The organism is Kineococcus xinjiangensis (assembly GCF_002934625.1).
GTDB lineage: Bacteria > Actinomycetota > Actinomycetes > Actinomycetales > Kineococcaceae > Kineococcus_A > Kineococcus_A xinjiangensis.
The window spans coordinates 228927-275085 of the sequence record NZ_PTJD01000006.1 but is presented as its reverse complement, the minus strand read 5'-3'; the positions used below and the strand labels follow the sequence as shown (position 1 = coordinate 275085).

Here is a 46159-nt window from a genome sequence, read left to right as displayed (position 1 = left end):
AAGCTGCGGTCGGGGAGCTACTTCCCCGACTGGTTGCTGGAGCGGCGCAAGCGGTCCGAGCGGGCACTGACCAGCGTGGTCGCCACCTGCTACCTGCTGGGGGTCTCCACCCGCCGGATGGAGAAGCTGGTGGAGTCCCTGGGGATCACCAGGCTTTCGAAGTCGCAGGTCAGCGAGATGGCCAAAGACCTCGATCAGCAGGTGAAGGCGTTTCGTACTCGACCGCTGGATGCCGGGCCGTACACGTTCGTGGCCGCCGACGCGTTGACGATGAAGGTGCGCGAGGACGGGCGCGTCATCAACGTCCACGCCCTGCTCGCTGTCGGGGTCAACGCCGATGGCCACCGCGAGATCCTCGGCCTGCAAGTCTCCTCCGCCGAGGACGGCGCCGGCTGGCTGTCCTTCTTCCGTGACCTGACAGCCCGCGGCTTGACCGGCGTTCGCCTGGTCACCTCCGACGCCCACCGCGGCCTGCTCGCAGCCATCGGCGCCACCCTGCCCGGCGCGTCCTGGCAGCGCTGCCGGACGCACTACGCCGCGAACCTCATGGCCGCGACGCCGAAGTCGGCCTGGGCCTGGGTCAAGCCGCTGCTGCACTCCGTCTACGACCAACCCGACGCCGCATCCGTGCACGCTCAGTTCGACCGCGTCCTGGACGCCGTGGCGGAGAAGCTGCCGGTGGTCGCGGAGCACCTGGATGCCGCGAGAGCCGATCTCCTCGCGTTCACGGCGTTCCCCAAGGAAGTCTGGCGCCAGATCTGGTCGAACAACCCGCAGGAGCGGCTCAACCGCGAGATCCGCCGCCGCACCGACGTGGTGGGGATCTTCCCCGACCGCCACGCACTCATCCGCCTCGTCGGCGCGGTGCTGGCCGAGCAGCACGATGAGTGGACCGAAGGACGCCGCTACCTCGGCCTCGACCTCCTGCACCGCTGCCGTCTCACCCTCCACACCAGCGAGAGCGCCGCCGCCGACACCGTGACGGAGGTGAACACCGACACCACCTTGCAGGCCATCACCGCCTGACCATCACAAGATCACGCGAGAAACCGCCGTACACCACGCCCCTGGACTTGACCCGCCCGAAGTCCTGCACCTGTGTCGTGACTCTCTGCCAGGATGCATCCGCCGATCCAGGCATTCACATGGGGGGGAACTCATGAGGACATCCATCAGGCTCGTGGCTGCTGCGGCCGCGGTGCCGCTGGCCCTGCTCACCGCTCCGGCCGCCACCGCCGCCGGACCCACCGCCACGGCGGTCACCTGCGGTTCGGAGGTGAGCGGCAAGGTCGTGCTGACCAAGGACCTGAACTGCACCGGCAGAGGGCTCATCGTCAGGGCCTCGGGCACGACGATCGACCTGAACGGGCACACCCTGCGCCGCGTCGGGGGAGAGGAGGTCTTCGACAATCGCGGCATCGAGGTCGGTTTCGACAGCCCGGAGCTGCCTCGCACCCACGACGTCACGATCCGCAACGGCACCATCGAGGGCTACGCGTACGCGGTGTACGCCAGCTACACCGAGGGCCTCACGGTGGAGCGCCTGACGACGGAGGACACCCTCCGCAGCGAGGTCGGCCAGGACCTCACCGTCCGCAAGTCCCGCATCGCCGAGATCGGCTTCTACTACCACGGCAGCGCTCTGATCGAGGGCAACACCCTCCGCTACGTCGGTGGCAGTGGCGGGAACATGCGCATCCGCAACAACCGCTTCCCCGGGGGCGGGGTCCAGCTCTACGAGAGCAGCGACGTCGAGGTGACGGGCAACCGTTTCGCCCCCGGCGGCGTCAGCGTGAACGATGACACCTTCAACATCACGATCGCGGACAACGTGATGACGGGCGTGTCTCTCGACGGCACCAGGATCGAGGGCATCACGATCCGCAACAACCGGATCCGCAACAACCCCGCGTCCGGGATCACCGTGGACTCCAGCTCGCAGAGCGTGTACGACGTGCTGATCGAGAACAACAAGATCACCCACAGCGGGTTCGGGCCGCACGGGGACTGGGCGCCCACCTACGACGGCATCCACGTTCCCGCCCCCACCATCGAGGGCGACGTGCGCGAGGTCACCTTGCGCGGCAACCGGGTTCGGAACAGCGCCGGGCACGGCATCTTCGCCCCCGGCGCCATCGACGGCGGCGGCAACAGGGCCAAGGGCAGCAAGGCCGCGCCGGAGTGCGTCGGCGTCATCTGCAGCAAGTAGTCCGGCACCGAGCCGGTCGCCGGGTGGGGCGCGTCACGGCGACGCGCCCCACCCGGCACGAGGTCTCGGCGGGGTGCCGTGTCCACGTCGCTGTCGGGGGAGCAGTTGAGGGGCCCGAGGCCCTGCCGACCGCGCTTGCGCGGGCGTCCCGGGCGGCGGCCTCGGGCAGGGGCACGGTTCCTCCGTCGACTCCTGGGGTGCATCCACCGCGGGCGACCAGCCTCCGTCTCCGGCGCCGAGGCGGTCGCTCCGGTGCAGGATGAGCTGGTGGCTGACGTGACGGGATCCGGGGACTCGTGGGCCTGAGCCTCGTCACCGATGGCGGGCCGGTGGCCGTGGCGTCGACCATGAGGTTCTACCTCTACGGCAACGAGACGTTCCCGACCCCCATGGCCGACAGGTGCGCGAGGGGCGGCGAGGGGATCGACCGGTGGCGGGTCGACCCGCACCCGCACTGGGAGCCTCGCGTCGGTTCGGCGGTCCGGGCGGTGAACTGCTTCTGGTGGCACGTCGCGTTCGGACCCGTCACCACCTCGGACGGTCGGGTGGTGCATCCCCGCATCGAGCGTGACGTCCCGGTGGCCATCCGTCTCGACGTCGACGCGGGGCCCGTCTGGCTCGTCGCGGGCCATCCGCTGTGCCCGGGCGACGATGGGGCGGCGGTGATCGGGGACGAGGTCGTGGTGGTGTTCACCTCCGAGCGCATGGCGGCCTTCGGGTTCCCGCCGGGCCCGTTCATCGGCACTTGACCGGGAGTTCGACCACCCGGGTTCCTGCCATTCGCCGGCAGGAACCCGAGCCCCATGCCCGGGTTCCTGCCGGGCGATCCGCCGGCGGGGTGCGCTCACCGGACCCGTTGTGCCGCAGGCGGGACGACCGACCGCCGGGTGGTCCGTCGTCCCGCCCCTGCCGTCTGCACGTCAGGAGCGGCGACCGTGGGCCAGGAAGAACCGGACCATCTCCGCGGATGCGTCGGGACCCATGGGGTCGGTGCACGACCCCACCGGGCTCCCTCCGTACCAGGCGTGCCCACCGCCGTGCACGATCCACGACTCGGCGACGACGGCACCGTCGGCGGTGGCGTAGGTGGTGCGGGTGGCTGCGCGCTCGGATCGCTCGTCGCGCTCACTGGTGGTGGAGACGGGGCTGGTGGCCGTCGCGAGGCGGGCGGTGATGAGCCTCTCGGCGTTCACCGGCGTCACGAGGCCGTCGGCGTCGCCGTGGAACACGATCAACGGCACCCGTCCACCCGGGAGGGGGGAACCGCCGCTGCGCATCGCCGCGAACGCCGATCCGACGTCACGCGCGGCGCCGTAGGCGAGCCCGGAGTGCACCCCGACCCCGGCGTACAGCTGCGGATGGGTCGCGGCCATCACCGCAGCCATCGCCCCGCCCGCCGACAGGCCGGCGACGAAGACGCGGTCCGGGTCGACGTGGTGCTCGGCCATCACCTGCCGGGTGATGCCGGCGATGATCGAGGGCTCACCGGCTCCGGCCTGCTGGTCGGCCGGGTTGAACCAGTTCCAGTAGCCGCCGGCGTTGGCCGAGGTGGGTTGCTCCGGGTAGGCGACGAGGAAGGTCTGCTGCTCGGCGAGGTCGTTCATGCGGGTACCCGCGGCGCAGTCGAGGGCGTTCTGCTTGCCGCCGTGCAGCATCACGACCAGCGGCACGGGTGCACCGGTGTAGCCGGTGGGGATGTAGAGGTCGTAGCTGCGGGTGCCGGCCGCCTCGGTGTGGCTGAGGTGACGGATCTCGCCGCCGGGGGCCGCGGCCGCCACTGCGGCCGCCGCAGAACCTCCAGCGCCCGTGCCGGGGAGGTTGCCCATGCCCGGAAGGTTGCCCATGCCCGGAAGGTTGCTCAAGCCGGGGAGGTTGCTCAAGCCGGGGAGGTTGCCCAGTGGGCCGGACGGGCCGGACGGGCCGCCGCCGGTCGAGCCGGCCGGGGCGGTGCCCGGACCCGGCGCGCCGCGGAGCCTGTCGAGCAGGCCGCCCACCTGGGGTGGGGCCTGTCCGGTGCCGGGTCCGCGTCGACCACCTCGGAGCAGGCCGGTGGACCGCGGAGCGGAACCTGCCGTTCCACCGCGCGTCGCGCCGGTCGCCGGGGCGGGGAGCCCCGAGCCGAGGGTGCGCTGCAGGATCGCGGTGGCCTCGTCGAGGCGCCCCGCGCGGATGAGGCGCAGTGCTTCGGGCATGCCCGTGGTGTGGTTGTCGTCCATGGGATCCCCCTTCGGGGGCAGGTGGAACCTCGGCGCCGGCCGGGCGGCCGTGCCGTACTGCAGTGGTTCGTGCGCCGTCGCGGGGTGCCGCGCGCGGTGTCAGGTGATGCGGGGGGCCAGTGCGGTCTTCACCGCTCGTGGCGCCCGGAAGGCGCCGAGGACCTCCACCGACGCGATCGTGGCAAGGGCCAGTTCCGGGCTGACGTCGTCGGCGATGGTGGCCAGCCCGAGGACCCGCAGCTCGATCTGCCGCCCGGCGTCCCGCAGCGCCTCGAGTTCGCCGCGGCTGAGGTGCCGGGTGCCGAGCGTGAGCGCTCTGCGTTCCACGGTGTCGTTCACCGCCGAGGCTCGGCTGTCGAGTTGGCGGCGGATGGCTGTCCGGATGAAGTCCGTGCGGTTGGCGTAGAAGCCCTCGTCGACCAGGAGGTCGATCTGGCCGAGGTCGACCAACCCGAGGTTGATGGTGATCTTCTCGCTCTTCTCGACCTCGGCCATCGAGCACCCCTTCCCTGTGTCCACCATCCTACGACCATCCTGTGGGATGGCAAGGGGAGTCCGTGTCTTGTCCGTGGGGCTCGGTGCGGCGAGCGTGCCGAGCGGGCCGGTCAGTGGTGGCGCGTCCTGTCGGGGGAGGGGGGCGCCGTCGCCCGTGACGAGCCTGCTCCCGGCCGAGACTAGAGTTGTCGTGCTAGCCACTCGGCCTGAGGAGATCGCGGCATGAGCCGAGGACCGGACGCCCCCCACGACGTCCAGGTGGGTGTGGCGAGCGAGGCGGCGCGACGCCGCACGCTGGCGATCATCAGCCACCCGGACGCGGGCAAGTCCACGCTCACCGAGGCCCTGGCGCTGCACGCGCACGCCATCCGGCAGGCCGGCCACGTCCACGGCAAGGCCGGGCGCGCCGGAGTGGTCTCGGACTGGCAGGAGATGGAGAAGGCCCGCGGGATCTCCATCAGCTCCGCGGTGCTGCAGCTGCACCACGAGGGCCACGTCCTCAACGTGCTGGACACCCCTGGTCACGCCGACTTCTCCGAGGACACCTACCGGGTCCTCGCCGCCGTGGACAGCGCGATCATGCTGGTCGACGCGGCGCGTGGCATGGAACGGCAGACGCGCAAGCTCTTCGAGGTGTGCCGTCATCGGCGCATCCCCGTCATCACCGTCGTCAACAAGTGGGACCGCCCGGGCCTGGAGGCCCTCGCCGTCCTCGACGACATCGCCGCCGCGACCGGCCTGCGCCCGACGCCGCTGAACTGGCCGGTCGGGATCGCCGGGGACTTCCGGGGCCTGCTCGACACCCGCCGCGGGGACTACGTGCGCTTCACCCGCACCCCCGGCGGCGCCAGCCTGGCGCTGAGCGAGCGGATGGACGCCGCCACCGCCGCACGGGAGGAGGGTGCGGCGTGGGCGCAGGCGCAGGAGGAGGCCGAGCTGCTCGCCGTCTCCGGTGGCGAGCACGACCGGGAGGCGTTCCTGGGCCACGAGAGCACCCCGGTGCTGTTCACCGCGGCTGTCGTCAACTTCGGCGTCGCCCAGGTGCTGGACGCCCTGGCCGAGCTGGCGCCGGCCCCTACCGCGCAGCGCGTCACCGGCGGCGGGTCCCGCGAGGTGGACGATCCCTTCAGCGCGCAGATCTTCAAGATCCAGGCGGGGATGAACCCCGCCCACCGCGACCGCCTCGCCTTCGCCCGCATCCACTCCGGCTGCTTCCAGCGCGGCATGACCGTCGTCAACGCCCGGACCCAGCGCCCGCTGGTGCTCAAGCACGTCCAGACCGTCTTCGGCTCGGACCGCCAGACCGTGGACGAGGCCTGGCCCGGTGACGTCATCGGCCTGGTCAACGCCACCCACATCCAGGTCGGGGACACCCTCGCCCAGGCGCCGGTCGTCGCCTTCCCGCCCATCCCCGCCTTCGCCCCGGAGCACTTCGGCGCGGCCCGGGCCCTCGACCTCGGCAAGGCCAAGCAGTTCCGCCAGGGCCTGGCCGCGCTGGACGCCGAGGGGGTGGTGCAGGTGCTGCACTCCGACCGACGAGGCCACGGCGAGCCCGTGCTGGCGGCGGTGGGGCCCCTGCAGTACGAGGTGGCCGTCCACCGCATGGCGCACGAGTTCCACGCCCCGCTGCAGATCGACCCCCTGCCCTACTCCGTCGCCCGCCGCGTCGACACCCGCCACGCCACGCTGATCGACTCCGGACGAGGCAGCGAACTCGTCGTCCGCAGCGACGGGCAGGCGCTGGCGCTCTTCCTCGACGAGTGGCGGCTGGGGACCTTCCAGCGGGCCCACCCGGACGTCGAACTGCTACCCGTCATGGGCGCCGACTAGCTCCTGCCCCGCGGATCGTGACCGCGACGCCCCGCTCTCCGGGAGCGGCTGAGCCCGGCCGACCCCGGGGCGGACCCGTCGGTGCCGGACCTCGGCTCGCCGTGGACGGTCACTCCTCGGCGCAGGCCGGCCGGCCGTAGGGTCGCGGCGTGCTGCGGGTGCTGATCACCGGGATGTCGGGGACGGGGAAGTCCACGGTGCTGACGCGGCTGGCTGCCCTGGGGCACCGCGTCGTCGACACCGACAGCGACGCGTGGAGCCGGTGGACCACCGACGAGCACGGCCGCGCGGACTGGGTGTGGCGCGAGGAGGCCATCACCGGGCTGCTGACCGGGCACCGCGGCGGCTCGTTGTTCGTCGCCGGCTGCAAGAGCAACCAGGGGCGCTTCTACCCCCTGTTCGAGCACGTCGTCCTGCTCAGCGCTCCCGCCTCCGTCCTGCTGGAGCGGATCGCCGAGCGCACCACCAACGACTACGGCAAGGACCCCGCCGAGCGGGCACTCGTCCTCCGGCACATCGCCGAGGTCGAGCCCCTGCTGCGCCGCACGGCCACCCTGGAGATCGACACCACCCTTCCGCTGGACGTCGTCGTGCACCGGCTCCACCTCCTCCGCTGAGCGCCTCGTGCGGCCGCCGTCTGTGTCAGCATGGGCACGCTGGCGCTGGACCCCTCCCTGGGGAACCCCGCCCGCCCTGACTGTGCGCAGGAGCCCCACCCGGTGCCGGCCCGACAGCGGTCGCTGTCGCTCACCCGCCGGGCTGTCGGCCCCTCGCGCCAGGAGGTTGCAGCATGTGCGTGATGACTGAGCACGACACCGTGCCCCGGCCGCCGTCGCCGTGGAAGGGCTCCGAGCACCACGTCCGGCACCGGTGGCAGATGGACTGCGCGACCGCCCTGCCCGGGGCCGCGGCGCTGCTGCGGGAGCTGGCCGCCGAGCTGCGCTCCGCGCACGGCGCGGGCTGGTGGCTCGTGGAACCGATGCTCAACGGTCACCTGGTCGCCGCCCGTGCGTCCCGCCGCCAGCGGGCCCGACGGGCGCCCGGCCCTCACGGGGTTCCGCCCGGCCTTCACGGGGTTCCGCCCGGAGCGGGCCCGGCGGTTCCCGGATGGCGCCTGAGGGTGGTCCAGGAGCCCGCCGTCGCAGGGGAGGAGCCCCTCGACAGCGCCGCGGCGCCCCGCACCGCGGTCCTGCTGTGGACGGGGCGATCGCTCGAGCAGGTGGGTGGGCCCGAGGTCCCCGTCGACGTCCTCGCGGAGATCGCCCGGCAGGCGGCGTCCCAGGACGTCACCGCCGGGCGGTGGGCCGTCGGCGCGGCCCGCGTCGGCCCGGGCTTCGACCTGGTCGCCGACGGGAGCGCGCTGCGGGTGCACGCCGTCGTCGACGGTGCGCTGGTGCGGACTCGGGAGGTGCTCTCGTTCCAGCATGCCGCCGACGGGGCAGCCGACCTGCTGCAGGCCGCGACCGCCTACGAGGGCCTCGCGGAGGAAGCCGAGGCGATGGCCGCCGTGGGTGGTCGGCTGATCGGCGCCGACGACGGCTTCCTCCACATCGGCTACGACGGGCCGAGCCGCTGACGCGCCCCCACCGGCGTGGTGGTCGCTGCCCCTCCGGCTGCTCTCAGGCCTGCGCCTCCTGGGCCGACACGTCGCACCACACCTGCGTGCGGCCCGGCAGCCTGCGCCAGCCCCACTCCCGGCTCAGCCCGTTCAGCAGCTCGGCCGCCTCGTCGGCGACGTCGACGCGATCCAGCCCGTCGAGGTCGACGAGGACGGTCAGGTGGCCCCGGTGCTGCCGGACGGCGACGGCGGTGACCCGGTGGGGTCCCCCGCCCACGGCCATCAGTTCCGCCGCGGCCTGCACGAGGTCGTCGGCGCGCTCCTGGGCGAAACCGGACTGCTGGGCGTAGCGGCCGAGGAACCGCCGTGCCTGCGCCAGGCCGTGGGCGCCGGGGGCCGGGTCGATGCGGACCCGGTCCGCGGCGCGGGTGTCCACGCTCACGATCGAACCTCCTCGTCGTGCTGGGCGGGGGGTGTTCCAGCGCCCACCTCGCCGGTGAGGTGGGCAGGGGCGTGCTGTGCCCTCCGGCAGGGCGACGAGGACGAACCGGTGGGGGAGTGCGCACCCCGGGGCGAGTCGGCGGGAGAGCGTCCGCGACCTCGATGTGCGGTGGTGGCCGGGCCTCCCTCGGGGCCGCGGCGGGGATGACGATACGGCCGCTCCGCCACCCGGGCAAGCAGTGGAACCCGCGTTCTTCGAACACCAGTTCGACGCGGGGGCGCGGTTTCGGTAGCGTCGCCCCGTCGCTGGCCGGCGCCGCGGGAGGGGAAGCCCTACGCGTCGGTCAGCGACCCGGCCGACCGGCCGGCGTTGGAGGTGAGGACTCGTGCGGTGGGGTCGATGATGGGGCGATGACTGCTTCGCGCTGGCCCGCCGCCCTCCTCCTCGCCGGTCTCCTCGCGGGGTGCAGCGCCGCCGAGGACGCCGCCCGGTCCGCCTCGGAGGCCACCAGTGCCCTGCCGGACGCGCCCTCCCTGCCCGCGGTGGAGATGCCCTCGGGTGAACGCCTCGAGCAGCTCGCGAAGGACGTCGAGGGCGTCGCCCCCGAGGTGGCCGCCGATCCCCAGGCGCTGGCGCGGGGTGCGGCGGAGGTCTGCGCCCGGGTGGCCGCCGGGCAGGACACCACGGCGATCGTGCAGGAGGCGAAGGGGTTCTTCGGCGGCGCCGCCGCGGATCTCTCCCCGGAGCAGACGCAGCAGCTCGTCGACGCGGTGCAGTCCGCCGTCTGCCGCTGACCGCCCGCTGCGGGGCCGCGTCCCGCCCGATTGACGGACCAGTCCGGGTTGATGCCACACTGCGCGCGTGACACCAGCGCGCATTGATGTGAAACCACCGGCCGGCACCTCCGCCGAGGAGGGGACGGCTGAGCTGCTGCAGGTGGTCGCCGATCCCGTCCGCTGGCGCATCCTCACCCTCCTGGCGGGCGAGCAGCTGTGCACCACCCACCTGCAGGACCTCCTCGGGGCGAAGCAGACGCTCGTCTCCCACCACCTGAAGGTGCTGCGCGAGGCCGGCCTGGTGGACACCGAGCCGTGCGGGCGCTTCACCTACTACCGGCTGCGCCCCGGAGCCCTCGACGGCCTCGCCGAGGTGGTCGCCGGCATGGCGGCGGCCAGTCGCGGCGACGTCGACCGGCGAGCCTGCTGATGGCCCCGCAGGCCGCCGGCGCGCCCGCGCGCCCTCCGCTGCGGCGCCGGCTGCTGGCCGAGGCCGTGGGCACCGCGCTGCTGGTCGCCGTCGTCGTCGGCTCCGGCATCGCCGCCCAGACGCTCTCCCCGGACGACGTGGGCCTGCAACTGCTGGAGAACTCCCTCACCACCGTCTTCGGGCTCGGGGTGCTGATCCTGCTCTTCGGACCCGTCTCCGGCGCCCACTTCAACCCCGTCGTCTCCGCCGTCGACTGGCTGCTCGGCCGCCGCGCCGGCACCGGCCTGCCCGGCGCGGACGTCGCCGCCTACGCCGTCGCGCAGATCGGCGGCGGCATCGCGGGGGCGTGGCTGGCCAACGCCATGTTCGACCTGCCGGTGTGGCAGGTCGCCACGACCGAGCGCATCACCACCGGGCACCTGATCGGCGAGGTCGTCGCCACCGCAGGCCTCATCGCGCTGATCTTCGCCCTGGCGCGTTCCGGGCGGGCGGCGCTGTCCGCTGCGGCGGTGGCCTCCTACATCGGCGCCGCCTACTGGTTCACCAGCTCCACGTCCTTCGCCAACCCCGCCGTCACCATCGGGCGGATCTTCTCCGACACCTTCGCGGGCATCGCCCCGGCGTCGGCGCCCGGCTACGTCCTCGCCCAGGTGATCGGCGCCGGCCTCGGGGCCGGGCTGGTCCTGGCCCTCTACCCCGACGCTGGCGAGAGCGCCGGTGAGGCCGTGGTGCCCACCGAGGCCCCCGTGCACGCCGCCCTCGACCGTCCAGCTCGTCACTCCTGAGAGGTTCTCCATGTCCGTGAGCTCTGCGCCCGCCAAGCCCAGCGTCCTGTTCGTCTGCGTCCACAACGCCGGCCGCTCCCAGATGGCCGCCGGCTGGCTGCGCCACCTCGGCGGGGACGCCGTGGAGGTCCGCTCCGCCGGCTCCGCGCCGAAGGACAGCGTCAACCCCTCCGCGGTGCAGGCGATGGCGGAGGTCGGAATCGACATCTCCGCGCAGACCCCGAAGATCCTGACCACCGAGGCGGTGCAGGACTCCGACGTCGTCATCACCATGGGCTGCGGTGACGCCTGCCCGATCTTCCCCGGCAAGCGGTACCTGGACTGGCAGCTGGAGGACCCCGCCGGCAAGGGCGTGGAGGCGGTGCGCCCGATCCGCGACGAGATCCGCGGGCACGTCGAGCGGCTCCTCGCCGAGCTGCTGCCCGAGCGGGCCGCCACGACCGCCTGAGCAGCGCGTCCCGGTCGAGCCCGGACCCTCCGCGGGTCCGGGCTCGACGCGTCCGCGGCAGCGCGCGGAGGGCGGGGGAGCCGCACTCAGCAGCAGCCACCGCCGGCCGCCGCGGGGACCGCCCCCGCCGGCACGGGATCGTCGACCTCCACGCCGTCGGCGTCCACGCCGTCGGCCTCCGCCGTGGACGGGGTGCTGGAGCAGGCGCCGGTCGCGGGCAGGTCGAGGCGCACGTCGGCCGCCGCCTCCGCGTCGCCGGCGAGGGCAGCCGCGATCGAGCGCACCTGCTCGTGGCCCGTGGCCAGCAGGAACGTCGGGGCACGGCCGTAGCTCTTCATGCCCACGACGTAGAAGTCCTGCTCCGGGTGCGCGAGCACGCCTGCGCCGTGCGGGGGAACCGTGCCGCAGGAGTGGAACTCCGGATCGATCAGGGGTGCGAGCGCGCGGGGCGCCTCGACTCCCGGGTCCAGGTCGAGGCGCAGCTCGCGCAGGATCCCCAGGTCGGGCCGGAAGCCGGTGGCCGCGACGACGACGTCCACGCGCAGCTCGCGGCGACCCGCCGGGGTCTCGGCGACGACGGTCACCCCGCCCTCCACCTCGCCGGGTTCCAGCACGCCGGGTTCCAGTGCGGTGACGGTGACGCCCGTCCGCAGTTCGATGCGCCCGGCCTCCACCGCCGCTCGCAACCGGGAACCGAGCAGGCCCCGGGCGGGCAGGGCGTCGGCAGCACCGCCTCCGTAGACGCGGGTGACCGAGTTCCCGCGGACCGCCCAGGTGATGCGGGTGCCGGGCGCCCGCTCCGCCAGGCGCACCAGGTCCAGCAGGGTGTTCGTCGCGGAGTGGCCCGCGCCGACGACCAGGGCGTGCCGCCCGGCGAACCTCTCGCGGTCCCGGCCGAGGACGTCGGGCAGCGGGCCCGCCAGGAACTGCGCGGCGCCGTCCTCCCCGAGTGCGGGCAGGCCACCGGCGCCCAGGGGGTTGCGCTGCTCCCAGGTGCCGGTCGCGTCGATCACGGCGCGCGCCAGGTGGTCGACGACCCCGCCGCCGGTGACGGTGCGCACGAGGAAGGGGCGCTGCTCGCGGCCGAGGCTGCGGGTCTTGTCCGTGCCCTGCCGGGTGACGGCCACCACCCGGGAGCCGGTGCGGATGCGAGGGGCCAGCTCGGGTGTGGCGGCCAGCGGCCGGAGGTAGTCCTCGACGAGTTCGGCGCCGGTGGGCAGTCCGGTGAGTTCCGGTGCGCTCCAGCCGGTGGGTTCCAGCAGGCGTCGGGCGGCGGCGTCGAGGTCGTAGCGCCACGGGGAGAACAGCCGGACGTGCCCCCACGCGGCGACGCTCGCGCCGACCTGCTCGCCGGCCTCGAGGACCAGGGGTTCCAGGCCGCGCTCCAGCAGGTGGGCGGCGGCGGCGAGCCCGACGGGCCCGGCGCCGAGAACCGCGACGGGCAGGCCGGGCGGGGTCGTGGCGGCAGGGACGGTGGAACTGCTCATCGAGGGCTCCTCGGGTCTGGTCGCGTGGTGGTCCTCGACGCCGGGCCCGGCGGTGCCGGGGTGGGAGCCCGGCGACGCAGCTGGTCGGTGAGGCGCCGCACGACGCGGCGGGCGTCGGGTCCGGCGCCGCGCAGGGTGGCGGAGGCGAGGCCGTGCTGTCCGGGCAGGCCGACGTAGCCGAGCCCCGGAACGGTGGTGCTGACGCCCCGGCGGTGCATCGGGTCCTGCCGTGCGTCGAGGGCGCTGCGGCCGTCGGGCAGCACCAGGTCCCGCAGGTAGCCGAGGTCCGGGCGGTAGCCGGTGGCCAGGACCACCGTGTCGACGTCCTCCTCGACGCCGTCGGCCCAGCGCACGCCGGTCGGTGTGAGGGTGGTGAACATCGGGCGGCGCCCGGGGCGACCGGCGGCCAGGGCGGCGCGGTAGCGCCCGTCGTCGAGCACCCCGACGACCTGCTGGGCGTGGCGCCCGAGGGGGAGGGCCTCCACGCCGCTGAAGCGGGTCCAGTGGTGGACGTCGACACCGAGGGGTCGCTGGGACCGCCACCGGACCGGGGCGCGGCTGGCGAGGGTGACGGTGGCGACCTCCGCCAGTTCGGTGGCGACCTGCACCGCCGAGTTGCCCGCGCCGACCACCACGACCCGCTGCCCGGCGAAGGCCGTGGGGCTGCGGTAGCGGCCCACGTGCAGCATCTGCCCCCCGAACTCCCGCGCACCCGGAAGGTCCGGCAGGTGCGGGGCGCCGAAGCCGCCGCTCGCGGCGATGACGGCTCCGGCCCGCAGCGACGATCGGGCACCGTCCTCGCCGCGGGCGGCCAGGGAGACGCTGAACGCGGCGCCGTCCCAGCGCACCCGCTGCACGCGGGTGCCGGTGCGCACCGGCAGGGCGAAGTGCTCGGCGTAGCGGCGCAGGTAGGCGGCCACCTCGTCGCGGTGCGGGTAGCGGCCCGGATCGCCGGGGAAGGGCAGGCCGGGAAGGGCGGAGCGCCCGGCCGGCGAGAAGAGGGTGAGGCTGTCGTAGTAGCCCGCCCACGAGCCGCCCACGTGTGCGGCCGCGTCCACCAGCGTGAAGCTCACTCCGGTGCGGCGCAGGGCGTACCCGGCCGCCAGGCCGGCCTGGCCGGCCCCGATCACGAGGACGTCGACGTCCGTGCCGGGGCGCGCCCCCTGCGGCGAGCAGCAGCCGAGCGCGTCGACCGGTTCCGCCCCTGTGGTGGCCACGGCCCTGCCGACCGCCTGGCCGGTCGTCGTGGGCTGGAGCATGATTCTCCCCTCTTCATCGACGCATGTCGATGTCCTGTGGGGCGACTCTGGCAGCTCATATCGATGCTCGTCAACATAGGCGGCGATCGATGGGTGGGGCCATACTGGGCGCATGGCCACGTCCCGGACCCTCGAGCCGACCCCCGCTCCCGCCACGGCCTGCTGCGCCCCGCTGACCGGAGCCCCCCTCAGCGCCGAGGCCGCGGCCGCGCTGGCCCGCACCCTCAAGGCCGTCGCCGACCCCGCCCGCCTGCGGTTGCTGTCCCTCATCGCCACGCACGAGGGCGCGAGCGCGTGCGTGTGCGACCTCACCGGCCCCCTGGGCCTCAGCCAGCCGACGGTCTCCCACCACCTCAAGGTGCTCACCGAGGCGGGCCTGCTGACCCGCGAGAAGCGCGGCACCTGGGCCTACTTCACCCTCGTCCCCCGGGCTCTCGACGCGCTGGCGGCGGTGCTGAGCAGCCGCACCCCGGGCAACGCCCCGGCATGAGCCGGCAGGGCGCCGCCAGCGGCGGCGCGGGGGAGCTGCGGACCGCGCCAATGGACCCGCGGCACTGGCCCGCCGTGCGCGACGTCTACGCCGCCGGCATCGCCACCGGGCACGCCACCTTCCAGGACTCCCCGCCGGCCTGGGAGGTCTTCGACGCGGCCCACCTGGAGGAGCACCGCCTCGTGGCCCTCGACGCTGCGGCCGCGGTGCTCGGCTGGGCCGCCGTCTCCCCGGTCTCCTCCCGCGCCGTCTACGCCGGGGTGGTGGAGCACTCCGTCTACGTCGCCCCGGCGGCCCGCGGCCGGGGCGTGGGGCGACTGCTGCTGGACGCGCTCATCGCGTCCACCGAGGCGGCGGGCGTCTGGACGTTGCAGGGCAGCGTGTTCCCCGAGAACAGCGCCAGCCTCGCGCTGCACACCGCAGCGGGCTTCCGCCTCGTCGGGCGGCGCGAGCGCATCGCCCTCATGAGCCACGGGCCCCTGGCCGGGCGGTGGCGGGACACCGTCCTGCTGGAGCGCCGCAGCGCCGCCGCCGGGCGCTGAGCGGTTCCCCGCCGCGCCCGGCGCCGCTCGTCCACCGGCGCCGCTCGTCCCCCCCCGGGGTCTCCGGGGGCCGGCACGAGCGCGGGGCCGTGGGCACCCCGCGCCCACGGCCCCGCCCCGCCTCGCTCAGGTGGTGCTGCCGCCCGACATCTGCCTCGACCCCGCCGCGTCGCGCACGTCCACCGACTGCGGCGCGTCGGCGCGGTGGGCGCCGCCCGTCGGCCCCGCACCGCCCGTCTCCGTCGTGCCGCTCGAGCGCCCGCCGCCGGCCAGGTCCACCTGCTGCGCGCGGTCGGCCGCCACCTGCCGGGTGAGCTCGGCGCCGGCCTCCTCGTCGCGGGTCAGGTTCTCGCCCGTGCGCGGGTCGAACACGTGGATCTTGCGGAGGTCCACCCACATCTCGGCGGTCTGACCCTCGCGGATCCGGCTGGACGCGTCGATCTTCACGACGGCCTGCGTGCGCAGCTGGTCGCTGTCGAGCTCCTGGGACAGCTCCCGCAGCCGGTCCCGCACCTCCGGCTCCGCGTCGAAGGGCAGGTACGCGAACTGCGCGTCGCCCAGCCACTCCGTGAAGTCGATGCGGGCCTGGAACGTGCTGCCGTGCGGACGCTTGGCGTCGTCCACCAGCGAGGAGTCCTCGAAGTACTCCGGCCGGATGCCGACGAGGAGGAGGTCCCGCCCGGCCACCGCGTCGGCCCGCTCGCGGCTCAGCGGGATCGGCCCGAAGGGGGTGTCGAGGCAGTCACCCTCGACGTGGGCGGGCAGGAAGTTCATCGGCGGCGAGCCGATGAACCCGGCCACGAACAGGTTCGCCGGCTGCTCGTACAGCTCCCGCGGGGAGGCGACCTGCTGCAGGATCCCCTTGCGCAGCACCGCTACCCGGTCGCCGAGCGTCATCGCCTCGGTCTGGTCGTGGGTGACGTAGACCGTCGTGGTGCCGAGGCGGCGCTGCATCCGGGAGATCTCGCTGCGCATCTGCCCGCGCAGCTTCGCGTCCAGGTTGGACAGCGGCTCGTCGAAGAGGAACGCGTCGGCCTGACGGACGATGGCGCGCCCCATCGCGACGCGCTGGCGCTGACCCCCGGAGAGCTGTGCGGGCTTGCGCTCCAGCAGCTCACCCAGCTCCAGCAGCCCGGCGGCCTCGTCCACGCGCCGCCGGATCTCCTCCTCGGGAACGTCCTTCTTCAGCCGCAGCGGGAAGGCGATGTTCTCCCGGACCGAGAGGTGCGGGTAGAGGGCGTAGTTCTGGAAGACCATCGACAGGTTGCGCTCGCGGGGGGCCTTCTCGTTGACCCGCTTGCCGTCGATGCGCAGCTCCCCGGAGGTGATGTCCTCCAGGCCGACGATCATCCGCAGCAGGGTGGACTTCCCGCAGCCCGAGGGCCCGACGAGGATCACGAACTCTCCGTCGGCGATGTTCAGGCTGACGTCGTTGACCCCCTTGAAGCCGTTCGGGTACTGCTTGACGAGGTGGTCGATCTCGATCGCTGCCATGGGATCAGCCCTTCACTGCGCCGTTGGTGAGCCCCGCCACGATCTTCTGCTGGAAGAGCAGGACGAGGATGATCACGGGGATGGTGACCAGGACCGACGCCGCGGCGATCGGGGCGGTCGGCTGGGAGAACTGGCTCGCGCCGCTGAAGAACGCGAGTGCTGCGGGCACCGGCCTGGCCGCCTCCGTGGAGGTCAGGGTGATGCCGAAGACGAAGTCGTTCCAGATGGCGAAGAAGGTGAGGATCGCCGCCGTGAAGACGCCGGGTGCCGCCAGCGGCACGATCACCTTCCGGAAGGCCTGCCACGCCGTGGCGCCGTCCACCTGCGCCGCCTGCTCCATCTCCCACGGGATCTCGCGGAAGAACGCGGAGAGGACGTAGACCGAGAGCGGGATCGAGAACGACAGGTAGGGGATGATGAGCCCCAGCCAGGTGTCGTACAGTCCGATGGTCCGCCACATGTTGAACAGCGGCGTGGCGATGGAGATGACCGGGAACACCGTGATGGCCAGCGCCACGCCCAGGATCAGCTTCTTGCCGGGGAACTCCAGCCGGGCGATCGCATAGGCCGCCAGGGTGGCGAGCACCACGGAGATCGTCGTGGCGATGGCGGCGATGCCGACCGAGTTGCGCAGCGCCGAGAGGAAGATGTCCGAGGACAGGACGATGCGGTAGTTCTCCAGGCTGACGTCGCTCGGCAGGAAGCGCTGGTTGTTGATGTCGTCGCCGGCCTTCAGGGACAGCGAGAGGATCCACGCCACCGGGATGAGCGCGTAGGCGATGATGACGATCGCCCCGACGAGCCACAGGATCTGGCTCTTGCGCTCGCTGGAGGACACCTTCGGGGAGCGCTTGCTGCTGGTCTCGGCTGCCGGAGGGGCGCCGGCCTCTCGTTCCATGGTGGTCATGGTCACCCCTTCTGCTGGGACAGGTTGGTCTTGAAGCCCTTGACGAACATCACCGCGATGAGCACGACCAGGATGGCCAGGATCACGCTCACCGCCGAGCCCAGGCCGATCTGCACGCGCGAGATCGTCTGCCGGTAGGCCAGGAAGGACAGGGTCTCGGTGCCCTGCGCGCCCTGGGTCATGATGAACACGTTGTCGAAGATGCGGAACGCGTCGAGCGTGCGGAACAGCAGGGCGACCATGATGGCCGCCTTCATGTTCGGCATGATCACCCTGCGGAAGCGCTGCCATGCGGTGGCGCCGTCGACCTTGGCGGCCTCGAGGTAGTCCTCGGGAATCTGCGCCAGGCCCGCCAGCAGCAGCAGCGACAGGAACGGCGTGGTCTTCCAGATCTCGGAGAGGCAGATGACCACCAGGGACGGGACCGTGTCCCCGAACCAGTTGTAGCCGCCGAGGCCGAGCAGCGGGTTGACGAAGCCGGAGGCCGAGGCGAAGGCGTACTGCCAGGCGTAGGCGGAGACGACCGTGATGATGCCGTAGGGGATGAGGATCGCCGTGCGCAGCGTGCGCCGCAGGAACAGCGCGCGGTGCATCACCATGGCGAGGGCGAAGCCCAGGACGAACTCCACCGCGACCGTCACCACGGTGATCGCCGCGGTGACGCCGAACTGCCGCCAGAACAGGCCGTCGCTGAGGATCAGGGCGTAGTTGCTCAGCCCGACGAACTCCCGGTCGTCCGGAGCCGTGAGCCGGTAGTCGAAGAGGGACAGCCAGACGGCGTTGAGGACGGGGTAGCCGGTGACGGCCACCATCAGGACGAACGCGGGCCCGGCGAGCATCCAGCCGAGGCGGCGCTCGTGGCGGGCCCGGTCGCTCAGCTTCGGGCGTCCGTGGTGGGTGACGGAGAGGTCGTCGCGGACCTCGCCCGCGGCGGCGGGAACCGTGGTGCTCACTGGGCCTCCTAGAGGAGCTGCTCGTTGGAGAGGACGCCCTCGATCAGCTCGGCCGTCCGCTGGGGCGCCGTTTCGGGGGAGATCTCGCTCGGGGGGTGGTAGCCCTGCTGGATCGCGCCGGTGACGTCGCCGTAGAAGGGGGTGATGGGGCGCGGTGCGGCGTCGACGAGGCCCGTGCGGATGGCCTCCCACATCGGGAACTGCTCGCGCACGCGGGGATCCTCGAAGACGGCCGCGTTGGCGCCCGGCTCGCCGCCGGTGAGCATGTGCTCGACCTGGCTCTCGACGGAGCGCAGGCAGCGGATCGCGTCGACGGCCAGGTCGGGGTGCTCGCTGAAGGCGCCGACGCTGAGGCCGACGCCGCCGATGGGGGTCGCGGCGGGGGTGTCGGCGTCCACCCGCGGGTAGACGGCCCAGCCCACGTCCTCCCGGAAGCCGGCCGGCAGGGTCCCGTCCTCCTCGCCGGCGGCGAAGGCGTTCCAGACGTAGGGCCAGTTCACCATGAAGCCGCCGCGCTCCTCCTGGAAGGCGGCTCGCGAGGTCTCCTCGGCCGCGGTGCTCAGGGCGGGCGGGGCGGCTGTCGAGTCCGCGATGCGGGTCATGATCTCGGCAGCCCGCTTCCCGGCGGGGCTGTCGATCGTCGCCTCGACGTCCTCGGCGTCGGCGCCCTGGCTGTCGGGATCGATGATCGCCCCGCCGGCGGACTCCACGAGCGCGTTGACCCAGACCATCAGGCTCTCGTTGCGCTGGCCCTGGACCGCGACGGTGCTGTCCGTCTGCTCGGCGGCGTCGATGATCTGGTCCCAGGTGACCGGCTCGCTCATGTCGAGGCCGGCCTCCTCGGCGACCGACTTCTTGTACCAGAGGAGCTGGGTGTTGGCGAAGAAGGGAGCGCCGAACATCGTGTCCTCGTACAGCGACTGCTGCAGCGGTCCCTCGAGGACGTCCTCGGAGAACTCCTCCCGCTCCTCGCCGGTGAACGGGCGCAGGAAGCCCGCCTCGGCCAGCTCGGCCATGTACGGGGGGTCGAGGCTGAGGATGTCCATCGAGGAGTCGTTGGCGGCGAGGCGGCGCAGGATCTGCTCCCGCTGTCCCGCGGCGTTGTTGGGCAACTGCTCGGTCCTGATGTCGTACGCCTCCGCCTCCTCCGAACAGCGCTCACCGATCGGCGCGTCGAAGGCGTTGTTGATGTACCAGGTGAGCGTCGGGACGCCCGTGCCCGTGTTCGCCTCGCCGCAGGCGGTCAGTGCGGTGGCGCAGAGCGCGAGGGTCGCAGCGCCGCCGAGGACGCGGCGGCGCGTGGTGGGTGGGGGGCTGGCGGAACTGCTGGTCTCCGGTGCGCTCATCGGCTTCACCGTTCCTCCTAGGCCGGTCCGGTCGTCATCGTCCGTACTCGCCGTCGGCCCGCCGGAGCGCCTCCTGTTGGAGCGGTCCGCCGGGTCGCGCCTAGCGTGCTCCTGCGACCAACCCAACGCCACATCAAACACACCCTCTGTTGCGTTGTGGCGGCCGAGAACATCACTGGGTAGTCGGAAGATCACACCGCGTGATCATTTGGCTGATCTGGCGCGGTCCGGTGCCTTCGCCGGAGGCTCTCGCGCGACGCGCCCCGTGCCGCCGAGCGCGGGCGGTGCGCGCCGGTAGGGTCACGACCATGACGATGACCACGGCCGGCCTCGTGATCCTCGGAGCGCTGGCCGGGATCTCCCTCTGGGGACTGCTGACCTCCAAGCCCGGCGACGTGGCGCGACAGCAGTGGTCGGGCATCGTGGCGCTCGCCTCGGTCGTCGGCATCGCCATCCTCGTCCTCGTCGAGGGCTGAGCGGCGCGGCGCCCCGGGCCGATCCGGGGAGGCCGCCGCGCAGCCGCCGCTCGCGCTTCGTGCGACGGCCCGCGCGGCCGCTGGAAGGCCCCCGCCCAGGTCACCGGGCTGCGGCCCGGCCCCGCGGTGACCCGCGCCACCCGGGCAAGATCTTGCTGAGTCCTTGCAAAGCTTGCAGCTCCCTTTCCAAGCGTCCCTCCCGCGGGTTACCGTTCGCGCCAGTCGCTCACCGTGGAGAGGACATCCGTGCGCACTGCTGGGCCGCTTCGCCCCCACCGTTCCCCTTCCCTGCGTCCCCGGGGCACCCGTCCCGTCTCCGCCGTGGCCGCCGCCGCGGTCACCCTCGCCCTCGCCTCGGCGGCCAGCCCCGCCGTGGCCGCCGACCCCGCCCCGTCGCGGGTCAGCCTCATGGGCACCCTCCAGGACGAGATCGGCTGCGACACGGACTGGGACACGTCCTGCACCGTCGCCGACCTGACCGCCGTCGAGGGCGCCGCCTCCCGCTTCGAGCTGGTCGCGGACGTGCCCGCCGGCACCTACGAGTACAAGGTCCGCCTCGACGGCGCCTGGGACGAGAGCTACGGCTGGGGCGCCGACAACGCGCCCCTGGTCCTCAAGGCCCCCGCCAAGCTGCGGTTCACCTACGACCACGAGGCCAAGACGGTCTCCGTTGCGGCCGCCACCGCCCAGCCGGGCGTGCAGGCGTCCGACCGCGAGCTGGCCAAGTCCTCACTGCGCGAGGACCTCACCCGCGAGCGCTTCTACTTCGTCATGGCCGACCGCTTCGAGAACGGCACCGCCGCCAACGACTACGGCGGCTACGAGCGCGACCGGCTCCAGAGCGGCTTCGACCCGACCTCCAAGGGCTTCTACCACGGTGGCGACCTCAAGGGCCTCACCGACCGGCTCGACTACATCAAGGGCCTCGGGACGACCGCCCTCTGGCTCACGCCGTCCTTCAAGAACAAGCCCGTCCAGGGCTTCGGCAGCAACGCCTCCGCCGGCTACCACGGGTACTGGGTCACCGACTTCACGCAGATCGACCCGCACCTCGGCACCAACGAGGAGCTGAAGAAGCTCGTCGACGAGGCCCACGGCCGCGGCATGAAGGTCTTCTTCGACATCATCACCAACCACACCGCGGACGTCATCGCCTACGAGGAGGGATCGAGCGCCTACATCACGAAGGACGCCGAGCCCTACCGCGACGCCGCGGGCAACCCCTTCGACGACCGCGACTTCGCGGGCACGGAGACCTTCCCGGAGCTGGACCCCCAGGTCTCCTTCCCGTACACGCCGTACTTCCCGAACCCCGCCGAGAAGGACATCAAGGTCCCGGCGTGGCTGAACGACGTGACGCTGTACCACAACCGCGGCGACGCCAAGTTCAACGGCGGCGAGTCCGACCAGTACGGCGACTTCGTCGGCCTGGACGACCTCTTCACCGAGCAGCCCAAGGTCGTCGACGGCATGGCCGACATCTACAAGGCCTGGGTCGACTTCGGCATCGACGGCTTCCGCATCGACACGGTCAAGCACGTCAACACCGAGTTCTGGCAGGAGTTCGCCCCCGCCATCGAGCAGCACGCCGCGGCGCAGGGCAACGAGGACTTCTTCTCCTTCGGCGAGGTGTACGACTCCAACCCGCGCAACCTGTCGAAGTTCACCACCGAGGCGGAGCTGCAGGCCACCCTCGACTTCGCCTTCCAGGCGCGCGCCACGGGCTTCGGCAACGGCCGGCCGACGACGGACCTGCAGGACCTGTTCGCACACGACGACCTCTACACCGACGCGGACAGCAACGCCTACTCGCTGCCCACGTTCCTCGGCAACCACGACATGGGCCGCATCGGCAAGTTCCTCGCCGACGGCGGTGCCACCGGCGACGAGCTGCTCAAGCGCGACCAGCTCGTGCACTCCCTGATGTACCTGACCCGCGGCCAGCCCGTCGTCTACTACGGCGACGAGCAGGGCTTCACCGGCGACGGCAACGACCAGGACGCACGGCAGGACATGTTCCCGTCGAAGGTCTCGACGTACAACGACGACGACCTCATCGGCACCGACGCCACCACGGCGTCCTACAACTTCGACCGCAAGCACCCCATGTACCGCTGGATCTCCGAGCTGGCGGAGCTGCGGGAGAAGCACCCCACCCTCGCGGACGGCGCGCAGCTGCACCGGTACGCCGACGAGAAGGCCGGCGTCTACGCCTTCAGCCGCATCGACGACCGCAAGGACGTCGAGTACGTGGTGGCGGTGAACAACTCGCAGGAGAGCCGCACGGTCACCTTCGACACCGCCCAGACCCGCGAGCGCAAGTTCAAGGGGGTCTGGCCCAAGGCCACCGGTGACGTCCGCACCGACGCCGACGGCCGGATCACCGTGACGGTCCCGGCCCTGTCCGCGGTCGTCTGGGAGGCCACCGGCAAGCTGAAGAAGTCCGGCGCCGCCGCGGTGCCCACCTTCACCACCGACGCCGTCGAGCCCACCACCGGTGGGCGCGTCGAGATCGGCGTGGACCTGGACAGCAAGAGCCTCAACCAGGTCAGCTTCGCCTACCGCCCGGTGGGCACGCAGGAGTGGACCTACGTCGGCACCGACGACAACGCGCCCTACCGGGTGTTCCACGACGTCTCCGACCAGCCCGTCGGCACGCTGCTGGAGTACCGCGCCGTCGTGAAGGACCACTCCGGCAACCTCTCCGCCTCCGGTGCCTCCGTCACCGTCGGCATGGAGCAGGCGGCCCCCAGCGGCCCCTCGACCCCCGCCTCGGCGGTCTCCGTCCCCGGTGACCTCAACTCCGAGATGGGCTGCCCGGCGGACTGGAGCCCCGCCTGCGACCAGGCGCAGATGACGTACGACGCGACCACGAAGCTCTGGACGCTGACCGTCGACCTGCCCGCGGGCAGCTACTCCTACAAGGTCGCGATCGACAAGGCCTGGGCGGAGAACTACGGCGCCGACGGCGCCCGCGACGGCCAGAACATCGCGCTCGACTGGAAGGGCGGGCCGATCACCTTCACCTACGACCACGCCACGCACCTGGTGACCACCAGCGGCTGACGCGAGCGTCCCGTGAGACGGGCAGGGCCCCGGAGGATTCCCTCCGGGGCCCTGCCCGTTCGTGCGCTTCGAGCCGTCAGGCCCCGAGGTTGAACTCGTCGGGGTGGGGGCCGACGCGACCGTCGCGGTCCAGTCCGCCGATCTGCCCCAGCTCGTCCTGCGTGAGCTCGAAGTCGAACACGTCGATGTTGGCCGCGATCCGCTCCGGCGTCACCGACTTGGGGATGACGAGGTGGCCCTGCTCGACGTGCCAGCGCAGCACGACCTGGGCCGGGCTCCTGCCGTGCGCCTCGGCGATCGCGGCGATGACCGGATCGCGGAGGACGTCACCGCCGGAGGCCAGCGGGCTCCACGCCTCCAGGACGGTCTGGCGCCGGTCGCAGGCCGCCCGCAGTTCGCGCTGCTGCAGGTAGGGGTGCAGTTCCACCTGGTTGACCGCCGGCACGACCTCGGTCTCGGCGGCGAGCCGGTCGAGGTGGTGCGGCTGGAAGTTCGACACGCCGATCGCCTTGGCGCGGCCCTCGGCGTACAGCCGTTCGAAGGCCCGCCACGTCTCGACGTAGGCGTCCTTCTGCGGCAGCGGCCAGTGGATCAGGTACAGGTCCACGTAGTCGAGCCCGAGCCGCTGCAGGCTCGCGTCGAACGCCCGCAGGGTGGAGTCGTAGCCCTGCTCGGTGTTCCACAGCTTCGTGGTGAGGAACACCTCCTCTCGCGGGACGTCGGAGGAGGCGAGGGCGCGTCCGACGCCCTCCTCGTTGCCGTACACGGCGGCGGTGTCGATGAGGCGGTATCCGGCGCCTAGGGCCGTCGTGACGGCCTTGTCCGCCTCGTCGTCGGGCACCTGCCACACCCCGAATCCGAGCTGGGGGACGGGCAGGCCGTTGTTCAGGGTGATCGTGGGGACCGCGGGGGCCATGGGGATGTCCGCTCCTCGGGTGGGCTGCATCGGGCTGCGGAGGCCTCGCCGGGCGGCGCCCGTGCGGCTGCCTCCGCGTCGTGACCGTGCCAGGTGCATGCACGTGCACGAAGTCACGGCTCGACGCTAGCGCCGTCACCCGGTGCCCGCGCGGCGGGGCCGGGGAGGAGGGGAGCGGAGAGGACTGGGGGCGTCGGACCGGGAGCGCCTCTCGGCACACGGCCGCTCGAAGCGGCTTCATCAAATGGGACCCGGGGCTACCGCGGCCCGACGCCTCCACCATTGTAACTGCGGCCTCGCGCATCGTGCAGGAGCGCCCGCGGGAGGGGGCCGGACGGGTGGCCCGTCCCCGCCTGCGCGCGCGCCCCGGTGCGAGGTCAGGAGGGCGCGGGTCCCCGTGCCGGCGCGGTGCCGCCGGAGCGCCGCCACTCCAGCACCGCCAGCACCCCCACGGCGGCGGAGGTGCCCACCACGGCCAGCACCCCGGCCGTCGTGAAGCGGGCGCCCGCGACCAGGAGCACGACGGCGCTGCCCGCGACCCATGCGGCGTCCAGCACGGCCAGCACCCGCCCGAGCCGCGCCGAGGCGCTGCGCCAGCCCAGCAGCGCCACCGTCGCGGCGAACAGCACCAGCGCCGCCCCGAGACCGGCCAGCGCCCCCTCGCCCACGTCCCCCAGGTGGCGCGCGAACACCGGAGCGCCGGCCACCGCGAGGACTCCCGTGGTGGCGGAGAAGGCGACGTTGGCCCGGACGGCCGCGCGCAGGGGGGTGTGGCCACCCGCCCGCCGCCCCGCCGCCGGGGCCTGCCTCTCGATGCTCTGCTGGATGCGCATGGTGGACTCCGTCCCTCGGGGCTCGACCGGCTGCTGCGGCGCCCAGTGGAGCCGGCCCCGGGGCATGAGGTCGATTCCCCGGCAGGGAATGGAAGTCCTTCCCCGCGTGCGCCACGCTGTCGCGGTGACCAGCGTGCAGCCCTCGCCGCCGTTCGCCGCCGCCCTGCGCTCCTGGCGGCGGCAGCGCTCCACCAGCCAGCTCGCACTCGCCACGGCGGCCGGCACCACCACCCGCCACCTCTCCTTCCTGGAGACGGGACGCTCCCGCCCCAGCGCCGCGATGGTGCACCGGCTCGCGGAGGCGCTCACCCTGCCGCTGCGCGCCCGCAACGACCTCCTGGCCAGCGCCGGCTTCCCGCCCGCCTACGAGGAGAACCCGCTGGGCGCGCCGGACCTGCAGCCCTTCCGCGCGGTCGTCTCCCGGCTGCTGCAGCGCCACGAGCCCTACCCGGCCTTCGCCGTCGACGGCCGCTGGAACCTCGTCGACGCCAACGCCCCCGCAGCCGCCCTGCTCGCAGGGGAGGAGCGCAACCTCGTGCGCCTGCTCTTCACCGGGGCGTGGCGGCCGATGGTGGACAACTGGGACGAGGTCGCCCTGCTCGGGCTGCGCCGGCTGGAGGACGACGTCGCCCGTCACCCCGGCGACCCGGAGCTGCTGGACCTGCTGGACCTGGCGACCACCGCCACCCGGGGGATCCCGCCGCGCACGCATCCCGGCTCGCCGCTGGTGCTCTGCCCGCACTTCCGCATCGACGGCCGCATCGTGCGCACCGTCGGGATGGTCGCGCGCTTCAGCTCCGCCCGCGACGTCACCCTGGACGAGCTGCGCGTGGAGCTCGTCTACCCCGCCGACGCGGAGGCCGAGGCCTTCTTCACCGGCGTGCAGCCCGGCTGAGCCCCTGCGGGACGGCCGTCGTCCCGGCGCCGGGAGACCTCAGAGCGGCTCGTCCTCGCGCCAGCGGTGCGCCGCGGCCTCCAGCTGCTCCGCGGTGCGCAGCAGCCGCCCCGCCGAGCGCGTCATCGCCGTGGCGGAGTCGTGGCCGTCCTCCGCGTCGGACCCGCCGTGCCGGACGTCGAGCTCGTGGGGGCGCCGCCCCGCGCCGACCTCGTCGGCGTGGTGGGCCCGGCCGACGGCGACGACCCGGCAGAACGCCGCCGCCCGCTCGAACGTCACGGCGAGGTCGCCACCGGCGACCCCCGTGAGGACCGCGTCGACGAGGGCCGCGACCTCCGCCGGCCCCGGCGGCTCCGCCACCCCCGCCACGACCTCGTGCACGGGAGCGCGCTTGCGCCCCTCGCGGAACTGCCGCGCCACCGCGTCGGCGTCGGAGCGGACCCAGGTGCGCAGGGCGTACAGCCGCCACAGGGCGCCGGGGAGGGAGTCCGGCGGGGCGTCCGCCCACAGGGAGGCGATCAGGTCGAGGCCCTCGTCCTCGGCCAGCTGGACGATGCGGCGGGTGACCTCGGCATCGTCCGCCGAGCGCGCCCCGCGCACCAGGGCGGCGGCGACGGCGTGGGCGGCCTCCTCCCTTTCGGCGGGGTCGAGCCCGCCGGCCATCTCCGCCAGAGCATCGGGGCCCCGCAGCACGGGGCGGTGGTAGCGGTGCGGCTCTCGGGCGTCGGGCACGTTCCGATGCTCGCAGGCGCCGGCGGGGCTGTCCCGTGCGGGCCGCCCGGCGGGTGGAGCGCCTGCGGGGGACCACCGTCCTCCGCGCCGGAGCGTGGCGGCATGCCGGCGACGTGACGCCGGGTGACGCGGATCGACTGCGGCCGGAGGAGCCGCCGAGGGCTTCGGGCCGTCGGCTGCTCCTGCCGCCCGCCGCCGCTGCGCTGGTGGGCTGCTGCGCGGGTCCGCTGCTGTACGCCGCCGGCGTGCTGGCGGCCTTCGGCACCGTCCTGGCGGCGGTGGTGCTTCTCGCGGTGGTGGTCGCCCTGGGGAGACGGCGCTGCTGGCCGGCGCCCATCGCTGGAGCCAGCCCTCGGTGCGCCTCTCACTCTTCCGGCGGGACCACGGCGCCTCCCGTCTGGCCGCCGCGCTCGTCGTCCTGGGCGGCGGGTGCCTGCTGGCGCTGCTGGCGACCCCGGTCGTCGGCATGTCCTCCGCAGTGGTGAGCGCCGGACCCGGCGTGGGGACGTGGCTGCTGACCGGGGCCCTCTTGGCCGGCATCGCCGGGGAGAGCTCACCCCGCCTCCGCCAGCGGCTCCTGACCTCCCCGGGGCGCCGGCGGTCCTGACTGCCGGCGCCGGCTCTCGGCAGCCGCGCGGGATCAGCAGGACACTGCAATGAGTAGCGAATAACATACCGAGAGTGAGCGCAGAGCCCTACGGGCTTGCACGGCTGGGCATGGCCGGGGTGGGCTGGCGCCCTCTGACGGTGCGCGCGCACCGCGACCTCTCGGCCTACGAGGCCCTGTACGAGGGTGTCCCGGCGCACCTGCGTCCCAGCCTGCGGCGCTGGTTCCTGACAGCGGTTCCCTCGTACCGGCGGGCACTGGCGCTGCAGCGCCTGCTGCGGTGGGACCTGCGCCTCGACGGACTGGCCGACCTCCACCGCCACCTCGACGAGGCGGACGGCGACGCGTGGCTCGACGCCGTCGACTGCGCGCTCCACCTCATCCGCGAGGAGGTGCGCTGCGCGTGCGAGGGGACCCCCGGCGACGACCTCGTCCAGCTCGTGGAGGAGGCCACGGTGGTCGTCGGCTCCCTGTCCGACATGCTCGACGACGCGGGCTCCGCGTGGACCGTCGACGTGAGCGGAGTCTGGGGACTGGAGCGTCGTGCGACGCCCCTGCAGCGAGCCGGCTCCGACGCTCCCGACCTCCACGATCATGAGGCCCGCGCGGTGCGGCCGGTCGGGGCGGACCGTCGCACGCTCCCGCGGGACGGACCCTAGTACCGGAAGGGCGGGGGCGGGCTGGCCAGCACGGCGCGGGGGCAGTCCTGCAGGCGCAGGTCGCCGTGGCCGAGGGCCTCGTCGGCGAGCGACTCGACGGACCAGCCGAGCTCGCTGCCGAAGTGCGTCACGGTCACGCGGTAGACGGTGATCTCGTACTTGGTGGGAGTGCCGTAGGCGACGTGGAGGCGGCCGATGAGCTCGGCGCCCGCCGGGTTGTCCGGCCCGTTCCAGGGCCGGTCGTAGCGGCTCCACAGGCTCGGCTGCGCGCGCCACACCCCGCCGTTCTGCACGTCGCGCAGGGCCAGCTCGACGAGGATCGCCCTCGCGGCCTCCTCCGGCACGATCGCCGCCGGGCGGATCACCTCGGAGATCTCTCCGGCGGTCTCGGCGGGACCGGAGTCACCGCGGTGGCCGTTGTGGTGATCCATCTCGGACCGCTCCCGTTCCTCGCTGCTCGTGGGGTTGCCGGCGTGGGGACGTGCGCGACGACGCCCCCGCCCGGGGAGCGTGCGGGCGCGCAGTCGCCCTGCGTCCTTGCATCGGCACGGCCGGCCGCGCGGTTGAGCCCCGCACGCCCACCGCCCGTCGCGGGAAGGGCGGTGGGAGCGGTCCACGACGCGCCCGCCGCGACGCGCCGAGGTGCTGGTTCCGGGTCGGGCCGTCGGGCATGATGGCCCGGCGAAGAGCTGAACACGAGAAGTCGAACCGAACGTGGAGTTCGTCCGCTGCAGTGCGAGGTCGTTTTGGGGAAGGCGCCCTCACACCGACGCAGAGGAGGAACGCATGTCCGGTGCGACCACACGTGGCGTGCTCTTCGTGCACTCCGCACCGCGAGCGCTGTGCCCGCACATCGAGTGGGCCGCCAGCGGTGTCCTCGGCATGCGCGTCGTGCTCGACTGGACGCCACAGCCGGTCGCTCCGGGCTGCCAGCGCACGGAGCTGATCTGGCAGTCGCCCGCCGGCACCGGCGCGCGCCTCGCCTCGGCCCTGCGCGGCTGGGCCCACCTGCGCTTCGAGGTGACGGAGGAGCCGAGCCCCGGCGTGGACGGCGGCCGCTGGAGCCACACCCCGGCCCTCGGCATCTTCCACGCCACCACTGACGTGCACGGCAACGTCCTCGTCCACGAGGACCGCATCCGGGCGGCCCTGGAGCTCGGTGACCCGCAGCGCGTACGCGACGCCCTCCAGGTGGCCATGGGCGAGCCCTGGGACGCCGAGCTGGAGCCCTTCCGCTACGCAGGCGACGGCGCCGACGTCCGCTGGCTCCACCAGGTCGGCTGACCCGGGCGTCGGCGCGCCGGCCGGGGAGGCGCCCCCGGCCGGCGAGGCCCCACGCAGACGACGGAGCGCCCCGCCCCCGGGGAAGGGGCGGGGCGCTCCGTCGTCTGCTGCCGGCGGGGCCGGGAGGAGTCCGCTCAGCCCGCCGTGCGGAACGCCAGGCTGACGTTGTGCCCGCCGAAGCCGAACGCGTTGTTGAGGGCGACGAGGTCGCCCGTCGCCGGCAGCGGCCGCGGGTCCTTGCGGACCACGTCGATGTCCACCGCGGGGTCGAGGTCGTCGATGTTGATCGTCGGCGGCGCGATCCGCTCCCGCAGCGCGAGCACCGTCAGGACGCTCTCGATCGCCCCCGCCGCACCCAGCAGGTGCCCCGTCATCGACTTGGTCGCCGAGACGGCCACCTGGTCCAGCGCCGAGCCCAGGCCCGCCCGCAGCCCCTGCACCTCGGCGACGTCACCGATCGGCGTCGACGTCGCGTGCGCGTTGACGTGGATCACATCGGACGGCTGCAGGTCGCCGGAGCGCAGGGCGTCACGGAGGGCGCGGGCGGCACCCGCGCCCGTCGGCTCCGGAGCCGTGATGTGGTGCGCGTCGGCCGACAGGCCCGCGGAGACGAACTCCGCGTGGATCCGCGCCCCGCGGGCCCGGGCGTGCTCCTCGGCCTCCAGCACGAGGATGCCCGCGCCCTCACCGAGGACGAAGCCGTCACGGGAGCTGTCGAAGGGCCGGGAGGCGTGCTCCGGGTCCTCGTTGCGCTGGGACATGGCCCGCATCGCGGCGAACGAGGCGATGGGCAGCGGGTGGATCGCCGCCTCGGTGCCGCCGGCGATCACCACGTCGGCGCGGCCCGAGCGGATCATGTCCAGGGCGTAGGCGATCGCCTCCGCGCCCGAGGCGCACGCGCTGACGGGCGAGTGGGCCCCGACCCCCGCACCGAACTCCAGGCTGACGGCGGCGGTGGAGCTGTTGGCCATCAGCATCGGCACGGTCAGGGGCAGCACGCGGCGCGCGCCCTTCTCCCGGAGCGTGTCGTACGCCGTCAGCAGCGTCCAGATCCCGCCGATGCCCGTGCCGATCGCCGAGCCGAGGCGGGTGCTCTCCACCTCGGGGCTGCCGGCGTCGCGCCAGGCCTCACGGGCGGCGATGACGGAGAACTGCGCCGAGGGGTCCAGCCGCTTCACCTCCTGGCGCGTCAGGACGTCGACGGCCGGCACCGCAGCCTGTGCCGCGAAGCGGATCGGCAGGTCGTACTCCCCGATCCAGTCCGCCGTGATGGGCCTGGCCGCGGAACGGCCCACCAGGGCGGCCTCCCAGGTGGACGCCACGTCGCCACCCAGGGGCGTCGTGGCTCCGAGCCCGGTCACGACGACGCGCCGTGGGGTTGCGGTCATGGTCGGTCAACTCCTTCACGAGCGGTCAGCGAGGGGATGGGGATGGAGGGGGACGGTGCGCCGGGGCCGCGGAGGCGGCCCCGGCAGCGGTTCAGCCCTGGGCCTGGGCGATGTAGGAGACGGCGTCGCCGACCGTCTTGAGGTTCTTGACGTCCTCGTCCGGGATGCGGACGGAGAACTTCTCCTCGGCGTTCACGACGATGGTCATCATCGACAGGGAGTCGATGTCGAGGTCCTCGGTGAAGGACTTGTCGAGCTCGACGCTGTCGGTCGGCAGGCCGGTCTCCTCGTTGATGATCTCCGCGAGACCGCTGAGGATCTCCTGCTCGCTGGCCATTCGCTCTCCTTCTGTCGCGGACGGGACCCGACGGTCCCGCCGTGGTGCCCGGAGCGCGGGAGCGCGCGCCGGGAGTCGGACGTGGCCACCCGTGAGGCGGGTGGCCGGGGCTACGGCAGCCGGACCACCTGCGCCGCGTAGGACAGGCCCGCGCCGTAGCCGATGAGCAGCGCCAACCCGCGGGACGGCGCCTCGCCATCGGCCAGCACGCGCTCCATCGCCAGCGGCACCGACGCCGCCGAGGTGTTGCCCATCTCGGTGATGTCGCGGGCCACGTGCACCGAGTCGGGCAGCTTCAGCTGCTTCACCATGGCGTCGATGATCCGCGCATTGGCCTGGTGCGGGATGAAGGCGTCGAGGTCCTCCGCGCGCACCCCCGCGGCGTCCAGCGCGCGCTGGGCCACGGGCGCCATCTGCCACACCGCCCAGCGGAACACCGTCTGGCCCGCCTGCTCCAGGTACGGCCACGGAGCGGCCTCCGGCGCGGCGGCCGCGGCCTCCACGGCCACCTGCTCGCCCAGCGGAACCGCGCCCCGGCGCAGCTGCAGCCACGAGACCTTCGACCGGATGGCGTCCGCCTGCCCGCCGTCGGAGCCCCAGACCGTCGGGCCGATCCCGGCCTCCTCCGAGGCGCCCACCACGACGGCCCCGGCGCCGTCGGCGAACAGGAACGCCGTCGAGCGGTCGGAGACGTCCGTGAAGTCGGACAGCTTGTCGACGCCGACGACGAGCACGTTGGTCGCCGTGCCGCCGCGCACCAGGTCGCCCGCCAGCGCGACGCCGTGGCAGAAGCCCGCGCAGCCCGCGGAGATGTCGAAGGCCGCCGCCGGGGTCGCCCCCAGCCGGTCCGCCAGGATCGCCGCGGCCGCGGGGGTCTGCTGCAGGTGCGACACCGTCGCCACGACGACCGCGTCCACGTCCTGGCCCGTCAGGCCCGCGGCGGCCAGCGCCTTGGCGGCGGCGTCCTCGGACATGTCCACGACGCTGACGTCCGGGGCCGCCCAGCGGCGGGTGACGATGCCGGTGCGCTGCTGGATCCACTCGTCGGAGGAGTCGATCCAGGTGCACACCTCCGCGTTGTCGATGATGCGGGGCGGGCGGTGCGCGCCCACCCCGAGGATGCGCGCCTGCCGGGACGGCGCGGTGCGCAGCTGCACGGGGCCGCTCACAGCGCACCCGCCGCGGTGACGTCGGGGGAGGGCGCGCCGGTGCCGCCGTGCTCCGCGACCAGGGCGCGGGCCCGGTCGAGGTCCTCCGGCGCCTTCAGCGCCAGCACCTCCACGCCCTTCAGCTGGCGCTTGGCCAGGTTGACGAGGGTGCCCGCCGGGGCCAGCTCGAGCAGGGCGGTCACGCCCAGCTCGGCGAAGCGCTCGGTGCAGAGGTCCCAGCGGACCGGGCGGCTGACCTGCGCCACGATGCGGCGCAGGACCTCCGGTCCGTCGGTGAGCACCGCGCCGTCGGTGTTGGAGACCACCGGCGTGCGGGCGGGCTGCGGCTCCAGCGCCGCGGCGTAGCCGGCCAGCACCTCCACCGCGGGGGCCATGTGCTCCGTGTGGAAGGCGCCCGCCACCTGCAGCGGCACGACCCGCGCCTTCGCCGGCGGGTCCCCGGCCAGCGCCTGCAGCGCCTCCAGCGTCCCGGCGGCCACGACCTGCCCGCCGCCGTTGGCGTTGGCCGCGGTGAGGCCGTGGCGGGCGAGGACCTCCGCGACCTCCTCGGCGTCGCCGCCGAGGACGGCGCTCATGCCCGTCGGCGTCGCGGCGCTCGCGGCGGCCATCGCCCGGCCGCGCTCGCGCACGAGCACGACCGCCTGCTCCGGGGTGAGGACGCCCGCGGCGGCCGCCGCGGTGATCTCACCCACCGAGTGGCCGCTGGTCAGGGCCGCCGGCAGCGCCCCGCCGGCGCCGGTGAGCTCGCCCAGCACGGCGAGGCCGCTGGCGACGATGAGGGGCTGCGCCACCGCGGTGTCGCGGATGGTCTCGGCGTCCGACGTCGTGCCGTGGGCCACGAGGTCGGTGCCCGCGACGGCGGAGAGCCAGCGCAGGCGGGTGGAGAAGCCGGGCAGCTCCAGCCACGGGGCGAGGAACCCCGGGACCTGGGAGCCCTGACCCGGACAGACGATGACGAGCACGAACCCAATCTCCCCTGCCGTCGAGCGCCGACGCGGTCACGACGCTCACCAGTTTCGACCCGCGTTGTTGTGCGGATCCTACAAACACGCAGGCGTCAGGCCACCTGCCCGTCGGCGCGCCGTCACGGTGTGTTCGACCGTGGTGACGATGGAGCGGCCAATCTGCCCAGGAGCAGCGCCAGTTGCAGCACGAACCGCTCCCGGGGGACCACCGGGTTCCAGCCGCAGACCTCGCTCACCCGGCGCAGCCGGTACCGGACGGTGTTGGGGTGGACGAACAGCGCCCGCGCGCAGCCCTCCAGCGACGCGCCGTGCTCCAGGTAGGACGTCAGCGTCTCCAGCAGCGCACCCTGCGCCGCCGCCAGCGGCCGGTGCACCCGGTCCACGAGCGCCCGCCGCGCCGCGACGTCCCCCGACAGCGCCCGCTCCGGCAGCAGGTCGTCCGCCAGCACCGGGCGGGGGGCGCCGGGCCACGCCCGTGCGGCCACCACCCCCGCCAGCGCAGCCCGCGCCGAGCGCCCCGCCAGCGGCAGCGCCGGCACCTGCGGGCCCACCACCACCGGCCCCGGCCCGAACGCCGACTCCGCCAGGGCCGCGGCCACCTCCAGCGGGTCCGCCACCGCCCCCAGGACCACCACCAGCCGCTCGCCCTGCACGCCCACGAGGCAGTCCCCGCCGGCGCCGCGGACCACCCGCCGCACCCGCGGCACGACGCCGTCGACGTCACCGGCGCTGCCCGCCACCACCGTCGCGGCCGCGTCCAGGTGCCAGCCCAGCGCCGAGGCGCGCGACCCGATCGTCTCCTCGGGATCCCCGCGCAGCACGGCGTCCACGACCAGCGCCTCCAGCCGCGCGTCCCAGGCGCCGCGCGTCTCCGCGGCCCGGGCGTAGACCCCCGCGGCGCCGAAGGCGACCTCCCGGGAGTAGCGCAGCAGGGCCTCGCGCACCCGCGGCAGGTCCTCACCGGTCACGACGGCGTCGACCCCCTCCTCGCAGGCGTCGATCGCGGTCCGGACCAGCTCCACCGTCTGCTCCAGCGTCACCGCCCGCGTCAGCTCCCGCGGCGCCGTGCCGAAGACGTCCGCGCCCGGCACCACCGCCACCGAGGGGTCCTGCAGCCAGCGCATGAACGACGCGAACCCCGCCTGGGCCACCAGCGACACCCACGAGCGCTCGCTCGGCGGCAGCGCCCGGTACCAGGGCAGCGAGCCCTCCATCCGGGCCGCGATCGCCGAGCCGAACGCCGAGCTCGCGGCCTCCAGCCGGCGCACGGTCTCCACCGAGAGGGCGGTGCGGGCCGGATCCACGGGCGGGCAGCGTAGTGCGCCGCCCCCGGCGCTCCCTCGCCGCCCGCACGTCCGTCCCGCGGCCCTCACGATGCGCGAGGCCACCGTCACCCGTCTGGGCTAGGGTTCGAGCGCCTGGACGACCACCGCCACCTCGGCACAGCCGACGGAAGGGGACGCATGGGACTGCTCGACCGCCTGCGCCGCAGGTCCGCACCACGCGGTGCGCGAGCGGGGACGGACGCCCCCGCCGGACCGGCCTCGCAGCGGGCCCGGCGCGCACAGGGATCCACCGCGGCGCCGGTCGTCACCGAGGCCGGCCTGCGCGAGGCCCTGCGGGAGGACCCCAACGACGGGGCCGCGTTCTCCACCCTCGCCGAGCTCGTGCGCACCCGCGCCGCCGAGGGGCACGAGGCCCAGCAGTCGGGCGACCCGCAGCGCGCGGCCGACAACGCCGTGTGGGCCACCGCGGAGGAGCTCGCGCAGAGCCCCCGCGCGTGGCGGCCGCTGCTGGAGCTGGCGCGGCTCTCCGTCGCCGACGACCGCGACGGGGCCTTGCGCCGCCTCAGCATCGCCGCCGACCGCGACCCCAGCGGCGTGGCGCTGGCCGAGGGGCTGTCGATCCTGCGGGACGCGGGCATGCCCGACGAGGCCCTCAGCCTCGGGGTGGGGCACTGGCGGCCCCGGGAGCACGACGTGGAGGCGGGCCGCCACCTCGTCGCCGCAGCCGTCGACTCCGGCCGCTACGGGGAGGCCCGCCGGCACCTGCGCGCTCTCGGAGAGCACCCCGACCGCGGCCGGGTCGCCCCGCTGCTGCGTGAGCTGGAGGAGCAGATCGCCCGGGCGGACCGCTCCGGGCGCTGATCCGCCACCCACCCCGGGCCTCAGCCCTCAGCCCTCAGCCCTCAGCCCTCAGCCCTCAGCCCCGGAAAGGACCCTTTCCGGGGCTGACGCGCGTCCTGGAGCCGGAAAGGACCCTTTCCGGGGTCCAGGGGCCGTCTCCGACCCCGGAAAGGGTCCTTTCCGGGCGCGAGGGCGGGAGGGCGCGAGGGCGCGGGGGGCCGGGGGAACGGGTGGACGTGCGAGGAGGGCCGGTCCCGACGGGGACCGGCCCTCCTCGGAGGCGCTCAGCGCAGGGTCACGACTCGCCGCCGGCGTTGCCGGAGCGGCCGGCCCGCACGTCGTGCAGCCGGTACTTCTCGATCGCGTGGCCCGGAGCGCGCCAGTCGCCCTCCCCGCGCTTGGCGATCATCTCCAGCGCGCGCACCACCACCGACGGGCCGTCGATGTGGAAGGCCCGCCGCGCCGCCGGCCGGGTGTCGGAGAAGCCGAAGCCGTCCGCGCCCAGGGAGGCGAAGTCCGTCGGCACCCAGTTGCTGATCTGGTCCTGCACCGCGCGCATGTAGTCGCTGACCGCCACCACCGGCCCGGAGGTCTCCTTCAGGCGCCGCGTCACGTACGGCACCCGTGCCTCCTCACCTGGGTTGAGGAAGGTGTGCTCCTCGCACTCGATGGCCTCCCGGCGCAGCTCGTTCCACGAGGTCACCGACCACACGTCCGCCGCCACGCCCCAGTCGTCGCGCAGCAGCTGCTGGGCCTCCAGCGCCCACTGCACCCCGACGCCCGACGCCAGCAGCTGCACCCGCGGCCCGTCGTTCTCGGCCCGCGAGATGCGGTGCATGCCCTTGAGGATGCCCTCGACGTCGACGTCCTCCGGCTGCGCCGGCTGCACCATCGGCTCGTTGTAGACGGTGATGTAGTAGATGACGTTCTCGGCGTTCTCCCCGTACATCCGGCGCAGGCCGTCGCGGACGATGTGCCCGAGCTCGTAGCCGTACGCCGGGTCGTACGTGACGACCGCCGGGTTGGTCGACGCCAGCAGCGGGGAGTGCCCGTCGCCGTGCTGCAGCCCCTCACCGGTCAGGGTGGTCCGGCCGGCCGTGGCCCCGATGAGGAAGCCCCGCGTCATCTGGTCCGCCGCCGCCCAGATCGCGTCGCCCGTCCGCTGGAAGCCGAACATCGAGTAGAAGATGTAGATCGGCACCATCGGCAGGCCGTGCGTGGCGTAGGAGGACCCGACGGCGGTGAACGCCGCGGTGGCCCCGGCCTCGTTGATGCCGACGTGGAGGATGCGCCCCTGCGGGGACTCCTTGTACGCCAGCATCAGGTCGCGGTCGACGGACGTGTACTCCTGCCCGTGCGGGTTGTAGATCTTCAGCGTCGGGAACAGGGAGTCCATCCCGAACGTGCGCGCCTCGTCGGGGATGATCGGCACGACCCGCTCGCCGAACTCCTTGTCCTTCATGAGGTCCTTGAGCAGGCGGACGAACGCCATCGTCGTGGCGATCTCCTGCTTGCCGGAGCCCCGCTCGACGACCTTGTACGAGTCCTGCCCCGGCAGGTGCAGGGCGGAGCTGGTCGTGCGCCGCTGCGGCACCGGGCCGCCGAGGTCGGTGCGGCGCTTGCGCAGGTACTGCACCGTCTCGTCGCCGTCACCGGGGTGGTAGTACGGCGGCTGGTACGGGTCGCGCTCGAGGTCCTCGTCGGAGATCGGGATGCGCAGGCTGTCGCGCAGGAGCTTCAGGTCCTCCAGCGTCAGCTTCTTCATCTGGTGGGTGGCGTTGCGCCCGGCGAAGTGCGGGCCCAGCGCGTAACCCTTGATGGTCTTGGCGAGGATCACCGTCGGCTGGCCGTGGTGCTCGGTCGCGGCCTTGTAGGCGGCGTAGACCTTGCGGTAGTCGTGCCCGCCGCGCTTGAGCTGCCAGATCTGCTCGTCGCTGAGGTTCGCCACGAGCTTCGCGGTCCGCGGGTCGCGGCCGAAGAAGTGCTCGCGGATGAAGGCGCCGTTCTCCGCGCGGTACGTCTGGTAGTCCCCGTCGGGGGTGGCGTTCATGAGGTTCACGAGCGCGCCCTGGGCGTCGGCCCCCAGCAGCGGGTCCCACTCCCGGCCCCACACGACCTTGATGACGTTCCAGCCCGCACCGCGGAAGAACGCCTCCAGCTCCTGGATGATCTTGCCGTTGCCGCGGACGGGCCCGTCGAGGCGCTGCAGGTTGCAGTTGACGACGAACGTGAGGTTGTCCAGCTCGTCGTTGGCGGCCACGTGCGCCAGGCCGCGCGCCTCCGGCTCGTCCATCTCGCCGTCGCCGAGGAACGCCCACACGTGCTGCTGGGAGGTGTCCTTCAGGCCGCGGTTGTGCAGGTACTTGTTGAACTGCGCCTGGTAGATGGCGTTGATCGGGCCGAGGCCCATCGACACCGTCGGGAACTCCCAGAAGTCCGGCATGAGGCGCGGGTGCGGGTACGAGGACAGCCCGCCGCCGGTGTGCGAGCGCTCCTGGCGGAAGCCGTCGAGCTGGTCCTGCGTGAGGCGGCCCTCGAGGAACGCGCGGGCGTAGACGCCGGGGGAGGCGTGCCCCTGGATGTAGATCTGGTCGCCGCCGCCGGCGTGGTCCTTGCCCCGGAAGAAGTGGTTGAAGCCGACCTCGTAGAGCGTCGCGGAGGAGGCGTAGCTGGACAGGTGCCCGCCCACGCCGATGCCCGGGCGCTGCGCCCGGTGCACCATGATCGCCGCGTTCCAGCGGATCCAGGCGCGGTAGCGGCGCTCGACCTCCTCGTCGCCGGGGAACCACGGCTCCTGCTCCGGGCCGATGGTGTTGATGTAGTCCGTCGCCGTGAGGCTGGGGACGCCGACCTGGCGCTCCCGAGCGCGCTGCAGCAGCTGGAGCATGAGGTAGCGGGCCCGGTTCTGGCCGCGCTCGTCCACCACACCGTCGAGCGAGGCGAGCCACTCCGCCGTCTCGTCCGGGTCGATGTCCGGCAGCTGGCTGGGGAGCCCGTTGAGGATCGGGCCGGGGTTGGCGGCGCCGCTCCTCGAGCCTGCTTCGTCGCGTCTGGCCACGGTCGTGGTCCTCCCGCTGTCGATGGGGACAGTCCCGCGGTCCGCGGGGTCACCCACCTAGGCTAGGCGTCCGTGCTCACGACTGTCCTACAGGTCCGCACCGGCGGCCACCAGCGCGTCGTCGACCTCACCGACGAGTGCGCCTCCTTCGTCGCCGGAGCGGGTGGCGCACCGCCCGACGGGCTGCTCAACGTCTTCGTCCCCCACGCCACCGCCGGCGTCGCCGTCCTGGAGACGGGGGCGGGCAGCGACGAGGACCTGCTGCGGGCGCTGGAGGAGCTCCTGCCGTCCGCCGGGCCCGGCGGCGGGGGCTGGGTGCACCGCCACGGCAGCCCCGGCCACGGCCGCGACCACGTGCTGCCCGCGATCGTCGCCCCGACCACCACGGTGCCGGTGCTCGGCGGCCGCCTCGCGCTGGGGACGTGGCAGAGCATCTGCCTGGTGGACACCAACGTCGACAACGCCGTCCGCGAGGTGCGCCTGTCGCTGCTCACGGGCTGAGCGGGCGCCGTCCGCCCGCCGGACCGCTCAACCCGTCACGGTGATCCGGTGGGCGCCGGCGTAGGCGTTGGCGCGCGGGGGCCGCACGAAGCCCAGCAGGGTCATGCCGCTCTCCCGCGCCAGCTCCACCGCCAGCGACGAGGGCGCCGAGACCGCGCAGAGCACCGGGATGCCGGCCAGGGCGGCCTTCTGCACCAGCTCGAAGGAGGCGCGCCCGCTCACCACGAGCAGGCAGGAGCGCAGCGGCAGCCGCTCCTCGCGCAGCGCCCAGCCCACCACCTTGTCCACGGCGTTGTGGCGGCCGACGTCCTCCCGCACGCACAGCAGCTCCCCGTCGCGGTCGAACAGCCCGGCCGCGTGCAGGCCCCCGGTCCGCTCGAACACCGCCTGCGCGGCCCGCAGCCGCCCGGGCAGCTGCGCCACCAGGCCCGCGGGCACCCGCACGTCGTCCCCGTGCAGGTCGTGGCGGCTGCGCCGGCGGACGTCCTCCACGCTCTCGGTGCCGCACACCCCGCACGCCGAGGTGGTGGCGAAGGAGCGCGCGGGCAACCCGCCCAGCAGCGGCGAGCCGGGCGCCGGGGTGACCTCCACGACGTTGTAGGTGGGGGAGCCGTCGGGGCCGGTGTCGGTGCAGTGCCGCAGCGCCCGCACGTCCTGCGCCGAGTGCAGCAGGCCCTCCGCGTGCAGCAGGCCGAGGACGAGGTCGAAGTCGTCGCCGGGGGTGCGCATGGTCACCGTCAGCGGCTCCCCGCCGACGCGCACCTGCAGGGGCTCCTCGACGGCGAGCGTGTCGGGGCGCTCCGCCGCGCTGCCGGCCTCGGCGTCCAGCCGCAGCGTCCGCACCCTCGTCGTCACGCGTCCCATGGGGCCACCCTCGCCCACCGCGCGGCCGTCCGCACCCGCCCGCGCCCCGGGCCCCGCAACCCCCGGCGCCGGCCCTGCGGCGACGGCACCCGGACGGGTCAAGACGGCGCCGCAGCGGTGGCGGGGCACCTTGCGCCGTGGTGGGATCTTCTAGTGCACTACCTTCGTCGGACGGGCGGTCGAGGAACGGCTGCCCGTCGCGGGCGGGGTGGCTGGGCGGAGGGCCGCCGCAGACGCCGGCCCGCCGATGACGACAGAGTTCCGACGGTGTCGGGACCGGGACGAAGGGCGAGGACTCGTGGGTGCGACCGCGGACCCTGCGGCTGACCAGACCGCGGTGGCCAAGCTGGGCTTCAAGCACGGCCAGGTGGTGCAGGAGCTGGGCTACGACGAGGAGGTCGACCAGGACTTCCGGACGGCCGTGGAGGCCGCCATCGGCGGTGAGCTGCTGGACGAGGACGCCGACGAGGTCGCCGACGTCGTCATCTGCTGGTTCCGCGACGGCGAGGGCGACCTCGTCGACGCGCTGGTGGACTGCTCGCCGAACCTCGCCGAGGGCGGGATCGTCTGGCTCCTGACGCCGAAGAAGGGCCGGCCCGGGCACGTGCCCGCCGGGGAGATCGAGGAGGCCGCACCCACCGCCGGGCTGCACGCCACCACCAGCGTCAGCGCCTCCGGGGACTGGGCGGGCACCCGGATGACGACCCCCAAGGGCTCCCGGCGCTGACGTGAACGCGACGGCCGCGGCGGGCGTGCTCCCCGCCGGCGCCCCCGTCCCGGACGTCGAGCTCGTCGACCAGCACGGCCAGCGGCTGCGCTGGTCGGAGCTGTGGGAGGGGCAGCACGCGCTGCTGGTCTTCTACCCGTTCGCCTTCTCCCCGACCTGCACGCGGGAGCTCGACGAGCTGGCCGAGGACCTCGCCGCCTTCGACGCCGCCGCCGTGCAGGTGGCGGGTGTCTCCTGCGACCCGGTGCCGGCGCTGCGCGCGTTCTCCGACGCCCGCGGCTACCCCCTGCCGCTGCTGTCGGACTTCTGGCCGCACGGCGCCGCAGCGCGCGCGGTCGGGGTCTTCGACGGGGGGCGCGGCGTCGCCCGGCGCGGCTCGCTGCTGGTCGATCCCGCCGGACACGTGCGCTGGTCCGCGCTGCAGGAGGACCGCGCCGGGCGCCCCGCCGGGCTGCACCGCGCGGCGCTGGAGGCGCTCCCCGCCCCCTGACGGGCGCGACCCCGGGCACCCGCGGACGACCACGGCCCCCGTCGTCGCGACGCAGGCCGTACCCTCGCCTGCACGCACCCCGCAGGGACGCGGCCGGTGCGAGGGCCTGTAGCTCAGCTGGTAGAGCACCGCGCTTACACCGCGGGTGTCGTCGGTTCGAACCCGGCCGGGCCCACCGCCGCGGCACCGTCCGCCACGCCCGCAGCGGCCGGTGCCGCTAGGTTCAGCCGACGTGACGGCCGACGGGAACACGCCCCTGCTGCGCGACGTCCTCGCGGTGCTCGAGGACCTCTACCCCGCCCGCTGGGCCCAGCCCTGGGACGCCGTGGGCCTCGTCTGCGGCGACCCCGACCAGCCCGTGCGCCGGGTGCTGCTCGCGGTCGACCCGGTCGCCGAGGTCGTCGAGGAGGCCGTCGGTTCCGGCGCCGACCTGCTGCTGGTCCACCACCCCCTGCTGCTGCGGCCGGTCACCTCCGTGGCCGCCACCACCGCCAAGGGCCGCGTCGTGCACCGGCTGCTGCGCGCGGGCTGCGCCCTGCACGTCGCGCACACCAACGCCGACGCCGCCAGCCCCGGGGTCTCCGACGCCCTCGCCGCAGCCCTCGGCCTGCGCGAGCTGGAGCCGCTGCAGCCGCTGGCGACCGAGGCGCAGGACACCCTCGTCACGTTCGTGCCCGTGCCCGACGCCGAGCGCGTGCTCGACGCCGTCGCCGCCGCGGGCGCCGGGCGCGCCGGCAACTACGAGCGGGCCGCCTGGAGCACCACCGGCACCGGGACCTTCACGCCGCTGCCCGGCGCCGCCCCCGCCATCGGGGAGGTCGGCCGCCGCGAGCACGTGGAGGAGGTGCGCCTGGAGCTCGGCGTGCCGCGGGCCCGCCGCCGCGCGGTGCTGGCCGCGCTGCTGGCCGCCCACCCCTACGAGGTCCCCGTCGCCGCCTTCACCGAGCAGGCGGGGCCCGACCCGGTGCGCGGCATCGGCCGGGTGGGTCTCCTGCCGCAGCCGGTTCCGTTGCGCGCCTTCGCGGAGTCGGTCGCCGCGGCGCTGCCGGCCACCGAGCAGGGGGTGCGGGTGGCCGGGGACCTCGACGCGCCGGTGCAGCGCATCGCCGTCTGCGGCGGCTCCGGCGACAGCCTGTTCGGCGAGGTGCGGGCCGCCGGCGCCGACGCCTACGTCACGGCCGACCTGCGCCACCACCCGGCCTCCGAGGCGAGGGAGCACTCCGGCGCCCGCAGCCCCGCCCTGGTCGACGTGGCCCACTGGGCGAGCGAGTGGCCGTGGCTGGCCGACTGCGCGTCGCGGTTGCGGCAGGGGCTGGCCGAGCGGGGCTCTACGGTGGACCTCCACGTGTCCACCACGCGCACCGATCCCTGGACGGCGCGCGTCCCCAGCCGAGGAGAGTGACCGGCGGATGCCTAAGGCCCCCGCGATCGACCAGCAGCGGCTGCTGGACCTGCAGGGCGTCGACACCCGCCTCGCCCAGCTCGCCCACAAGCGCGCCACCCTGCCCGAGCAGGCGGAGCTCGACGGGCTGCTGCGGCAGCACCGGGCGGTCTCCGACGAGGCCGTCGCCGCCCGCACCGCCGTCTCCGACATCGAGCGGGAGGTCGCCAAGGCCGAGGCCGACGTGGCCGTGGTGCGCCAGCGCTCCGACCGCGACCGCAAGCGCCTGGAGTCCGGGCAGGGCAGCCCCAAGGACCTCGAGGCGCTGCAGCACGAGCTCGTGAGCCTCGCCCGCCGCCAGGGCGTGCTGGAGGACGCCGAGCTGGAGGTCATGGAGCGGCTGGAGGCCGCCCAGGAGCGCGCCGCCGCGGCCGAGGCCCGCCTCGCCGAGATCGCCGTGGAGGTGCGGGCCGCGGAGAGCCGCCGCGACGAGGTCCTCGCCGGCATCGCGCAGGAGGAGACGGCGGCCAAGGCGCGGCGGCAGGCGATCGCCATGGGCATCGACGCCGGTCTCATCGCCACCTACGAGAAGCTGCGCAGCACCCGCAGCGGCGTCGGCGCGGCGATGCTGCGGGCCCGCCGCTGCGAGGGCTGCCACCTGGAGCTGAACACCGTCGACATCAACAACCTGCGCGCGGCGGCACCGGACGAGGTCGTGCGCTGCGAGGAGTGCGGCCGCATCCTCGTGCGGACCCCCGAGTCCGGGCTGTGAGCCGGCCGCACCCGGCAGCGGCCTCGTCGGTCGCCGGTCCCGCGACCGGCCGGCGCCCGTGAGCGCCCGCCGTCTCGTCGTCGAGGCCGACGGCGGCTCCCGGGGCAACCCGGGTCCGGCCGGCTTCGGCGCCCTGGTGCGCGACCCCGCGAGCGGCGAGGTCCTCGCGGAGGTCGCCGAGGCCATCGGCACCGCCACCAACAACGTCGCGGAGTACCGCGGGCTCATCGCGGGGCTGCGCGCGGCCGCCGAGCTGGACCCCGGTGCCGCCGTCGAGGTCCGGATGGACTCCAAGCTCGTCGTCGAGCAGATGTCCGGGCGCTGGAAGGTCAAGCACGAGGACATGCGCCGCCTCGTCGACGAGGCCCGCACGGTGCTGCCCGGTGGGCGGATCACCTACACGTGGATCCCGCGCGCGAAGAACGCCGCCGCCGACCGGCTGGCGAACGAGGCGATGGACGCGGCCGCCGCCGGACGCTCCTGGCAGCGCGCGGCGGGCGCCGCTCCCGCCGCGCCACCGGCCGCACCGGCGGCCGACGCGGACCCCGGCGAGCCGGTCACCCTGGTGCTGGTGCGCCCGGGCTCCACCCCGCTCACCGAGGAGCGGCGCCTGTCCGGCCGGGGCGGCGACGACCCCGCGCTGAGCGAGCGGGGACGGGCCGAGGCGGCCGCGGCGGCGACGTCGTGGGAGGTCTCCCACGCCGACGTGATCGTCACCTCCACCCTGCGCCGGGCCCGGGAGACCGCCCGCCTGCTGGCCGCCGCCCGCGAGGTGGAGGTGCTGCCGGACCCGGCCTGGGACGCCCCCGACCTGGGGGAGTGGGAGGGGCTGACGGCGCCGGAGGTCACGAGGGCCTGGGCCGCGGAGTTCGCCGCCTGGCGCACCAGCGCCGCGGTGGCCCCTCCGCAGGGGGAGTCGCTGGACGCGGTGGCCGCCCGGGTCGCGCAGGCCCGCGAGCGCCTCGTGCGGCGCTGGGCGGGGCGCACGGTGGTGGTGGTGACCCACCTCGACCCGCTGCGGCTGCTGCTGCGCACCGCGCTGGACGCGGGCCCGGCGGCCCACCGGCGACTGCGTGTGGACCCCGGTTCCCGCTCGGTGCTGCGGCTGTGGGCCGACGGCGGCGCCGAGGTCTGGGCGGTCAACCGGGCCTGAGCGGCCCTCCGGACCCGCCGCCCACCCGGACGCGCAGGGTGCTCAGGGCGCCTCGACGTCCAGCACCCACGCCCGCCCGGCGCGCGCCGGCGGGTGCAGCTCGGCCCGGAAGGCGTCCGCCACCGCGTCGCGGACCTGCTCCACCGTGCGCGGAGCCCGGCCGGGCCGGGTCAACAGGTGCCGGGCGAGGAGGCCGCGGGTGTGCTTGGCGCTGTGCGAGACCACCCTGCCGTCCTTGCTGACCCGCACCGCCACCGTGCGCGCCAGCACGTTCGGGCCGGGCTGCCAGGCGGCGGCGTAGGCGGCGGAGCGGCAGTCCACCACGACGTCCTGCGGTGCGAGCGCCGCCGCCAGGTGCGGCCGCCAGAACGTCGCGAGGGGGCCGACGCCGGGCAGGTCGGTGCCCATCGAGAGGCGGTAGTCGGGGATGCGGTCCAGGGGGGCCAGCGCACCCCACAGCGCGGAGACCACCAGCACGCGCCGCTGCGCCGGGGCGGGCAGCGACGGCAGGTCCAGGGCGTCGTAGAGCACGCCGCGGTAGACCTGCGCCGCGCGCGCCGCGGGGCGGGTGCGCAGGCTCGTGTTGGCGGCCACCACCTCCGCCAGCCGGGGCCCGGCACCCAGCAGCGCCGCCGCGTCCGGCCGGGCGGAGACGGCGACGAGGGCGTCCAGCACCTGCTCGCGGGCGGCGGTGAGCTGCGGGGAGGACAGCGCGGGCAGGTCGACGGGAGCGCCGCGCCGGGGCCCCCACTTGGTCTCCGAGGGCGGCAGGACGACGAGCACGAGGGAGCACCCTAGGGGGAGGCCGGGGCCTCACCGGTGCCCACCCGACCCGGGTCCGCCGGCCCGCGACCGCCCGCCAGGGCCTCCCGCGCAGCGCGGGCCACCGAGCGCCGGGCCCGTGCGTCGGTGCGGGGGCCACGTGCCAGCTCCAGGTGGACGAAGGAGGCGCCGCTCTCCCGCGCGGCCAGCCCCTGGGCGTTGCGGGTCCCGGCGAGGCGCGAGCAGTCCTGCCGGTGCTGCAGGCAGACGTCGAACCCGCGCTCCGACAGCGCCTCGGCCAGGCGTGCGCTGTCCGGGCTCGGCGCCGAGGAGCGCGTCCGGGCCCTCCCGTCCGAGACCACGACGTCCCCGTAGCGGTCCGGGTGGGAGTCCGCGTCGAAGCCGTGCACCTGCAGCACCACGCCGCGGGGGGCGAGCAGAGCCTGCTGGACCGCCTGGAACGCGCTGTCCGGTTCGCCGGCCACGTCGGCGCCGTCCGTGGCGTCCCGGTGGGCGCCCGCGACGAGCAGGGCGGCGGCCCGCGCCTCGACGAACACCTCCGCGCCGACAAGTTCCGTGCGCAGGTCGGCCCCCGGGTGCGGCACCTCGACGAGCAGGTCGGAGGGCGCTCCGGGGCGCACGACGTAGCGGCCCCACCCGGCGTCCTCGGCGCCGCCCCCGTCGGCGGGCTCCACCAGGACGAGGCGCTGCCCCGTCCCCGCCTCCTCGACCTCCTCGAGGCGGTAGCCGACGTCGTCGAGGACGTCGCGGGCCTCGGCGAGGCGGTCGTCGCGGACGAGGCCCACCCCGCGTGCGAGGCGCGCGGCCTGCTCGGGGGCGGGCGGGGAGTAGGCGCCCTCCGCGGGCGGGGGGAGGTCGCGGGTCCACCGGCGGACCCGGTCCCGGACGTCGACCTCCGCGGCGGCGCAGCTCACGAGGAGGAGCGTGAGGGACGTCAGGGTCGCCGTCACGCGCAGGACGACGGGCCCGGTCGTCGCAGCGGCGGTCGGGCGCCTCGTGCTCCGGGGGGCGGGTGGCCGTTGCGTGGGCTGCACGGCTCGATCCTCACCGAGGCGGCGACCCGGCACACCCCGCCCCCGTCCCCGGCCCCGCCGTGACCGCCGGCGCGCGGTACGGGCGGACACGCCGCCGTTAGGTAGATGAACGTGCAACTGGATACCGTCCCGCCATGCATGGTGCCGAACCCTGGATGCCCGAGGCCCTGCGCGGCCTCGGCGCCGCGACGGCGTTCCTGCTGCTCTTCCTCGGCGCGCGCTACCGCTGGAGGGGACGCGGGGAGAAGGGCGGCGACAGTGGCCTGGACTGAGCGC

At 74.3% G+C, this 46159-nt stretch carries 49 protein-coding genes and 1 tRNA gene (1 of these 50 running past the window's edge); 28 read left to right on the top strand and 22 right to left on the bottom strand.

Annotated features, from left to right (window positions below; translation table 11 throughout):
* From CLV92_RS10700 to CLV92_RS10690, 3 genes are all read left to right on the top strand, one after another.
* The coding region (locus tag CLV92_RS10700) for an IS256 family transposase (protein WP_104432831.1) at positions 1–1026 on the top strand (1026 nt) is incomplete at its 5' end.
* 133 nt (positions 1027–1159) lie between these two features.
* Complete coding sequence (locus CLV92_RS10695) at positions 1160–2209, top strand: right-handed parallel beta-helix repeat-containing protein (RefSeq protein ID WP_104432783.1); 1050 nt, start codon at positions 1160–1162, stop codon at positions 2207–2209.
* A 347-nt stretch (positions 2210–2556) separates the two neighbouring features.
* Positions 2557–2958, top strand: coding sequence for a hypothetical protein (locus CLV92_RS10690; RefSeq protein WP_158257199.1), 402 nt, complete (start codon positions 2557–2559; stop codon positions 2956–2958).
* Between the two features lie 171 nt (positions 2959–3129).
* Here CLV92_RS10690 and CLV92_RS10685 read toward each other — a convergent pair whose 3' ends face one another.
* Together CLV92_RS10685 and CLV92_RS10680 are read right to left on the bottom strand one after the other, a co-directional pair.
* Positions 3130–4425, bottom strand: a complete 1296-nt coding sequence (locus CLV92_RS10685; protein ID WP_104432781.1) for an extracellular catalytic domain type 1 short-chain-length polyhydroxyalkanoate depolymerase — start codon at positions 4423–4425, stop codon at positions 3130–3132.
* Between the two features lie 99 nt (positions 4426–4524).
* Complete coding sequence (locus CLV92_RS10680; protein ID WP_104432780.1) at positions 4525–4920, bottom strand: CopG family transcriptional regulator; 396 nt, start codon at positions 4918–4920, stop codon at positions 4525–4527.
* Between the two features lie 222 nt (positions 4921–5142).
* Here CLV92_RS10680 and CLV92_RS10675 point away from each other — a divergent pair, with 222 nt between their 5' ends.
* From CLV92_RS10675 to CLV92_RS10665, 3 genes are all read left to right on the top strand, one after another.
* A complete protein-coding gene (locus CLV92_RS10675) occupies positions 5143–6750 on the top strand; it encodes a peptide chain release factor 3 (RefSeq protein WP_104432779.1) in 1608 nt (535 codons plus the stop codon).
* A 149-nt stretch (positions 6751–6899) separates the two neighbouring features.
* Positions 6900–7367 carry an AAA family ATPase gene (locus CLV92_RS10670; protein WP_211291033.1) on the top strand — a complete coding sequence of 156 codons (468 nt, stop codon included), beginning with the start codon at positions 6900–6902 and terminating at the stop codon, positions 7365–7367.
* Positions 7368–7549: 182 nt separating this feature from the next.
* Positions 7550–8326 (top strand): hypothetical protein, encoded by a 777-nt coding sequence (locus CLV92_RS10665; RefSeq protein ID WP_146099490.1) that lies wholly within the window; start codon positions 7550–7552, stop codon positions 8324–8326.
* A 43-nt stretch (positions 8327–8369) separates the two neighbouring features.
* On the opposite strand, the gene CLV92_RS10660 is transcribed toward CLV92_RS10665, so the two are convergent.
* A complete protein-coding gene (locus CLV92_RS10660) occupies positions 8370–8750 on the bottom strand; it encodes an ATP-binding protein (protein WP_104432777.1) in 381 nt (126 codons plus the stop codon).
* 410 nt (positions 8751–9160) lie between these two features.
* Here CLV92_RS10660 and CLV92_RS10655 point away from each other — a divergent pair, with 410 nt between their 5' ends.
* From CLV92_RS10655 to CLV92_RS10640, 4 genes are all read left to right on the top strand, one after another.
* Positions 9161–9544, top strand: coding sequence for a hypothetical protein (locus CLV92_RS10655; protein ID WP_104432776.1), 384 nt, complete (start codon positions 9161–9163; stop codon positions 9542–9544).
* A 136-nt stretch (positions 9545–9680) separates the two neighbouring features.
* Positions 9681–9956, top strand: coding sequence for a metalloregulator ArsR/SmtB family transcription factor (locus tag CLV92_RS10650; RefSeq protein WP_104432829.1), 276 nt, complete (start codon positions 9681–9683; stop codon positions 9954–9956).
* Positions 9956–10741: an aquaporin gene (locus tag CLV92_RS10645; protein WP_104432775.1), complete on the top strand. Its 786-nt coding sequence runs from the start codon at positions 9956–9958 to the stop codon at positions 10739–10741. The genes CLV92_RS10650 and CLV92_RS10645 overlap by 1 nt, the downstream gene beginning before the upstream one ends.
* A gap of 82 nt (positions 10742–10823) precedes the next feature.
* The gene (locus CLV92_RS10640) at positions 10824–11189 is read left to right on the top strand and encodes an arsenate reductase ArsC (RefSeq protein ID WP_425433573.1); all 366 of its coding nucleotides are present in this window, start codon (positions 10824–10826) and stop codon (positions 11187–11189) included.
* Between the two features lie 86 nt (positions 11190–11275).
* Here CLV92_RS10640 and CLV92_RS10635 read toward each other — a convergent pair whose 3' ends face one another.
* Entirely contained in the window at positions 11276–12676 is a 1401-nt protein-coding gene (locus tag CLV92_RS10635; protein ID WP_104432773.1) for an FAD-dependent oxidoreductase, read from the bottom strand.
* Positions 12673–13935 carry a flavin-containing monooxygenase gene (locus tag CLV92_RS10630; protein ID WP_104432772.1) on the bottom strand — a complete coding sequence of 421 codons (1263 nt, stop codon included), beginning with the start codon at positions 13933–13935 and terminating at the stop codon, positions 12673–12675. The genes CLV92_RS10635 and CLV92_RS10630 overlap by 4 nt, the downstream gene beginning before the upstream one ends.
* 112 nt (positions 13936–14047) lie before the next feature.
* On the opposite strand from CLV92_RS10630, the gene CLV92_RS10625 reads away from it, so the two are divergent.
* Together CLV92_RS10625 and CLV92_RS10620 are read left to right on the top strand one after the other, a co-directional pair.
* Positions 14048–14425 carry an ArsR/SmtB family transcription factor gene (locus CLV92_RS10625; RefSeq protein ID WP_104432771.1) on the top strand — a complete coding sequence of 126 codons (378 nt, stop codon included), beginning with the start codon at positions 14048–14050 and terminating at the stop codon, positions 14423–14425.
* Positions 14422–14967 (top strand): GNAT family N-acetyltransferase, encoded by a 546-nt coding sequence (locus tag CLV92_RS10620; protein WP_245886688.1) that lies wholly within the window; start codon positions 14422–14424, stop codon positions 14965–14967. Before CLV92_RS10625 ends, CLV92_RS10620 begins: the two co-directional genes overlap by 4 nt.
* Positions 14968–15093: 126 nt before the next feature.
* Here CLV92_RS10620 and CLV92_RS10615 read toward each other — a convergent pair whose 3' ends face one another.
* From CLV92_RS10615 to CLV92_RS10600, 4 genes are read right to left on the bottom strand one after another with little or no spacing between them, the layout of a single operon-like run.
* Positions 15094–16461 (bottom strand): ABC transporter ATP-binding protein, encoded by a 1368-nt coding sequence (locus tag CLV92_RS10615; protein ID WP_104432769.1) that lies wholly within the window; start codon positions 16459–16461, stop codon positions 15094–15096.
* A 4-nt stretch (positions 16462–16465) separates the two neighbouring features.
* Positions 16466–17359 carry a carbohydrate ABC transporter permease gene (locus CLV92_RS10610; RefSeq protein WP_104432828.1) on the bottom strand — a complete coding sequence of 298 codons (894 nt, stop codon included), beginning with the start codon at positions 17357–17359 and terminating at the stop codon, positions 16466–16468.
* A gap of 11 nt (positions 17360–17370) precedes the next feature.
* Positions 17371–18321 carry a carbohydrate ABC transporter permease gene (locus CLV92_RS10605; protein ID WP_245886686.1) on the bottom strand — a complete coding sequence of 317 codons (951 nt, stop codon included), beginning with the start codon at positions 18319–18321 and terminating at the stop codon, positions 17371–17373.
* An 8-nt stretch (positions 18322–18329) separates the two neighbouring features.
* Complete coding sequence (locus CLV92_RS10600; protein WP_104432768.1) at positions 18330–19667, bottom strand: extracellular solute-binding protein; 1338 nt, start codon at positions 19665–19667, stop codon at positions 18330–18332.
* Between the two features lie 308 nt (positions 19668–19975).
* Here CLV92_RS10600 and CLV92_RS21415 point away from each other — a divergent pair, with 308 nt between their 5' ends.
* Complete coding sequence (locus CLV92_RS21415; RefSeq protein ID WP_158257198.1) at positions 19976–20143, top strand: hypothetical protein; 168 nt, start codon at positions 19976–19978, stop codon at positions 20141–20143.
* 321 nt (positions 20144–20464) lie between these two features.
* Positions 20465–23209: an alpha-amylase family glycosyl hydrolase gene (locus CLV92_RS10595; protein WP_104432767.1), complete on the top strand. Its 2745-nt coding sequence runs from the start codon at positions 20465–20467 to the stop codon at positions 23207–23209.
* A gap of 76 nt (positions 23210–23285) precedes the next feature.
* On the opposite strand, the gene CLV92_RS10590 is transcribed toward CLV92_RS10595, so the two are convergent.
* Both CLV92_RS10590 and CLV92_RS10585 read right to left on the bottom strand, forming a co-directional pair.
* Positions 23286–24125, bottom strand: a complete 840-nt coding sequence (locus tag CLV92_RS10590; protein ID WP_104432766.1) for an aldo/keto reductase — start codon at positions 24123–24125, stop codon at positions 23286–23288.
* A 377-nt stretch (positions 24126–24502) separates the two neighbouring features.
* Positions 24503–24958 carry a hypothetical protein gene (locus CLV92_RS10585; RefSeq protein ID WP_104432765.1) on the bottom strand — a complete coding sequence of 152 codons (456 nt, stop codon included), beginning with the start codon at positions 24956–24958 and terminating at the stop codon, positions 24503–24505.
* Between the two features lie 124 nt (positions 24959–25082).
* Here CLV92_RS10585 and CLV92_RS10580 point away from each other — a divergent pair, with 124 nt between their 5' ends.
* Entirely contained in the window at positions 25083–25853 is a 771-nt protein-coding gene (locus tag CLV92_RS10580) for an MmyB family transcriptional regulator (RefSeq protein ID WP_158257197.1), read from the top strand.
* Positions 25854–25892: 39 nt separating this feature from the next.
* On the opposite strand, the gene CLV92_RS10575 is transcribed toward CLV92_RS10580, so the two are convergent.
* Complete coding sequence (locus CLV92_RS10575; RefSeq protein WP_211291031.1) at positions 25893–26585, bottom strand: hypothetical protein; 693 nt, start codon at positions 26583–26585, stop codon at positions 25893–25895.
* 355 nt (positions 26586–26940) lie between these two features.
* On the opposite strand from CLV92_RS10575, the gene CLV92_RS10570 reads away from it, so the two are divergent.
* Together CLV92_RS10570 and CLV92_RS10565 are read left to right on the top strand one after the other, a co-directional pair.
* Positions 26941–27192 carry a hypothetical protein gene (locus CLV92_RS10570; protein ID WP_104432763.1) on the top strand — a complete coding sequence of 84 codons (252 nt, stop codon included), beginning with the start codon at positions 26941–26943 and terminating at the stop codon, positions 27190–27192.
* A gap of 74 nt (positions 27193–27266) precedes the next feature.
* Positions 27267–27851: a hypothetical protein gene (locus CLV92_RS10565; RefSeq protein WP_146099489.1), complete on the top strand. Its 585-nt coding sequence runs from the start codon at positions 27267–27269 to the stop codon at positions 27849–27851.
* Here the strand turns inward: CLV92_RS10565 and CLV92_RS10560 are convergent.
* On the bottom strand, positions 27848–28282 hold the full coding sequence (locus CLV92_RS10560) for a hypothetical protein (protein ID WP_104432761.1): 435 nt from the start codon (positions 28280–28282) through the stop codon (positions 27848–27850). The two genes, CLV92_RS10565 and CLV92_RS10560, sit on opposite strands and share 4 nt — an antisense overlap.
* A 355-nt stretch (positions 28283–28637) precedes the next feature.
* Between CLV92_RS10560 and CLV92_RS10555 the strand changes: the two genes are divergently transcribed.
* A complete protein-coding gene (locus CLV92_RS10555) occupies positions 28638–29135 on the top strand; it encodes a DUF3145 domain-containing protein (RefSeq protein ID WP_104432760.1) in 498 nt (165 codons plus the stop codon).
* Positions 29136–29269: 134 nt separating this feature from the next.
* Here CLV92_RS10555 and fabF read toward each other — a convergent pair whose 3' ends face one another.
* The 5 genes from fabF to CLV92_RS10530 form a co-directional block, all read right to left on the bottom strand.
* Positions 29270–30523: a beta-ketoacyl-ACP synthase II gene (fabF, locus tag CLV92_RS10550; protein ID WP_104432759.1), complete on the bottom strand. Its 1254-nt coding sequence runs from the start codon at positions 30521–30523 to the stop codon at positions 29270–29272.
* Between the two features lie 91 nt (positions 30524–30614).
* Positions 30615–30860, bottom strand: a complete 246-nt coding sequence (locus CLV92_RS10545) for an acyl carrier protein (protein ID WP_104432758.1) — start codon at positions 30858–30860, stop codon at positions 30615–30617.
* 110 nt (positions 30861–30970) lie between these two features.
* The gene (locus tag CLV92_RS10540) at positions 30971–32029 is read right to left on the bottom strand and encodes a beta-ketoacyl-ACP synthase III (RefSeq protein ID WP_104432757.1); all 1059 of its coding nucleotides are present in this window, start codon (positions 32027–32029) and stop codon (positions 30971–30973) included.
* Positions 32026–32991, bottom strand: a complete 966-nt coding sequence (locus tag CLV92_RS10535) for an ACP S-malonyltransferase (protein WP_104432756.1) — start codon at positions 32989–32991, stop codon at positions 32026–32028. The genes CLV92_RS10540 and CLV92_RS10535 overlap by 4 nt, the downstream gene beginning before the upstream one ends.
* Positions 32992–33113: 122 nt before the next feature.
* Positions 33114–34298 (bottom strand): PucR family transcriptional regulator, encoded by a 1185-nt coding sequence (locus CLV92_RS10530; RefSeq protein ID WP_245886684.1) that lies wholly within the window; start codon positions 34296–34298, stop codon positions 33114–33116.
* A gap of 159 nt (positions 34299–34457) precedes the next feature.
* On the opposite strand from CLV92_RS10530, the gene CLV92_RS10525 reads away from it, so the two are divergent.
* Complete coding sequence (locus CLV92_RS10525; RefSeq protein WP_211291030.1) at positions 34458–35141, top strand: hypothetical protein; 684 nt, start codon at positions 34458–34460, stop codon at positions 35139–35141.
* 274 nt (positions 35142–35415) lie between these two features.
* Here the strand turns inward: CLV92_RS10525 and aceE are convergent, their stop codons facing one another.
* Positions 35416–38178 (bottom strand): pyruvate dehydrogenase (acetyl-transferring), homodimeric type, encoded by a 2763-nt coding sequence (gene aceE, locus CLV92_RS10520; RefSeq protein WP_104432755.1) that lies wholly within the window; start codon positions 38176–38178, stop codon positions 35416–35418.
* Between the two features lie 72 nt (positions 38179–38250).
* Between aceE and CLV92_RS10515 the strand changes: the two genes are divergently transcribed.
* Entirely contained in the window at positions 38251–38679 is a 429-nt protein-coding gene (locus CLV92_RS10515; RefSeq protein WP_104432754.1) for a YjbQ family protein, read from the top strand.
* Positions 38680–38706: 27 nt separating this feature from the next.
* On the opposite strand, the gene fdhD is transcribed toward CLV92_RS10515, so the two are convergent.
* Entirely contained in the window at positions 38707–39543 is an 837-nt protein-coding gene (fdhD, locus tag CLV92_RS10510) for a formate dehydrogenase accessory sulfurtransferase FdhD (RefSeq protein ID WP_104432753.1), read from the bottom strand.
* Positions 39544–39841: 298 nt separating this feature from the next.
* Between fdhD and CLV92_RS10505 the strand changes: the two genes are divergently transcribed.
* The 6 genes from CLV92_RS10505 (at position 39842) to CLV92_RS10480 (ending at position 44066) form a co-directional block, all read left to right on the top strand.
* Positions 39842–40270, top strand: a complete 429-nt coding sequence (locus CLV92_RS10505; protein ID WP_104432752.1) for a DUF3052 domain-containing protein — start codon at positions 39842–39844, stop codon at positions 40268–40270.
* A 1-nt stretch (position 40271) separates the two neighbouring features.
* Positions 40272–40760 (top strand): redoxin domain-containing protein, encoded by a 489-nt coding sequence (locus tag CLV92_RS10500; RefSeq protein WP_211291029.1) that lies wholly within the window; start codon positions 40272–40274, stop codon positions 40758–40760.
* A gap of 102 nt (positions 40761–40862) precedes the next feature.
* A tRNA-Val gene (locus CLV92_RS10495) sits at positions 40863–40935 on the top strand.
* 57 nt (positions 40936–40992) lie between these two features.
* On the top strand, positions 40993–42162 hold the full coding sequence (locus CLV92_RS10490; RefSeq protein WP_104432751.1) for a Nif3-like dinuclear metal center hexameric protein: 1170 nt from the start codon (positions 40993–40995) through the stop codon (positions 42160–42162).
* A 7-nt stretch (positions 42163–42169) separates the two neighbouring features.
* Positions 42170–42913, top strand: a complete 744-nt coding sequence (locus tag CLV92_RS10485; protein ID WP_104432750.1) for a zinc ribbon domain-containing protein — start codon at positions 42170–42172, stop codon at positions 42911–42913.
* A 58-nt stretch (positions 42914–42971) separates the two neighbouring features.
* A complete protein-coding gene (locus CLV92_RS10480; protein WP_104432749.1) occupies positions 42972–44066 on the top strand; it encodes a bifunctional RNase H/acid phosphatase in 1095 nt (364 codons plus the stop codon).
* Positions 44067–44108: 42 nt separating this feature from the next.
* Here CLV92_RS10480 and CLV92_RS10475 read toward each other — a convergent pair whose 3' ends face one another.
* Positions 44109–44849: a YaaA family protein gene (locus tag CLV92_RS10475; protein ID WP_104432748.1), complete on the bottom strand. Its 741-nt coding sequence runs from the start codon at positions 44847–44849 to the stop codon at positions 44109–44111.
* 11 nt (positions 44850–44860) lie between these two features.
* Positions 44861–45883, bottom strand: coding sequence for a hypothetical protein (locus tag CLV92_RS10470; protein ID WP_104432747.1), 1023 nt, complete (start codon positions 45881–45883; stop codon positions 44861–44863).
* Between the two features lie 134 nt (positions 45884–46017).
* Here CLV92_RS10470 and CLV92_RS21410 point away from each other — a divergent pair, with 134 nt between their 5' ends.
* Complete coding sequence (locus CLV92_RS21410) at positions 46018–46155, top strand: hypothetical protein (RefSeq protein WP_158257196.1); 138 nt, start codon at positions 46018–46020, stop codon at positions 46153–46155.
* Positions 46142–46159, top strand: partial view of a GGDEF domain-containing protein gene (locus tag CLV92_RS21405; RefSeq protein WP_158257195.1) — the 5' end (the start) only. The gene runs 840 nt beyond the window's last position; only the first 18 of its 858 coding nucleotides appear in the window; the start codon lies at positions 46142–46144; its stop codon lies beyond the right edge, outside the window. Before CLV92_RS21410 ends, CLV92_RS21405 begins: the two co-directional genes overlap by 14 nt.

Coding starts and splice junctions, on each gene's coding strand:
- CLV92_RS10695 (WP_104432783.1), top strand. CDS start 1,160: ATGAGGACATCCATCAGGCTCGTGGCTGCTGCGGCCGCGGTGCCGCTG.
- CLV92_RS10690 (WP_158257199.1), top strand. CDS start 2,557: ATGAGGTTCTACCTCTACGGCAACGAGACGTTCCCGACCCCCATGGCC.
- CLV92_RS10685 (WP_104432781.1), bottom strand. CDS start 4,425: ATGGACGACAACCACACCACGGGCATGCCCGAAGCACTGCGCCTCATC.
- CLV92_RS10680 (WP_104432780.1), bottom strand. CDS start 4,920: ATGGCCGAGGTCGAGAAGAGCGAGAAGATCACCATCAACCTCGGGTTG.
- CLV92_RS10675 (WP_104432779.1), top strand. CDS start 5,143: ATGAGCCGAGGACCGGACGCCCCCCACGACGTCCAGGTGGGTGTGGCG.
- CLV92_RS10665 (WP_146099490.1), top strand. CDS start 7,550: ATGACTGAGCACGACACCGTGCCCCGGCCGCCGTCGCCGTGGAAGGGC.
- CLV92_RS10655 (WP_104432776.1), top strand. CDS start 9,161: ATGACTGCTTCGCGCTGGCCCGCCGCCCTCCTCCTCGCCGGTCTCCTC.
- CLV92_RS10645 (WP_104432775.1), top strand. CDS start 9,956: ATGGCCCCGCAGGCCGCCGGCGCGCCCGCGCGCCCTCCGCTGCGGCGC.
- CLV92_RS10640 (WP_425433573.1), top strand. CDS start 10,824: ATGGCCGCCGGCTGGCTGCGCCACCTCGGCGGGGACGCCGTGGAGGTC.
- CLV92_RS10635 (WP_104432773.1), bottom strand. CDS start 12,676: ATGAGCAGTTCCACCGTCCCTGCCGCCACGACCCCGCCCGGCCTGCCC.
- CLV92_RS10630 (WP_104432772.1), bottom strand. CDS start 13,935: ATGCTCCAGCCCACGACGACCGGCCAGGCGGTCGGCAGGGCCGTGGCC.
- CLV92_RS10625 (WP_104432771.1), top strand. CDS start 14,048: ATGGCCACGTCCCGGACCCTCGAGCCGACCCCCGCTCCCGCCACGGCC.
- CLV92_RS10620 (WP_245886688.1), top strand. CDS start 14,422: ATGAGCCGGCAGGGCGCCGCCAGCGGCGGCGCGGGGGAGCTGCGGACC.
- CLV92_RS10615 (WP_104432769.1), bottom strand. CDS start 16,461: ATGGCAGCGATCGAGATCGACCACCTCGTCAAGCAGTACCCGAACGGC.
- CLV92_RS10610 (WP_104432828.1), bottom strand. CDS start 17,359: ATGGAACGAGAGGCCGGCGCCCCTCCGGCAGCCGAGACCAGCAGCAAG.
- CLV92_RS10600 (WP_104432768.1), bottom strand. CDS start 19,667: ATGAGCGCACCGGAGACCAGCAGTTCCGCCAGCCCCCCACCCACCACG.
- CLV92_RS21415 (WP_158257198.1), top strand. CDS start 19,976: ATGACGATGACCACGGCCGGCCTCGTGATCCTCGGAGCGCTGGCCGGG.
- CLV92_RS10590 (WP_104432766.1), bottom strand. CDS start 24,125: ATGGCCCCCGCGGTCCCCACGATCACCCTGAACAACGGCCTGCCCGTC.
- CLV92_RS10585 (WP_104432765.1), bottom strand. CDS start 24,958: ATGCGCATCCAGCAGAGCATCGAGAGGCAGGCCCCGGCGGCGGGGCGG.
- CLV92_RS10560 (WP_104432761.1), bottom strand. CDS start 28,282: ATGGATCACCACAACGGCCACCGCGGTGACTCCGGTCCCGCCGAGACC.
- CLV92_RS10555 (WP_104432760.1), top strand. CDS start 28,638: ATGTCCGGTGCGACCACACGTGGCGTGCTCTTCGTGCACTCCGCACCG.
- fabF (WP_104432759.1), bottom strand. CDS start 30,523: ATGACCGCAACCCCACGGCGCGTCGTCGTGACCGGGCTCGGAGCCACG.
- CLV92_RS10545 (WP_104432758.1), bottom strand. CDS start 30,860: ATGGCCAGCGAGCAGGAGATCCTCAGCGGTCTCGCGGAGATCATCAAC.
- CLV92_RS10525 (WP_211291030.1), top strand. CDS start 34,458: ATGGGACTGCTCGACCGCCTGCGCCGCAGGTCCGCACCACGCGGTGCG.
- fdhD (WP_104432753.1), bottom strand. CDS start 39,543: ATGGGACGCGTGACGACGAGGGTGCGGACGCTGCGGCTGGACGCCGAG.
- CLV92_RS10485 (WP_104432750.1), top strand. CDS start 42,170: ATGCCTAAGGCCCCCGCGATCGACCAGCAGCGGCTGCTGGACCTGCAG.
- CLV92_RS21410 (WP_158257196.1), top strand. CDS start 46,018: ATGCATGGTGCCGAACCCTGGATGCCCGAGGCCCTGCGCGGCCTCGGC.